Source organism: Acidihalobacter yilgarnensis (assembly GCF_001753245.1).
GTDB classification, from domain to species: Bacteria; Pseudomonadota; Gammaproteobacteria; order DSM-5130; family Acidihalobacteraceae; genus Acidihalobacter; species Acidihalobacter yilgarnensis.
The window spans coordinates 3412345-3470015 of the sequence record NZ_CP017415.1; the positions used below are offsets into that span (position 1 = coordinate 3412345).

General features: G+C 60.9%; 54 protein-coding genes and 1 tRNA gene. 17 read left to right on the forward strand and 38 right to left on the reverse strand.

The window, feature by feature from the left end; genetic code table 11:
• Window positions 1-484 precede the first annotated feature (484 nt).
• From BI364_RS16430 to BI364_RS16510, 18 genes are all read right to left on the reverse strand, one after another.
• Window positions 485-1354 carry an AraC family transcriptional regulator gene (locus tag BI364_RS16430; protein ID WP_070079653.1) on the reverse strand — a complete coding sequence of 290 codons (870 nt, stop codon included), beginning with the start codon at window positions 1352-1354 and terminating at the stop codon, window positions 485-487.
• A 318-nt stretch (window positions 1355-1672) separates the two neighbouring features.
• On the reverse strand, window positions 1673-1903 hold the full coding sequence (locus BI364_RS16435; protein WP_070079654.1) for a hypothetical protein: 231 nt from the start codon (window positions 1901-1903) through the stop codon (window positions 1673-1675).
• A gap of 932 nt (window positions 1904-2835) precedes the next feature.
• On the reverse strand, window positions 2836-3012 hold the full coding sequence (locus tag BI364_RS18130; RefSeq protein WP_156782715.1) for a hypothetical protein: 177 nt from the start codon (window positions 3010-3012) through the stop codon (window positions 2836-2838).
• A gap of 362 nt (window positions 3013-3374) precedes the next feature.
• Window positions 3375-3620, reverse strand: coding sequence for a hypothetical protein (locus BI364_RS18135; protein WP_156782814.1), 246 nt, complete (start codon window positions 3618-3620; stop codon window positions 3375-3377).
• Between the two features lie 183 nt (window positions 3621-3803).
• Window positions 3804-4586, reverse strand: a complete 783-nt coding sequence (locus tag BI364_RS16450; protein WP_083251489.1) for a DUF4197 domain-containing protein — start codon at window positions 4584-4586, stop codon at window positions 3804-3806.
• 115 nt (window positions 4587-4701) lie between these two features.
• Window positions 4702-4875: a hypothetical protein gene (locus BI364_RS18140; protein WP_156782815.1), complete on the reverse strand. Its 174-nt coding sequence runs from the start codon at window positions 4873-4875 to the stop codon at window positions 4702-4704.
• 401 nt (window positions 4876-5276) lie between these two features.
• Window positions 5277-6020, reverse strand: coding sequence for a TIR domain-containing protein (locus BI364_RS16455; RefSeq protein ID WP_070079657.1), 744 nt, complete (start codon window positions 6018-6020; stop codon window positions 5277-5279).
• A 90-nt stretch (window positions 6021-6110) separates the two neighbouring features.
• Window positions 6111-9998 carry an ATP-dependent RNA helicase HrpA gene (gene hrpA, locus BI364_RS16460; RefSeq protein WP_070079658.1) on the reverse strand — a complete coding sequence of 1296 codons (3888 nt, stop codon included), beginning with the start codon at window positions 9996-9998 and terminating at the stop codon, window positions 6111-6113.
• A 132-nt stretch (window positions 9999-10130) separates the two neighbouring features.
• A complete protein-coding gene (locus BI364_RS16465) occupies window positions 10131-10736 on the reverse strand; it encodes a DNA-3-methyladenine glycosylase I (protein ID WP_070079659.1) in 606 nt (201 codons plus the stop codon).
• Between the two features lie 97 nt (window positions 10737-10833).
• Window positions 10834-11073, reverse strand: coding sequence for a cupin domain-containing protein (locus BI364_RS16470; protein WP_197495763.1), 240 nt, complete (start codon window positions 11071-11073; stop codon window positions 10834-10836).
• 154 nt (window positions 11074-11227) lie between these two features.
• A complete protein-coding gene (locus BI364_RS16475; protein WP_070079660.1) occupies window positions 11228-11707 on the reverse strand; it encodes a GNAT family N-acetyltransferase in 480 nt (159 codons plus the stop codon).
• On the reverse strand, window positions 11704-12765 hold the full coding sequence (gene ltaE, locus BI364_RS16480; protein WP_070079661.1) for a low-specificity L-threonine aldolase: 1062 nt from the start codon (window positions 12763-12765) through the stop codon (window positions 11704-11706). The genes BI364_RS16475 and ltaE overlap by 4 nt, the downstream gene beginning before the upstream one ends.
• A 212-nt stretch (window positions 12766-12977) precedes the next feature.
• The gene (locus BI364_RS16485) at window positions 12978-13610 is read right to left on the reverse strand and encodes an SPOR domain-containing protein (RefSeq protein ID WP_070079662.1); all 633 of its coding nucleotides are present in this window, start codon (window positions 13608-13610) and stop codon (window positions 12978-12980) included.
• Window positions 13611-13616: 6 nt separating this feature from the next.
• Entirely contained in the window at window positions 13617-15377 is a 1761-nt protein-coding gene (gene argS / locus BI364_RS16490; protein ID WP_070079663.1) for an arginine--tRNA ligase, read from the reverse strand.
• Window positions 15378-15457: 80 nt separating this feature from the next.
• Window positions 15458-17677, reverse strand: a complete 2220-nt coding sequence (locus tag BI364_RS16495) for a primosomal protein N' (RefSeq protein ID WP_070079664.1) — start codon at window positions 17675-17677, stop codon at window positions 15458-15460.
• A 448-nt stretch (window positions 17678-18125) separates the two neighbouring features.
• Window positions 18126-19508, reverse strand: a complete 1383-nt coding sequence (locus tag BI364_RS16500; RefSeq protein WP_070079665.1) for an NAD(P)(+) transhydrogenase (Re/Si-specific) subunit beta — start codon at window positions 19506-19508, stop codon at window positions 18126-18128.
• Window positions 19508-19801 carry an NAD(P) transhydrogenase subunit alpha gene (locus BI364_RS16505; protein ID WP_070079666.1) on the reverse strand — a complete coding sequence of 98 codons (294 nt, stop codon included), beginning with the start codon at window positions 19799-19801 and terminating at the stop codon, window positions 19508-19510. The genes BI364_RS16500 and BI364_RS16505 overlap by 1 nt, the downstream gene beginning before the upstream one ends.
• Window positions 19798-20937: a Re/Si-specific NAD(P)(+) transhydrogenase subunit alpha gene (locus BI364_RS16510; protein WP_070080171.1), complete on the reverse strand. Its 1140-nt coding sequence runs from the start codon at window positions 20935-20937 to the stop codon at window positions 19798-19800. The genes BI364_RS16505 and BI364_RS16510 overlap by 4 nt, the downstream gene beginning before the upstream one ends.
• 162 nt (window positions 20938-21099) lie before the next feature.
• Between BI364_RS16510 and BI364_RS16515 the strand changes: the two genes are divergently transcribed.
• From BI364_RS16515 to BI364_RS16535, 5 genes are all read left to right on the forward strand, one after another.
• Window positions 21100-21678, forward strand: coding sequence for an HNH endonuclease (locus BI364_RS16515; protein WP_070080172.1), 579 nt, complete (start codon window positions 21100-21102; stop codon window positions 21676-21678).
• A gap of 85 nt (window positions 21679-21763) precedes the next feature.
• The gene (gene hemH, locus BI364_RS16520) at window positions 21764-22873 is read left to right on the forward strand and encodes a ferrochelatase (protein WP_070079667.1); all 1110 of its coding nucleotides are present in this window, start codon (window positions 21764-21766) and stop codon (window positions 22871-22873) included.
• Window positions 22874-23554: 681 nt separating this feature from the next.
• Complete coding sequence (locus tag BI364_RS16525) at window positions 23555-25447, forward strand: DUF4034 domain-containing protein (protein ID WP_197495764.1); 1893 nt, start codon at window positions 23555-23557, stop codon at window positions 25445-25447.
• A 37-nt stretch (window positions 25448-25484) separates the two neighbouring features.
• The gene (locus BI364_RS16530; protein ID WP_070079669.1) at window positions 25485-26126 is read left to right on the forward strand and encodes a DJ-1/PfpI family protein; all 642 of its coding nucleotides are present in this window, start codon (window positions 25485-25487) and stop codon (window positions 26124-26126) included.
• A 2-nt stretch (window positions 26127-26128) separates the two neighbouring features.
• Window positions 26129-26590, forward strand: coding sequence for a GNAT family N-acetyltransferase (locus BI364_RS16535; protein ID WP_070079670.1), 462 nt, complete (start codon window positions 26129-26131; stop codon window positions 26588-26590).
• Window positions 26591-26632: 42 nt separating this feature from the next.
• Here BI364_RS16535 and BI364_RS16540 read toward each other — a convergent pair whose 3' ends face one another.
• Together BI364_RS16540 and BI364_RS16545 are read right to left on the reverse strand one after the other, a co-directional pair.
• Window positions 26633-27499 (reverse strand): NAD(P)-dependent oxidoreductase, encoded by an 867-nt coding sequence (locus tag BI364_RS16540; RefSeq protein ID WP_070079671.1) that lies wholly within the window; start codon window positions 27497-27499, stop codon window positions 26633-26635.
• 31 nt (window positions 27500-27530) lie between these two features.
• Window positions 27531-28790, reverse strand: a complete 1260-nt coding sequence (locus BI364_RS16545; RefSeq protein WP_070079672.1) for a 6-phosphofructokinase — start codon at window positions 28788-28790, stop codon at window positions 27531-27533.
• Between the two features lie 164 nt (window positions 28791-28954).
• Between BI364_RS16545 and BI364_RS16550 the strand changes: the two genes are divergently transcribed.
• From BI364_RS16550 to BI364_RS16560, 3 genes are all read left to right on the forward strand, one after another.
• Complete coding sequence (locus tag BI364_RS16550) at window positions 28955-29968, forward strand: class 1 fructose-bisphosphatase (protein ID WP_197496079.1); 1014 nt, start codon at window positions 28955-28957, stop codon at window positions 29966-29968.
• A 441-nt stretch (window positions 29969-30409) separates the two neighbouring features.
• Complete coding sequence (locus BI364_RS16555; RefSeq protein WP_070080173.1) at window positions 30410-31057, forward strand: DUF2239 family protein; 648 nt, start codon at window positions 30410-30412, stop codon at window positions 31055-31057.
• A 145-nt stretch (window positions 31058-31202) separates the two neighbouring features.
• On the forward strand, window positions 31203-32102 hold the full coding sequence (locus BI364_RS16560) for an alpha/beta fold hydrolase (RefSeq protein WP_070079674.1): 900 nt from the start codon (window positions 31203-31205) through the stop codon (window positions 32100-32102).
• A gap of 795 nt (window positions 32103-32897) precedes the next feature.
• Here the strand turns inward: BI364_RS16560 and BI364_RS16565 are convergent.
• The 5 genes from BI364_RS16565 to leuA form a co-directional block, all read right to left on the reverse strand.
• The gene (locus tag BI364_RS16565; RefSeq protein ID WP_070079675.1) at window positions 32898-33461 is read right to left on the reverse strand and encodes a PIN domain-containing protein; all 564 of its coding nucleotides are present in this window, start codon (window positions 33459-33461) and stop codon (window positions 32898-32900) included.
• Between the two features lie 4 nt (window positions 33462-33465).
• Window positions 33466-33921, reverse strand: coding sequence for a helix-turn-helix domain-containing protein (locus tag BI364_RS16570; protein WP_070079676.1), 456 nt, complete (start codon window positions 33919-33921; stop codon window positions 33466-33468).
• 215 nt (window positions 33922-34136) lie between these two features.
• Window positions 34137-34601: a GNAT family N-acetyltransferase gene (locus BI364_RS16575; RefSeq protein WP_070079677.1), complete on the reverse strand. Its 465-nt coding sequence runs from the start codon at window positions 34599-34601 to the stop codon at window positions 34137-34139.
• 48 nt (window positions 34602-34649) lie between these two features.
• A complete protein-coding gene (locus tag BI364_RS16580) occupies window positions 34650-35264 on the reverse strand; it encodes an FMN-binding negative transcriptional regulator (protein WP_070079678.1) in 615 nt (204 codons plus the stop codon).
• Between the two features lie 61 nt (window positions 35265-35325).
• Window positions 35326-37032: a 2-isopropylmalate synthase gene (gene leuA, locus BI364_RS16585; protein ID WP_070079679.1), complete on the reverse strand. Its 1707-nt coding sequence runs from the start codon at window positions 37030-37032 to the stop codon at window positions 35326-35328.
• 641 nt (window positions 37033-37673) lie between these two features.
• Between leuA and BI364_RS18145 the strand changes: the two genes are divergently transcribed.
• Entirely contained in the window at window positions 37674-37832 is a 159-nt protein-coding gene (locus BI364_RS18145; RefSeq protein WP_156782816.1) for a hypothetical protein, read from the forward strand.
• 101 nt (window positions 37833-37933) lie between these two features.
• Here BI364_RS18145 and BI364_RS18150 read toward each other — a convergent pair whose 3' ends face one another.
• The 6 genes from BI364_RS18150 to BI364_RS16605 form a co-directional block, all read right to left on the reverse strand.
• Complete coding sequence (locus BI364_RS18150) at window positions 37934-38173, reverse strand: hypothetical protein (protein ID WP_156782817.1); 240 nt, start codon at window positions 38171-38173, stop codon at window positions 37934-37936.
• A gap of 37 nt (window positions 38174-38210) precedes the next feature.
• Complete coding sequence (locus tag BI364_RS16590) at window positions 38211-39896, reverse strand: AIPR family protein (RefSeq protein WP_070079680.1); 1686 nt, start codon at window positions 39894-39896, stop codon at window positions 38211-38213.
• A 178-nt stretch (window positions 39897-40074) separates the two neighbouring features.
• A complete protein-coding gene (locus tag BI364_RS16595) occupies window positions 40075-40491 on the reverse strand; it encodes a hypothetical protein (protein WP_156782818.1) in 417 nt (138 codons plus the stop codon).
• Between the two features lie 254 nt (window positions 40492-40745).
• A complete protein-coding gene (locus BI364_RS18155; RefSeq protein ID WP_156782819.1) occupies window positions 40746-41150 on the reverse strand; it encodes a hypothetical protein in 405 nt (134 codons plus the stop codon).
• Between the two features lie 284 nt (window positions 41151-41434).
• Window positions 41435-41722 carry a YrhK family protein gene (locus BI364_RS16600; RefSeq protein ID WP_070079682.1) on the reverse strand — a complete coding sequence of 96 codons (288 nt, stop codon included), beginning with the start codon at window positions 41720-41722 and terminating at the stop codon, window positions 41435-41437.
• Window positions 41723-41819: 97 nt separating this feature from the next.
• Entirely contained in the window at window positions 41820-43256 is a 1437-nt protein-coding gene (locus BI364_RS16605) for an aminotransferase-like domain-containing protein (RefSeq protein WP_233279543.1), read from the reverse strand.
• Window positions 43257-43416: 160 nt separating this feature from the next.
• Here BI364_RS16605 and BI364_RS16610 point away from each other — a divergent pair, with 160 nt between their 5' ends.
• The 3 genes from BI364_RS16610 to BI364_RS16620 are packed head-to-tail and all read left to right on the forward strand — an operon-like array spanning window position 43417 to window position 46554.
• On the forward strand, window positions 43417-44214 hold the full coding sequence (locus tag BI364_RS16610; RefSeq protein WP_070079683.1) for a PhzF family phenazine biosynthesis protein: 798 nt from the start codon (window positions 43417-43419) through the stop codon (window positions 44212-44214).
• Window positions 44207-45103: a branched-chain-amino-acid transaminase gene (gene ilvE / locus BI364_RS16615; RefSeq protein ID WP_070079684.1), complete on the forward strand. Its 897-nt coding sequence runs from the start codon at window positions 44207-44209 to the stop codon at window positions 45101-45103. Before BI364_RS16610 ends, ilvE begins: the two co-directional genes overlap by 8 nt.
• Window positions 45100-46554: an L-lactate permease gene (locus BI364_RS16620; protein WP_197495765.1), complete on the forward strand. Its 1455-nt coding sequence runs from the start codon at window positions 45100-45102 to the stop codon at window positions 46552-46554. Before ilvE ends, BI364_RS16620 begins: the two co-directional genes overlap by 4 nt.
• An 8-nt stretch (window positions 46555-46562) precedes the next feature.
• Here the strand turns inward: BI364_RS16620 and BI364_RS16625 are convergent, their stop codons facing one another.
• From BI364_RS16625 to BI364_RS16640, 4 genes are all read right to left on the reverse strand, one after another.
• A complete protein-coding gene (locus BI364_RS16625) occupies window positions 46563-46949 on the reverse strand; it encodes a nucleotide pyrophosphohydrolase (protein ID WP_070079686.1) in 387 nt (128 codons plus the stop codon).
• A gap of 61 nt (window positions 46950-47010) precedes the next feature.
• Window positions 47011-47538, reverse strand: coding sequence for a hypothetical protein (locus BI364_RS16630; RefSeq protein ID WP_070079687.1), 528 nt, complete (start codon window positions 47536-47538; stop codon window positions 47011-47013).
• Window positions 47535-48176, reverse strand: a complete 642-nt coding sequence (locus BI364_RS16635) for a cytochrome b/b6 domain-containing protein (RefSeq protein WP_070079688.1) — start codon at window positions 48174-48176, stop codon at window positions 47535-47537. Before BI364_RS16635 ends, BI364_RS16630 begins: the two co-directional genes overlap by 4 nt.
• A 279-nt stretch (window positions 48177-48455) precedes the next feature.
• Window positions 48456-49481, reverse strand: a complete 1026-nt coding sequence (locus BI364_RS16640) for an aldo/keto reductase (RefSeq protein ID WP_070079689.1) — start codon at window positions 49479-49481, stop codon at window positions 48456-48458.
• A gap of 373 nt (window positions 49482-49854) precedes the next feature.
• On the opposite strand from BI364_RS16640, the gene BI364_RS16645 reads away from it, so the two are divergent.
• Complete coding sequence (locus tag BI364_RS16645; RefSeq protein ID WP_070079690.1) at window positions 49855-53031, forward strand: EAL domain-containing protein; 3177 nt, start codon at window positions 49855-49857, stop codon at window positions 53029-53031.
• 77 nt (window positions 53032-53108) lie between these two features.
• On the opposite strand, the gene BI364_RS16650 is transcribed toward BI364_RS16645, so the two are convergent.
• A tRNA-Pro gene (locus BI364_RS16650) sits at window positions 53109-53185 on the reverse strand.
• A gap of 19 nt (window positions 53186-53204) precedes the next feature.
• Entirely contained in the window at window positions 53205-54173 is a 969-nt protein-coding gene (ispB, locus tag BI364_RS16655) for an octaprenyl diphosphate synthase (RefSeq protein ID WP_070079691.1), read from the reverse strand.
• 191 nt (window positions 54174-54364) lie between these two features.
• Between ispB and rplU the strand changes: the two genes are divergently transcribed.
• From rplU to proB, 4 genes are all read left to right on the forward strand, one after another.
• Window positions 54365-54676 carry a 50S ribosomal protein L21 gene (gene rplU, locus BI364_RS16660; RefSeq protein ID WP_070079692.1) on the forward strand — a complete coding sequence of 104 codons (312 nt, stop codon included), beginning with the start codon at window positions 54365-54367 and terminating at the stop codon, window positions 54674-54676.
• A gap of 27 nt (window positions 54677-54703) precedes the next feature.
• Window positions 54704-54961, forward strand: a complete 258-nt coding sequence (rpmA, locus tag BI364_RS16665; RefSeq protein ID WP_070079693.1) for a 50S ribosomal protein L27 — start codon at window positions 54704-54706, stop codon at window positions 54959-54961.
• Window positions 54962-55068: 107 nt separating this feature from the next.
• A complete protein-coding gene (gene cgtA / locus BI364_RS16670) occupies window positions 55069-56139 on the forward strand; it encodes an Obg family GTPase CgtA (protein WP_070079694.1) in 1071 nt (356 codons plus the stop codon).
• Entirely contained in the window at window positions 56126-57247 is a 1122-nt protein-coding gene (gene proB / locus BI364_RS16675) for a glutamate 5-kinase (protein ID WP_070079695.1), read from the forward strand. Before cgtA ends, proB begins: the two co-directional genes overlap by 14 nt.
• Window positions 57248-57395: 148 nt before the next feature.
• Here the strand turns inward: proB and rpsT are convergent, their stop codons facing one another.
• The gene (gene rpsT, locus BI364_RS16680; RefSeq protein WP_070079696.1) at window positions 57396-57656 is read right to left on the reverse strand and encodes a 30S ribosomal protein S20; all 261 of its coding nucleotides are present in this window, start codon (window positions 57654-57656) and stop codon (window positions 57396-57398) included.
• Window positions 57657-57671 lie beyond the last annotated feature (15 nt).

Consider the following 57671-nt stretch of genomic DNA (forward strand, 5'->3'; position numbering starts at 1 on the left):
ATATCCGTATTTCGCGAACTCAGGGGCACCATCAGGCAAATGAACACGAACGTACGCTGATCGTCCATCACATGTTCTGCCTCCCGCCGCAGTTTTCAAGCACCTCCATCGTAAGGACCGGCCCTCTCACCAGGCCACTGAGCAACCCAGCGCCTCCGACTCATGAACGGCGGTGGATACCACATCGCACAGTCCGTCGTCATTGTGACGATCCTAAAGGATATCCATTGCGGATAACCTGATTTTGGCACCTTCGAAGTTTATCGGCCCATCCTCATCCTAGCCTTCAAAGCCGAGTCCTTATGCGCATTCTCACGCATGGTGCGACGCCACGGGCGCGTGGGCCTTTATAAGACGATGCTTGGGATATCCACGCCCCACTGGCCATCACAACGCACAGGCACACTTCGCTGCGCCCTGGCCGGACGCAGCGTTTTACACGGTAACCCATGGCTCAGTACCCCATGAAGCGAAGACCGCGCGGTTATTTCAAGGGCAGATAAACATCGGTGATCAACTCATGCTCCGGCGTTTCAGGAATCAAATTCTGGTAGTTGAAAAATAGCGGAAAATCGCGCAACACCTCACCACTCTCCGGTAGCCAGTCACGGTAGAGGTAATAGGCAGCCTCGCCCAGCCGATGGTGCGAACCGAGGTGACGTACCACCGCGCAACGCCCACCGGGTATTGTCTTGTTCACCACGCCCTGGGGATTGTCTTCCGGAATCGTCTCGGGCACCGCCCCACAAATATCGAAGCGAAATGCCTCGGATGGCGTCGTAGCGGGGTCATCATAGGCGACGCCGTAGGTTCCGCTGGTCGCGACGGGTGACAGACCACTGGCCTTGCGCCATGCGATGAATTGTATAGCCGTATCGTTCACCCCATCAGGAGCACCGCGATGCTCCAAGGCGGCTACTCTCGTATGCGGAAAATCCACGATTTTTACATCCATAATCCATTTCCTCTCTCTCTTCGGAAGGCGATAGTGCTCGTGCCACGGTTGCCAGGCCGGGCGTTTCCTGAATTGAGAAGGCGTTTGGCCGAAGGCATGCTTGAATGCACGGGAAAATGACTCGGGATTCTCAAAACCCGCCTCCATAGCAATATCGATGATCCGCGAGTGATCTTCGAACGCGAGCCGGTATGAGGCGCGCCTGAGCCGCATCAACCGGATGTAGCGCACCACGCTGATGCCGACGTACTGCGAAAACTGTCGATGAAAATGAAATTTTGAAAAATTCACCACCCGGCTCAATCGTTCCACGGACAACTCATCTGCAAGGTGTTTATCGATGTATGCAAATACCCGATCGAACCGTTGCGCATAAGCTTCCGCTTGACCTCCTTTCACTGCCTGCCTCCTCAATCCAGTACCCACTATGCCCACTACACGCGGTTATATCCTGACCGAGCTTGCTGGATTGGGGTATACCGCGCCAACGTCGACAGCATCGCCGCCGGGCGTACCGCGCGCAAATTTCTCGGCTAAGCGCTCGTTTGAGCTGTGCGAGGATCTGGAAAGCAACTCATGCCATCTACGACGACAGGTGGCGGGAGGGAATGCCCAAAATCACGACTACATGCTGTATGTGCAGCACCACACGCGCACGAAATCTCCCGCCGGTACAAACCCGACAGGAGATCGCACCCATAGCTGTTTGTAGACGGCCTACATCAGGCCCAGCAGCGCGCCCAAGGGAGGGAGGTAGGCACCCATTGCACGCAGCCAGGCGGGAACATGACTCTGCGCACCCAGCTCGATAATATTTGCCATATAGCCGATCGCGCCAACGGCAAGAATGATGATAATGATTGTAGGTAGCGGTCCAGCATCCGCCTCGACAGTGGTGCGCTCTACACCGGCAGCAATATTGTTGTGATGCGTAGTTTTAGCATCCATGACCTTCTCCAAAAGATGAGCCCTGCCCTGGCGGGATGGATATCATTGATCTGTCGCTCACCAGGACTTTATTCAAGGCTTGGCCACCGTAAGAGGGTGTTGCCGGCCAATGCCTTGCCCCTTAACGAAGCGCCGCCAGACTATCGTATTGGCTTATTTTCTGGCGCCCGCCCGATCGATGGAAATTTATCACACACACCTGCATAAGCGATAATTTCCATCAATACCCATGCTAGGCATGCTGGTATACGCCTTGTTCAGCCACATTGCGCACCGCATGGTCCACTCTATATCCATGGCGGAAGCGCGCGTAAAAACCGTTTCCAGGGGAGACCGATAACAGCCGTGGCCAAAATGCTCGAATGCGCTCCATGCCCCATCTATGTCCGGGCGAATTAGCCGATTAACGTTCTAATACGTGTGACCGCTCGGCTGAAGTACGCCGCCAACCGACGATGCGACGACGTGAATACAGGACCATTCGGCAGAGACTTTCGGAACTTGCTCATAGATGCCAGACCAGCGCAACAGCGCTACGACCAGAAGCAAGCCGGAGGCATCCAGATATTCATTGGGCCGCCTGACAATGACTATCACGTGGCGATCGCGGATCATGAGGAGGCAATCGCCACCTACGTATCTTGTCTGCCCGGTTTTCGGGTAGAAACCACATTGCCGTATGGACCACTCATGAATCCATCGTGCGCAACATGGTCATTTCACAGCAGGCCGTGCCAAGCGGATCGCACTCCCGCCGTTCACGCGCAGGGTCAAGCAACCCGCCGCGCCATGCTGGGCGGTCTCGAAGTACGATGGGTAATTTGTAATGGTTAGCGAATCCCGAAAACAATCACCGGAAATCAATTACGGGCCTGGCAACTGAACCAGGCCCGCGTGGTCCCGAAATGTTTAGCTTAATGGCGTATTAACCGTCAATCCTGGCCACTACGGACACCGACAAAGGCTGCCCAGGTGAAAAAGATCATGACGATGGTCAACGTCCCGGTACCTACCGCACCGGTGGTCAGCCCGGTTGAAAGCAGAACACCCGTCCAAATGGCAAGACCAATGATGGTCAGAAGAACGATTACCGTACTCACGAGTGACATCGACGTACCCTCCTTGCAGGTAGATGACGAACCCGCGCCGATGGGTCGACTCGCTCATCGCTAGGGTTCGGCCGTCCTGGCGACCTTGGCGGACTCCGCGCAGGGAAACAGGACTCCAAGGAGTATAGACACCACAAGCTCAAACACGTGGCCACAGCTTTTACGCCACGCACCGACGCGGTGCGTCGACTGACGACCGGCCCGATCAGCCACTTGTGATCCGCCACCTACCGTAAGGCAGAAAACATTGCCGCCACCAGCGGAGGGAGCCATCGCCCACCCGAACGGTTTTAGACGAACCGATGAAAATCATCAGATCGGGTTTGTTTTGGCCCGCTTTGCCGCGTATGGATGCTATGACTTCAGTGAACTTCGGTTTCCAGGCCCACCAGTGCCCTATGCAAGTGGTTGCCGACGTCATCGGTTTCGGTATCGACGGACAACACGACCAGCGTTACGCCACCCCTGACGATCTTTTGCCCGGCCACCGGAATTCCAGGGGCATATTCTTCGGCACTCAGAATCGCCGACGTCGGTTTCTGCGCGAGCGGGTCAATCGCGAAATGTTTTGCGGCGAGGGGCGTGGGTTTAAGAACGACTATGGACATAAGCATTTCCAGAAAAATTTTTGAGCGCACCCTGTTAGCTGAAACATGGGCGCTGGTTAAGTTCGGATCCTGTTTTACACCAATCCTCAAAGAGGCACTGATCGCATCAGGGTCACATCTTGAATTGTGCCAGAAGCAAAAGGCAAGCCCCGACGTCGAGCCCAAGCGTAAGTTATGGCAAAATTATCGCACGCTGGAAAACACTTTCTTCAATAAATCAGTCGTCCGCGCCGCAGGTTGGGTACGGATGGATTTCTCCTCAGCCGCGATTTTCAAAAACAAGCCATCCAGCGTTTTTTTCGTGATGTAGGCATCCAGATTGCTATCGCCCACGAACATCCGTGCCATCGGCCCTGCCTCGGCGATCATTTTCTTGTACGCCAGCGTCACACCCGCCTTGTTCGTGGCCCGCGCAATGATCGGGCGCAGACGCGCTGCCAGCTCCGCACCTGAGGTGCGCCGAAAATACTCGGTGGCCGCATCATCGGGGCCTTGCAGAATGCCCCGCACGTCCTGCAGGGTCATATGCCGAATGGCCCCGGCAAAGACCTCCGCCGCCTGCGGCACCGCCTGCTCGGCCGCATGGTTCATAGTCGCGACGAATTTATCAGCCAATTCCTGCTGGTGAAATTGGCGCAACACGCTTGCCACCTGATCCAACCCACTGGGCAATGGAATCCTCACCGCCGCGTCGTCGAGAAATCCGTTCCGCCGCCCGAGCTGATCGATCGCCACGTTGACGCCCTTGGACAAGGCCTCCTTGATGCCGCGGGACATTTCGGTCTGTGTCAGACCGGCGGCGGGGGATTTGGTTGAGGCACTGGAAGAAGATGTCCCCGAACCGTTCAGCAGCGTGCCGAACGACTTCATCAGGTCTTCCCGAAACCCGGCATGTGCCGCTGGCATGAGCGCAAAGACAGCGATAGCCGCGAACAATACCGGCCTGTAGTAGTTACGCAGTAGCATGAGCAGCCCCCCAGTGGTAGGTCAGCGCGAAGATCGTCTAAGGCCCATGGTGTTGGAGACTTGTCTTTTACCTAAGCGGTATCACCCAGCATACGGCAAGAGCAGGCCCAGGGCGTCACATGCGCGCATCGAACCGGGTGACCCGCTCGGCCAGGCGCTCGTCGCGCATGAGCATGAAGAAATGGGTCTCGGGCAGATGAACCGGATGCGTCGGGTCGAAAGCCGAATCGCTGCGCGCAAGCGCGAAACGGCGATCATGCGGCAGGCAGCGGCCGGCTTCGAGGGTCATGGTGATGAGCGCCGGGACTAAGCCCCTTGACGGGATAATGGTAGAGGCGTTCAACGACGAGGCTAAGCATCTCCTGGCTCGGGCGTCGGCAATGAATTCGCCATGTCCCGGCAGCACGGTACTGTGCAAATAGTACAGTGTCACCGTACTCGATACGCGTGCACGCGCTAATTGAAGCGTTCGCAGACCCCGCCTAGCCCTTCCAACAAAACCGTACGATCGCCGTCACCGCGATAAATGTCCTCACGGCGATCACCTCGCGAGGTGACATGGTATAGGCTACCAGCCGACTCGATTCGCAGAGGTCTCGACATATTTATAAAGTCCAGTTCAATTGTGCTTGATTACAAGACCTACCCCTGAAACCGCGCGCGACCGCGCACAGAACTTAGATTACAAGCCTAGACGCTCAACATCTTCTCTAAATTTATCGAGTAACCGCAATGGCTTAGCTCTTGAGCCAGCTTTACTTTCCAACCGCCTTGTTGATCGTATTCTACGTAGACAACACCCTGATAATCAGATGGAATCTCAACGCCTTCCTTATATAGAGCACAAACCCTATTTCGCCCTAATTTCCCCATGAAATACCCCAACTCCATAATCACGTTCTGCCTTGCTCGTTTATTTATTTTTTTCTCATCTTCCCCACCAACATCATCTGGGGTAAGCAATATCACGGCGAAGCCAACATCCGAATAAACTTCAAATTTCTCGATGATGGTTTTTCCGCCGCTAGGCTGTTCGTGAAGAATTATAGGATCAAGGCCTATAAGACTGAGATACCTAGCAACGGTTGATTTAGCTTCCGAATCACGACCATGCACAATAAAAACTTTGTTAGTCTTGTAATTAGTCTCAAAATCTCGAAGCCGCATGTCATTGGCTCTTACGTCATCAGATTGCCGACCTAAAGATTCTTTCAAGATCAAACCTTCAAGAAAACCTATCTGTCTCGCCCTAGTATCTTCAAAAGATTCATAAACATCCGCCGACAAAGACCCAAACTCATCCGAAACCTTCGGATCAAACCCAGTTTTTAATATTTGGCAGACACGTATCTCCCAATTCCAAAGATCATTGGAATCATTGGCACGCCAGCCATATTCAATTAAGTCATTTAGTTTTTCTTTAAGAAATTCCATAAATCAACAATTCCTCAAAAAATTGAATTAACCATAAACATCATCCTCTAATCGTTTAAGATAATACACACAGTGAGTCCGCTCCCACAGTTACATACTCACTTCTCTCCAACTCTTCTCCAACCGTGCCACCGACACCGGGCGCGGCGTGCCCAGCTCCTGCGCAAACAGCGACACGCGCAGTTCCTCGATTTGCCAGCGGTAGTCGCGCAGCGCCTCGCCGACGTTGCGGCCGTCGCCCCAGTGCTGCTTGCAGCGCGCCCATAGCGGTTCGATTTCCACGCGCAGGCGGCGATCCTTGTCGGGCTGCTGCTTAAGTCGTTCCAGGCGGCGCTCGATGGCCTTGAGGTAACGCGGCAGGTGCGGGCGGTGCTCAGCCGGCGTAGCGCGGGCAAAGCCGGGGTAAACCAGATAGGCGAGCTGGTCGTTGATATCGGCGACGGCTTCGATCCAGCTCAGCGGGATATTACCCTTGAGGCTCTGCCGAATACGGTGGAAAACGGCAAGCGCGTCGTTCATTCGCTCGGCGAGTTGCGCGGCGGCGGGGATGCATTCGCCACGCCAGACCTCGACGCGCGCGGCGAATTCGGCCTCGCTGCGCGGCAGCGGTTCGGCGAGGAACAGGTCTTCCAGCACGGCGTCGATGAGATCGTCCTTGAGCGCTTCACAGCGACCGACGGCGGCGAAGTGCAGGCACAGGGTCTGTGCGTGCGGGAGTTGCTTGTGCAGGTATTTGATCTGCTCGCGCAGCACAAAGCGCAGCAGGCCGATCAAGCCCTCACGGTGCGCATTCCCGGCGCTGGCGGCGCTATCCAGCACGCGCAACGCGACGCTGTCGCCCTCGCGCACCAGCGCCGGGTAGCCCTTGAGCGTGAGGCCGTGTTGTTCAATGTCGACGGTCTCCGGCAGATCGCCGAAGTCCCAGGTGGTGATCTCGTCACGCTCCAGGGTTTGCGTGGGCAGCGCCTCGAAGGTCTTTTGCACGCGGCCTTCCAGCGTATCGGCCAACGTAGACAGCTCGCGCCCGGCGGCGAGTACCTTGCTCTTGCCGTCGATCACCTCGAAGCGCATGCGCAAATGATCCGGCAGCGCGGCCGTATCCCAGGCTTCGGGCGGCACTTCGACGCCGGTCATGCGCTGGAGCTGGTGCGCCAGCGCGCCGGTCAGCCCGCCCTCGCCGAACGCGAGTGCCTGTGCGCAGGCGCGGGCGAAGTCCGGCGCGGGCACGAAGTGCTTGCGCAGCGCCTTGGGTAAGCCACGGATCAGCGCCGCGAGCTTGTCCTCCAACAGACCGGGCACCAGCCACTCGCAGCGCGCCACGTCGATCTGGTTGAAGGCGGCCAGCGGCACGGTGAGGGTCACGCCGTCGTCCTCGCCACCCGGCTCCAGACGGTAACGCAGCGGCAGCGCGAGACCGGAGCCTGCGGCGAGCTGGTCGGGAAAACGCTCGGCAGTGATGTCGTCGGCACCGTGCTGCATCAGCGATTCACGGGTCACGTAAAGCAGCCGAGGCTGCTCTCGCTCGACCTGTTCGCGCCAGCGCTCGAAGGCCTTGCCGTTGTTCACATCGGCCGGCACGAGGCGGTCGTAGAACGCGAACAGGACGTGTTCGTCGACCAGAATGTCCGGGCGACGGGCCTTGGCCTCCAATGCCTCGACTTCCTCGATGAGCGCGCGATTGTGTGCGAGGAAGCTGCCGCGACTGCTGAATTCGCCGTAGACCAGCGCATGGCGAATGAACAGTTCACGCGCCTCGGTGGGGTGGGTGCGCGCGTAGTCCACGCGCTTGCGCGGCTGAATGATCAAACCATAAAGCGTGAGCCGGTCGAAGGCACCGACGCGCGCCGGGCGCTGCTCCCAATGCGGCTCGAAGATATGGTGATTGATGAGATGCGCGCCGAGCTGCTCGATCCACTCCGGCTTGATGCTGGCGCCGGTGCGAGCATAGGTGCGCGCGGTTTCGGCGATCTCTGCGGCCATCAGCCACTTGGGGCCGCGCTTGTGCAACCCGGAGCCGGGGAAGATGTGGAATTTGCGGTTGCGGGTGCCGAGGTAGGCGTGTTTATCACGGTCGTCCTCGGACTTGAAGCCGATGTGCGAGAGCAGGCCGGTGAGCAACGCGCGATGGATCGCGTCGTACTCGGCCGGCTTTTCGTTCTCGCGAAAACCCATCTCCGTGAGCTGACCGTGGAGCTGGCGCCAAGTCTCGATCCACTCGCGCACGCGCATCCACGACAGGAATTCGCGCTGGCAGAGCTTGCGCAACTGCGACTTGGAGAGATGCCGCGCCTGCTCGTGGTAGTGCTCCCAGAGCTTGAGGTAGGCGAGGAAATCCGAGCGTTCGTCGTGGAAGCGCTTGTGCGCCTCGTCGGCAGCCTGCTGGCGATCCGCGGGACGTTCGCGCGGGTCCTGCACGGCCAGCGCGGAGACGATCACCAACGCCTCGCGCAGCGCGCCCTCACGCTCGGCGGCGAGCAACATGCGGCCCAGGCGAGGGTCGAGCGGTAGCCGTGCCAGGCGTCGCCCCAACTCGGTAAGCTGCAAGTCCGCATCCACCGCATGCAGTTCTTCGAGCAGCTGGTAGCCGTCCTTGACCAGACGCGGGTCGGGTGGATCGATGAACGGGAAGTCCACCACCTCGCCCAATCCGAGCGCGCCCATCTGCAGCACCACGGAGGCGAGATTCGTGCGCTGAATCTCGGGGTCGGTAAAGGCCGGGCGGGAGGCGAAGTCCTCCTCGCTGTAAAGGCGGATGCACACACCCGCCCCGACGCGCCCGCAACGGCCCTTGCGCTGGTCTGCCGAAGCCTGCGAGATCGACTCGATGGGCAGGCGCTGCAGTTTGGCGCGCCAGGAATAGCGCGAGATGCGCGCGGTGCCGGTGTCGACCACGTAGCGGATGCCGGGTACGGTGAGCGAGGTCTCGGCGACGTTGGTGGCGAGCACGATGCGCCGCCCGGCGTGGCTCTCGAACACGCGGTGCTGCTCGGCGGCCGAAAGCCGCGCGTACAACGGCACGATATCGGTGTGCGGCGGATGATGTTTGCGCAGCGCCTCGGCGGCCTCACGGATCTCGCGCTCGCCGGGCAGGAACACCAGGATGTCGCCGGCACCCTCGCGCGCCAGCTCGGCGCAGGCCTCGACGATCCCCTGGGTCTGGTCTCGATCCTCGTCGTCGTCCTCAAGCCGAACCAGCGGGCGGTAACGTACCTCCACCGGGTAGGTGCGGCCCTCGACCATGAGGATGGGCGCATCGCCGAAATGACGCGAGAACCGTTCCGGGTCGATGGTGGCCGAGGTGATGATCAGCTTGAGATCGGGGCGCTGCGGCAGCACGCGCTTGAGGTAGCCGAGCAGGAAGTCGATGTTGAGGCTGCGCTCGTGGGCCTCGTCGATGATCAGCGTGTCGTACTGGGTGAGCAAGCGATCTTGCTGCATTTCGGCGAGCAGCATGCCGTCGGTCATCAGCTTGAGGTAGCTCTCGGGGCCTACGTGGTCCGAGAAGCGCACCTTAAATCCGACGCCGCGCCCGATTTCGGTCTTCAACTCCTCGGCGATGCGCATGGCCACGCTGCGCGCGGCGATGCGTCGCGGCTGGGTATGCCCGATCAAACCGGCGGCACCACGTCCCAGCTCCAGGCAGATCTTGGGCAGCTGTGTGGTCTTGCCCGAGCCGGTGTCCCCGCAGATAATCACCACCTGATGTTCCGTGATGGCGCGGGCGATATCCTCGCGCCGCGCAACCACCGGCAGTTCGGCGGGATACGCCGGCGTCGGCAATGCGGCCCGCCGTACCGCCACCCGCTCGCAGGCTGCCTCGATCTCCGGTTCGAATTTTGTCAGCCCGCGATCGATCGGCTGCCCGCCACGCGCGCGGCGCGCCAGTCCAGCCAAGCGCTTGGCGAACTCGACGCGCTCGCGCGGACGCACCTCGTCGAGGCGAGCTTCAAGTTGCCGGAGGCGTTCGGAATCCTGCACGCGAAATCGTTCGGGTCTGCGGAAAGCCCCCAAGACTACCCGCGAGCGCAGCGACTGACCAGTCAACGGTTCTCAGCGCGTGAACGGGCGCTCAAAATTCCGGCCACCTCACCCCAAAACCGGCAATCGTACCTATGGCCGCGTGAAGCCTTTCCGCGCGCGCTCGACCTGCTTGCGGACAACGCAACCGGCCACGTGGTCGTTGATCAAGCCCATGGCCTGCATGAAGGCGTAGGCCGTGGTCGGGCCGACGAATTTCCAGCCCCGTTTCTTCAGCGCCTTCGACAGAGCCACGGATTCCGGCGAGGTGGACGCCGTCTGCGGCTCCGGCAGCTTGGCCGGGTCCGGCTCGTGACGCCAGAAGAACGCGGCCAGTGAACCCTCGCGCTCGACCATTTCGCAGGCGCGGCGGGCATTGTTAATCGTCGCCTCGATCTTGCCACGGTGGCGAATGATGCCGGCATCACTGAGCAAGCGCTCGACGTCGCGCTCGGTATATTTGGCGATCCGCTCGAAATCGAAGCCGTGGAAGACGGCGCGGAAGTTTTCGCGCTTGGCGAGGATGGTCCGCCAGCTCAGGCCTGACTGGAATCCTTCGAGGCAGATCTTCTCGAACAGGCGGCGGTCGTCGCCCACCGGGAAGCCCCATTCGCGGTCGTGGTAATCGAAAAACTCGGGCGCCGCCTCGCACCAGCGACAACGCGGCTGGCCATCAGGACCCGGGATCGTTGCGCTCATGCTGCTCCCCTCAGTGGTGGAATCGACTCAAACCCGCCAAACAAAACCGCCTCGCCATGTTGCCTTCCGAGGGGCCGCAGGGCTTGTAATGCTGCGTTCAGATCGATAGCGGACGGTCGACCGTGCGCTCGTTGCGCACGTTGCCGGTGTTCAGCGTGTCTGCTGGTTCGAACAGCAGCACCTCAACCTCCTCGGCGGCGTACGGCTGGTGCTCCACGCCGCGCGGGACGACCACGAATTCACCTTCGTTCACCTCGATCTCGCGGTCACGCAGGCGCATGATGAGCCTACCCCTGACGACCAGGAACAGCTCGTCCTCCGCGTCGTGATGTGCCACACGAACTCGCCCAGAAGCTTAACGAGCTTGACGTGCTGGCCGTTGAGCGTGGCCGCGATGTGCGGGCTCCAGTGCTCATTGATACGTTCCAGTTTCTCGGACAGATTGACCTTTTTCACTATCATCCCCGCCTCCCAGGCCGCTGCGGCCCCAATCACAATGCCATTTTGAGTTTACGCCCGCCGGTGACGGCGAAGCCCTCGCGTTCGTAAAAGGCCAGCGTTGCCGCAAACTCCGGCAGCGGCGGCGTGGTCACCTCCAGACGGGTCCAAGCGCGCGCCGCACCGAGTGCGCGGGCTTCGGCCAGCAAGCTGCGACCCAAGCCGCCGCTGCGGCACTCGGGTCTGACGTACAGCTCCGCCAGGGTGCCGAAGACACCGCCGGCATAGAGCGCACAGCCCTCGTAGAGGGTGAGAAAACCGGCCAAATCGCCCGCTTCGTCGCGCGCCGTAAACACAAAATAGCGGCCTCCAGCCAAGAAATCGGCGAGACGCGCCTGCGTTTCTGCGAGATCGAAGTCGAACGCTGCGGTACCGGTCGCGCGCACGATCTCGCCCAACAGCTCGCCGACGAGCACCGCAACCCCAGCCGCGTCGGCCGGCGTCGCAGGCGCGACACTATAAGCGGCGCTCACGCGGCAGCCGCGCGCAGCGCCTCGGCGACGATCGCCAACACGCGCTCCACATCGGCGGCGCTCACGTGACGGTGGATGACGGCGCGAACACTGGTCGCAGAGGTCGCGCCCATGCGCACGCCCTGGCGTTCGAGCGCGGCACAGAAATCGGCCGCGTCAGGACTGGGACGGGTCAGATCGAAATACACGAGATTGGTCTGCACCGTCGACGAGGCAATACGCACACCGTCCAGCGCCGCGAGCCCCTCGGCCAGGCGCCGCGCGTTGGCGTGGTCGTCGGCCAGGCGCTCGACCATTTCCTCCAGCGCCACGATGCCGGCAGCGGCGATCACGCCGGCCTGACGCATGCCACCACCGAGCGCCTTGCGCAGGCGTCTCGCACGGCGGACAAAATCCGCGTCGCCGGCGACCACGGAGCCGACCGGCGCCGACAATCCCTTGCTCAGACACGCACTGACGCTGTCGGCGCCTGCCAGCAACCGCGCGGGGCTGACGCCGAGCGCCACGGCGGCATTCCAGATGCGCGCACCGTCGACGTGCAGGCGCAGGCCGCGGGCATGGGCGAGTTCCGCCGCCGCATCCATGTAGTCCATACCCAGCACGCGACCGCCGCAACGATTGTGCGTGTTCTCCAGGGCGAGCAGGCGCGTGACCGGATAATGATCGTTATCCTCACGGATCGCCGCCTCGACATGTGCGAGGTCGAGCGTGCCGTCCACTTCGTTAGGCAGGGTGCGCGGCTGCACGCCGCCGAAGGCCGCGGCGCCGCCCTGTTCGTAGTAGAAAATGTGCGCATCGGCGCCGAGGATCATCTCGTCGCCGCGCCCGCAGTGGACGAGCACCGAGATCAGATTACCCAGGGTGCCGCTAGGCACGAACAGCGCCGCGGCCTTGCCCAGGCGCTCGGCGGCGAGCGTCTCCAGCGCGTTGACGGTGGGGTCCTCACCGTAGACGTCGTCGCCCACTTCGGCGCGCGCCATGGCCTCGCGCATGGCCTCGGTGGGCTGCGTCAACGTGTCGCTGCGTAGGTCGATCGTGAAGTCCGGCGGATTGGTCATGATGTCGTGGGTCCCTGCGTGGCGGCGAGTGTGGTGGCTAGGGCCTGTTCACACTATTGGGCGACTGCTGCCGGAGCCGCTTTTGGTGGCTCGGCAGGTGCCACAAGCGTGGTGCAAGCCTGCTACATAAGCGAGCGGCAACACCGCGAGACGCAGGTCCTACCTGTTGCGGCCCAATAGCGTGAACAGGCCCTACCTGCTCGCGGCCAAGCCTAACCGTTCATCTTGATGACGAGCGGCTTGATGTGCTGCTTTGCGAGCTGGTCGATCATCGCATTGAGCTTGCCGACGTCGCTATAAGGACCGACCTGCACGCGGTACCAGGTGTAGTCCTTGACCTTGGCCGGGCTGACCGAGGCCATGATGCCCTGAAAGGCGAGTTTGGCCTTCATCACATCGGCCTGCCCCTGCGTACCGAAAGAGGCGATCTGCAGTATGTAACGACCGGGCGCGGTGACCTTCTCCACGACTGTCGGTGATGCGGGGGCGCTCGATCCCGCCTTCGGCGCTTGATCCCTGCCGAGCGAAGCCGGTGCCTTGGGTACGTCGACCTGCAGCTTGGGCAGCATCGTGTAAAAGTCGAACTTCGGCTTCTCCGGCGCCGAGGGCACTGCAGGCTTTGGCGGTGGCTTAGCGGCAGGTTTTTCCGCCTGCCCGGCCGGCGCCGGCAGGCTGAAAACGGCGGGGTGCGGAGCAGCCGGGCGCTTGCTCAGGTAGAACAGGAAACCGGCGAACAGCCCGATGGCAAGCCCGACCGCCAGCCAGGCCCAGCCGGGCGTACCCGACTTGGCAGCCGGCCGACCACTCGATTTGCGCTTGCGCGATTTGTAGTCGTGTTGCGCCATGTCGGGCTACATCGCCTCTGGGGCGGACACCCCGAGCAAGCCGAGACCGTTGCGAATAACCTGTTGGATGGCCAGACCCAGGTTGAGACGGGCATCACGTAGCGCGGCGTCGTCCACCAGGAATTGCTCGGCGTTGTACCAGGCGTGAAAGCCCTGCGCCAGCTCGCGCAGGAAGTGGGCGAGCTGGTGCGGCTCGGCGGCGAGCGCAGCGTCCTCGATCAGTTCGGGATAACGCGCCAGCTGGCTGACCAGGGCGATCTCCTGCGCGGTTTCCAGGCGATGCGCGTTGGCTGCGCCATGAACCGGGTCGTGCGTCAGTCCCTTCTCAGCGAGCTGGCGCATCACGCTGGACACACGGGCGTGTGCGTACTGGATGTAATAGACCGGATTGTCCGAGGACTGTGACTTGGCCAGATCCAGATCGAAGTCCATGTGCTGAGAGGCGGCGCGCATGACGTAGAAGAAGCGCGCGGCATCCTTGCCGACCTCGTCGCGCAGTTCGCGCAGGGTGACGAAGGAGCCGGAGCGCGTGGACATCTGCACACGTTCGCCGCCGCGATAGAGAATGGCGAACTGCACCAGCAGCACGTCAAGGCGTGCAGGGTCCTCGCCCATGGCCTGCAGCGCCGCCTTCACGCGTGGCACGTAACCATGATGATCGGCACCCCAGACGTTGATCACGCGCTCGAAGCCGCGCTCGAACTTGTCCATGTGGTAGGCGATGTCGGAGGCGAAATAGGTGGTCTGGCCGTTGTCGCGCTGTACCACACGGTCCTTTTCGTCACCGAATTCGGTGGAGCGGAACCACAGCGCACCATCCTGCTCGTAGACGCGACCGGCTTCGCGCAAACGCTCGACGGCCTTGTGGACGAGACCGCGCTCGGCCAGCGTGCGTTCGGAATACCACACGTCGTACTCGACACCGAATTCGCGCAGGTCCTCGCGGATGTCGTCGAGGATGCGGTTCAGGCCCAGCTCGAAGACGTAGCGATAGCGGTTGTCGCCGAGCAGCGCGCGCGCGCGCTCGATCAGCGCATCGATGTGCAATTCCTTGTCGCCGCCGGCGGGTTCGTCGGGCGGCACATCCGCGAACACCGCCTGCGCGTCGGCTGCCCAGGCATCGCCTTCCTCGGTGTACAGCACCTCGGCGATTTCACGCACGTATTCGCCCTTGTAACCATTGACCGGAAACGCGAACGTGATACCGCAGCGCTCCAGATAGCGCAGCCAGACACTGGCGGCGAGGATGCTCATCTGCCGGCCGGCGTCGTTAACGTAATACTCGCGCTGCACCGCAAAACCGGCCGTGGCGAGCAGGCTGGCCACCGCTGCGCCGTAGGCCGCACCGCGGCCGTGGCCCACGTGCAGCGGCCCGGTCGGGTTGGCGGAAACGAATTCAACCTGCACACGACGACCTGCGCCGATCATGCTGCGCCCATAATCGGGCCCATGCTCCAGCACCGCTTCGATTGCGCCCAGGCGCGCCGCGCGGGTCAGACGGACATTGATGAAGCCGGGGCCGGCGATCTCGACGGCCTCGATGCGCGGGTCCTGCGGCAAATGCGCGACCAGTGCCTCGGCGATCTCCCGTGGCTTGCGTCGCGCGGGCTTGGCAAGCTGCATTGCGACGGAGGTGGCGAAGTCGCCGTGGGCCTCGTCCCGCGTGCGGGTAACGGGTACCGCGACGGCGATATCGGTGGGTAATTCGCCGGCCGCCACGAGGGCGTCGAGAGCACTTTGGAACAGGACTTGAATATCGGCTTTCACAAAGAGGTGTCCGGAGGGCGATTAAAGGGGGTCATTCTACGTAATTCCCCCGACGCGAGAAGAAAGCTCCGATGTGCGCATCAATACAGATCCACCGGGTCGACATCCAGCGACCAGCGGACCCGTCTGGCCTCGGGCAATGCGTCGATACGTGGCAAACCTTCGCGCAGCAAACGATGCAGGGGCGCGCGCGTCGCTGCCCGTAGCAGTAACTGCGCGCGGTAACGGCCGGCGCGTCGCGGCATCGGCGCGGGCACCGGCCCGAGCAGGTCCACTTCGCCACCGGCCAGGGGACTCAGCGCCCCGGCCACCGCATTCAGGAAATCGTCGGGCACGGATTCGCCGGGCGCCTCCGCACGCAACAGCGCGAGGTGACTGTAAGGCGGCATCCCGGTTGCCTTGCGCTCGCCAAGAATCACCTCGGCGGCGGCAGGATAACCGTCGCGCAGCAGCGTGATCAGGAGTGGGTGTTCCGGTTGGCAGGTCTGGATCAACACCTCGCCCGGCTGCTCTTCGCGCCCGGCGCGCCCGGCGACCTGAACCAGGAGCTGGGCGAGGCGCTCGTGGGCGCGGTAATCGACGCTGTACAGCCCTTGATCCGCATCGATCACACCAACCAGAGTCACCGACGGGAAGTGATGTCCTTTGGTCAGCATCTGCGTGCCGATCAGCAGCGGGTAGTCGCCGCTGTGGACCGCTTCCAAACGTTCGGCCAGCGCCCCGCGCCGGCGCGTGGTATCGCGGTCGATGCGCAGGATGCCGACCTCGGGAAAGCGCGCGGCAAGGATCGACTCCAGGCGCTCCGTGCCCTGACCGAGCGGCACCGGATCGACCTGTTTGCACTCGGGACAGGCCGCCGGGAGCGGGGTTTCGTATTCGCAGTGGTGGCAACGCAAACGGCGCGCCTGGGCGTGATAGGTCATCGGTACGTCGCAGCGCGGGCAGCGCGCCAACCATCCACAACCCTGACAGATCAGGACCGGCGCATAACCGCGACGGTTGAGGAACAGCAACACCTGCTCGCCAGCCTTGATCCGTTCGCCGACAGCCGCCAGCATCGGCCCGGACAGGCCTGCATCGAGCCGCTTGTGGCGGATGTCCAGCAGGCGCAGGGCGGGCGGCTTCGCCATGCCCGCACGGCGACGCAGACGATGATGCCCGTAGCGCCCCGCCCGTGCGTGATGCAGCGTCTCCAGCGACGGCGTGGCGCTGCCGAGCACGACGCAAGCGCCCTGTGCCCGTGCGCGCCAAATCGCCAGATCGCGGGCGTGGTAGCGCAGATTTTCCTGTTGCTTGAAGGAGCCGTCGTGCTCCTCGTCGACCACGATCAGGCCAAGGCGCGGCAGCGGCGTGAACACCGCCGAACGCGTACCGATCACGATGGGCGCCTCGCCGGCCGCCGCCGTCAGCCAGGCACAGCGCCGTTCAGCATCGCCCAGGCCGGAATGCAGCGCGGCAATGGGCACCGCAAAACGACTGCGAAAACGCGCGAGCAACTGTGGCGTCAGGCCGATCTCGGGCACCAGCACCAGCGCCTGGCGCCCGGCCGCAAGCGCGCGCTCGATGAGGTGCAGATAAACCTCAGTCTTGCCGCTACCCGTCACGCCCTCCAGCAGGTGTGCGGCAAATACCGGTGTCGCCTCGGCCGGCCAGATGCCGGCCACCGCCTCGGCCTGCGCCGGATTGAGCGTCGGCCATGCGTCGCCACCAGGCGAAGCAGCCAAGCAGGGACGGCGCTCGCGCAACACCAAACCCTTGTCCATCAGTTGCCGCAACGGTGCGCGCCAACCGTCACCGAAACCGGCGAGGGCCTCCGGGCCATGCGCACGATCCGCGCCGAGTGTCGTGAAATAATCCAGCAATGCACGCTGACGCGCCGCACGTGTCACGCTCGCATGGCTCGCATCGACGGCTGGCGCGAGCCGCCAGACCTCAATCCCCGCGGCATCCACGCCGACCCCCTCGCGCAGCAAGCCCGGTAACGCGTTCATCACCACCTCCCCAATGGGGTGGTGATAGTAGTCGGCGGCGAAGCGGATCAGTGCCAGGGTATACGCGTCGACTAGCGGAACCTCGTCCAGGCATGCCTGCGCCGGTCGCAAACGCGCCGCGTCGACGCGCGATGCAACCCCCGCCTCGCACACCAACCCAACCAACCGCTGACGCCCCACACGCACGGTCACGCGCGCGCCGATCGGCACCGCTGCCGCATCCATTCCAGGAGGCGGCAGATAGTCGAAGGCCTCGCGCAGGGGGAGGGGCACGGCGACGCGGATGACCTTGGGGAGACTCGTCGTCACTTACGTCACCAACTTAATGTTCATTGTCACAAGAATACCTAAGCTGCGGTCCTGCCGAGAGATTTACTGATATCCACAGTTCCTGTGGATAACTCTGTGGACAGCTTGATGAAATCATTCCCCATCCCGCGCCATTGCTACACTTCTGTTAATCTGAGCAAATCTTGAACAGCCATTTTTTTATATATAAAACAATAAGTTAAAATTACACCTCTAACCCGCCATCTATCGCTTGACATATTCGGCGCCTCTCGGAACGGCCGCCCGTAGCGTGTGCATAAGGTGCATATTGGGATGGGCACAGGAGCGCACGGGAGGCATTGATTGGACAGGCGAATTGGCACAAGGAACCTCGCCCCGGTACGACATTCGCGCACCAGCGGATGTTCAAAATCGCAAGGACCGTCCCACACCCGTGCGAACACACGGGGTGGGCGACACGTGGCGGCTAGAGGGTCTTGACCGCCTGGATGAGTTCGCTGACGGCCTTCTGACCATCGCCGTAGAGCATGCGCGTATTGTCGGCATAGAACAGGGCGTTCTCGATACCCGAGAAACCGGCACCCTGCCCGCGCTTGATGACGACGACGTTCTTCGCCTTGTCCGCGTTGAGGATCGGCATGCCGTAAATCGGGCTATCCGGATTGGTTCGTGCGACCGGATTGACCACGTCGTTCGCACCGATCACCAATGCGACATCGGCGGTGGCGAACTCGTTGTTGATTTCATCGAGGTCGTAGATCAGGTCATAGGGTACACCGGCCTCGGCCAGCAGCACGTTCATATGCCCTGGCATACGCCCGGCCACCGGGTGAATCGCAAACTTGACCTTTACCCCGCGCTCCATGAGCAGCTCGCACAGTTCCCAGATTTTGTGCTGCGCCTGGGCCACCGCCATGCCGTAGCCCGGCACCACGATCATCTTGTCGGCATAGGCCATCATGATGCCGGCATCGCTGCCCTCGATGGGCTTAAGGCTGCCGTCGACGGATTCCTCCGTCGCTCCGGCGCTGCCGCCGCCGAAGTTGCTGAACAGCACGTTGCGGATCGAACGGTTCATCGCCTTGGCCATCAGCTGGGTCAGCAGCGAACCAGCGGCACCGACCACGATGCCCGCGATCATCATCGCGGGGTTACCGAGCACGAAGCCCTCGAAACCGACGGCAAGCCCGGTAAGGGCGTTGTAGAGCGAGATCACCACCGGCATGTCCGCGCCACCGATGGGCAAGGTCATCAGCACACCAAAGGCGAGCGCCAGCGCGAAGAACAGGAACAACAATATACCTGCGTAATCGGTGCCTGAAAGCGCGATGATCGCACCGAACAGCACGGTGATACCGAATACGGCGAGGTTGACCATCTGCTGCTGCGGGTAGCGCACCGTGCCTTTGAGCAAGCCCTGCAGTTTTGCGAAGGCGATCAGCGAGCCGGAGAAGGCCATCGTACCGATCAACGCGCCGACCACCGCGATGGCCTGTACGTCCGCACTCATCGGCTCGTAGCGAATCAGCTCGACCGCCGCGATCGCCGCCGCCGCACCGCCACCCATACCATTGTAGAGCGCGATCATCTGCGGCATGTCGGTCATCGCCACGCGCTTGCCCGACCACCACGCCAACCCGCCGCCGATGCCGATGGCGAGGAACATCAGAAGATAGTTGCCGACACCATGGATATCCGGCGAGAAGAAGGTCACCAGCACCGCCACCAGCATGCCGGCGCCGGCCCACAGGATGCCGCGCCGGGCACCGACCGGCGAGCTCATCTGTTTGAGCCCCACGATGAACAGGATGGCCGCGACGAAATAGGCGGCCTGGATCACGAAGTTCATCACTTGCCTCCCTTGCCGCTGGCCTTGAACATGTCGAGCATACGCTCGGTCACGATGAAGCCACCAACCACGTTGCCCGCGGCCAGCAGGACGCCGACGAAACCGACCAGTTGCTCCAGCCCGGTATGCGCATGCCCCAACGCCACCATGGCGCCGACCAGCACGATGCCGTGAATGAAATTGGAGCCCGACATCAGCGGCGTGTGCAGGATCACAGGCACCTTGGAGATCACCTCGTAGCCGGTGAAGGCCGCAAGCATGAAAATATAGAGCGCGACGAATCCCTCAATCATTGCGATGCTCCCTCCACCAACGCACGGGTGGGCTCATGAGTGATCGTGCCGTCCCGCGTCAGCAAGCTCTTGGCGATCACCTCATCCTCGAAATCCGGCTTGAGTTCGCCTTCGGCCAGCATCAGCTGGAGGAAGGCGAACAGGTTCTTGGCGTACATCTCGCTGGCATGCAGCGGCACCTGGCTGGGAATGTTCAGCGGACCGTGGATAATGACCTCGCCATGCGTGATCGTCTTGCCGGGCTGTGTCAGCTCACAGTTGCCACCGCCCTCGGCGGCCAGATCGATGATCACCGCACCCGGCTTCATGCCTTCCGCCATCGCCTGGCTGACGATCTTCGGCGAGGGCCGACCAGGGATGGCGGCCGTGGTGATGAGGACGTCTACCTTGGCGATGTACGCGGCCAGTGCATCCGCCTGCTGCGCCTTTTCCTCGTCGGTCAGCTCACGCGCATAGCCACCCTCGCCCTCGGCCTTGATCGGCAACTCGATGAATTTGGCGCCCAGCGATTCGACCTGCTCACGCGCCGCTGATCGCACGTCGTAGCCCTGCACGATGGCACCAAGCCGTCGCGCCGTGGCCAGTGCCTGCAGCCCAGCCACGCCGGCGCCGATCACCAACACCGTGGCTGGGCGAATCGTGCCTGCAGCCGTGGTCAGCATCGGAAAAAAGCGGCTGGAAAGATCGGCGCCCATGATCGCGGCCTTGTAGCCGGCCACCGCCGCCTGTGAGGACAGCACGTCCATGGACTGTGCGCGCGAAATGCGGGGAATCAGCTCCATGGCGAAGCAGGTCAGTTTGTGCTCGCGCATCAACGTAATCACCTCGGTCTGACGATATGCCATGATCGTAGCGATCACCGTCGCGCCCTCGCGCAGCCCCGCAACCTCCTTCTCGGTTGGCGCCTGCACCTTGAGCAGCACGTCGGCCTCCTTGAGCAGACCGGCCGCCGTACCGACAATGTGAGCACCCGCCTCGACAAAGGACTCGTCCGGGAAGTAGGCGCGAGCACCAGCCCCCTTTTGCACCAGCACTTCGACGCCCAACCCGACAAGGCGTTTGACCGTGGCTGGGTCCAGCGCCACCCGGCGCTCGCCAGTGGCGGACTCCTTCGGTACGGCCAGCTTGATCGGCATCAGCATTCCCCCGTGCTGGTGGGGCCCGCGCCCCGTGGAAAGGGTTTCATGGTAGCCGATAACCGGCAACGATAGAAACGAGGCCTAGGGTTTGCATGTCGTGTGTGACCGTGTCTTAATGCGCACAGCGCCTACATGGAGTTCAAGGAGACCGTGGTGGGCATGGATCTCGACCAAAGGGTTCTTCGCACCGACGCGGCGGGCATGCCGCTCGAGTGGATCGATTACCAGGACGCGGTACGCCTGTACTACGCCGGTCAGGTGGTCTATAGCTGCGGCAGCCTGCTCTACACCCTCCATGGCGGCACCAACAGCCACACCGGGCGACGCAGCCAAGTTGCCGTTCACGCCATTGTCGCCACCCTCGGCGCAAAACGGCGCATGGCCATGCAGTACACCCCGCCGCTCAACAACAACGCCCTGTTCCGGCGCGATGGCTACCTCTGTCTCTACTGCGGCACCCACTTCTCCTCGCGCGACCTCTCCCGCGACCACGTCCGTCCCCTGAGCCAGGGCGGTCAGGATCGCTGGAACAATGTCGTCGCCGCCTGCAAGCGCTGCAACCACCACAAGGCCGCACGCACCCCCGAAGAGGCCGGCATGCAGCTCATCGCCGTCCCCTTCACGCCAACCCACGCCGAATACGTCTATCTCCAAGGCAAGCGCGTGCTGTCCGATCAGATGGCCTTCCTGCGCGCACACTTCCCACGTAGCAGTCCGCTGCACCAGCGCATGAGCTGAATCGCGGCCCACCCCCGGCAAGCTAGGCTTGGGAAACCCGTGACAATCCACCACAATGGCGGGATTGTCCCCGCGGAACATCGCCATGCATTACGAAAGCGAGAACCACTACGAACACGGTCGTCCGGCACGTCTCGGCGTGCTGCTCACCAACCTCGGCACCCCCGACGCGCCCACGCCGGCGGCCCTGCGTCGCTACCTGCGCGAATTTCTCTGGGATCCGCGCGTGGTCGAATTCCCGCGTCTGCCCTGGTGGCTGATCCTCAACGGCGTGATCCTCAACCTCCGCCCGCGCCGCTCGGCGCATGCCTACACCAAGGTGTGGACCACCGAAGGCTCGCCGCTGCTGGTCCACAGCCGCGCGCAGGCCACCGGGCTGCGCCAGCGCCTGGAGGCGGCTTGCCCCGGACCGGTATCGCTCGCACTGGCCATGCGCTACGGCACGCCCTCCATCGAGGCCGGCCTGCGCGAGCTGCGCGAGGCCGGCGCCGAGCGCCTGTTGGTGTTACCGCTGTACCCCCAGTATTCCGGCTCGACCACGGGCTCGACCTTCGATGCCGTTGCCGAGACGCTACGACGCTGGCGCTGGGTGCCCGAACTACGCTTCGTGAACCACTATCACGACGACCTCGCCTACATCGCCGCCATGGCCGCGCGCATCCGCGCCCACTGGGCCGAACACGGACGCGGCGATCATCTACTGTTCTCCTTCCACGGCGTACCCCGGCGTTACCTGCTCGCCGGCGATCCCTATCACTGCCACTGCCACAAGACTGCACGGCTGCTCGCCGAAGCGCTGGCGCTCGACGAGTCCGGCTGGACCCTCGGCTTCCAGTCGCGCTTCGGCCGCGAGGAATGGCTCAAGCCTTATGTCGACGGCCTGCTGCGCACTTGGCCCTCGGAAGGGCGGCGCAGCGTCGACGTGTTCTGCCCCGGCTTCTCGGCCGACTGCCTCGAAACCCTGGAAGAAATCGCGATGCAGAACCGCGAGCTCTTCATCGCCACCGGTGGCCACCACTACGCCTATATTCCCGCCCTCAACGACCAGGCCGAACATCTCGACGCACTCACCGCGCTCGCACTGCGACACGCCGCCGGCTGGCCTGAAACCGACCCCGGCTGGAGCGGTCAGACCGAGGCCGCCGAGGCCGAGGCGACCCGTCGTCGCGCGTTGGAAAACGGCGCCCAGGCGTAGCAAGCGGCTCGCTGACCGCAACAAACCGGTATGACTGGCTGGAAGGCCCAAGCGTCGCGAGCCATGAAACATATCGTGGATGACTGGCCAAGCATTCCCTGCCCGCCCCCAGATAAGCCGCGCATGACACTGCGGCAGCCTAATCGACTCCGATATCAGCCCCCCGATCGTTTCATCCACCCACGTAAAAATTCGCTACGGCGATACCGCCAAAATCTAACAATCCGCGCTTGCCACCCCGTACATCACCCGATTTCACATCCTGCGACACGTCCATGACGATTCAATCACCTTGCGCCATGCACCCATCATCTCTACGACATTAATTTATGGTGGTACATAGCATTTTCAGACAAGCCCGCTATACATGACAGCGCTTCGGAACCTCTTTGATTTCACTCCGCATCTGATTTAATATCGGCGTGCGGCAGATAGAAAAAATCCGGCGTCAAACCCAATAACTCTTGTCGCAAACTCGATTAAAAAGAAAGCCATAGACGGCATAAATTGCAGCGCCGACAACCCCACCTCTACAAACGGCGCGCTGCCACACCGACCATAGACTGCCTCATAACCAGACTTACGATTCACAGACTCGTCATTCCGAAGGGGCTTGGGTCGGCTACGCTAAGGCACCGAAGGTCCAGATATCCCAACCTCACCGCTACCCAGGAGTGCTGTGTGAAATCTACCGCGGAGTCCAAAAGAAAAATACTGACGACCCGTACCCTTTCATTACTCGGCTTGCTGATCGTCGTCCTCATCGTCGGCGGCTCCGTACTGTGGCGGACACAATGGATACAGACTGGACACGACGTGCCAGCCGGCAACACATCCTCCTCACTGTTGCCCCAACTCGATGAGGCGGCCCATCGGATAGCCGGCAAGCCGCCTCGCGCCCCATCCACATATGCAACCGGCCTGTCAGTACGAGCGGCCATTGCACGAGGGGATTACGCCTTAGCCGACAAGACGCTCCGCGCCAGCCTAGCCGACAGCCAAGTGAAAGGCTGGCATTTCAACCCCTTTGCTGCGGTAATGTTTTATGCCGCACGTCCAGGTATGAACGGTTTTGAAGCCCGTTTGGACGAATGGATCAAACGCGAGCCAAACTCGGCCATTGCATATCTCGTACGTGCGTTATATCGCTACGATACCGCGTGGCAGATTCGCGGCACGCGATTCGTGAACGCGGTACAGCCGGCGCACCTACGCGCCTTCAACGAAGGCCTGAACCGCTCCGCCGACGATGTTGCGCAGGCCATGCGACTGGATGGCAACAATCCATATGCCGCCTTCCTGCTGCTGAAAATTCTCAGTGGCGCCGGCAACACGGTTGAAATGGAAAATGCATTCCAGGCCGCAATCCATAAATTTCCGACCTACTACCCGCTTTATCTTCAGCGGTTGACCACGCTCGAACCCAAATGGGGCGGGTCGCCGCAAGCGATGTATGCCTTCGTCGACACCTACGCCGGCGAAGCCGCCCCGGATTCACCGCTGAAAATGCTGTATCTGCGGCTCTATGCAGACCTGCTCAGCGCGACCGCACTCGTTTGCCAGAACGCACACGCCGATCAGCATGCCCAGTGTATCGATCAAGGCATGCACAGCCTGGTCACCGACGCACTGGAAAAAAATGTCTATGGCGTCTTGGAAATGTACAAGCCTGCGCACAATGCCCCGTTCACCATCGAGATCGGAGGCATTCTGAATGACATGGTGCTGACGCGCGGTGGTGAGCGTTACGCGGGCGCCCTCCTCCAGCTGGCCGCCCACATCATGGGCAGCGACAATCAGCTGACGGCGCCCGATGCCAGCCACAACAATTTCATGATGGACCGTCTGTCCGGCCTGGTCTGGTATCGGCAGCGCCAGTACGCAAGCGCGGAAAAACTGTACATGCGGGCGCTTGCCGATCTGCCCAATACGCATTTCGACAGTGTCGTCCAGAAGGATGCGATGCGCGCGATGCTGTACGACGCTTTATCCCACGCCTACAGCCAAATGCATCGCTACCGAGAATCCGTGATCTACAACATGGCTGCTGCGCAGGTAATCGGCGGACGCAGTATCGCCGGATACGACAATCTCACCTGCGCCGGGCTGTTCAAGCTCAAACACTACGACGACGCCATCCATGCGTGCACGGCGCAAGCCGAGGATAGCGGCAGCGATGAAGCGTTATTTTGGCGTGCCAAGGCCTATGAGGCCACGCATCGGATTCCACTGGCGCTGCACGATTATCGTCAATTAGCCGAATCCGAGAGCCGCTACCGCTCATATGCCGCAATCGAGATTTCCGTTATCTACGGTCACGAAAATCATCTGACCAAAATGCTTCAGGCGCTGAATACCTACGATTATTTGTATGATGAAGCTCATGAAGACAAAATGGATATGGCCAGTGCGTACAACAATCGTTGTTACGCTGAGATGCATCTTGGTCAACTGCAACAGGCACTCAAGGATTGCACCCAATCGCTGCGCTTCGGCAGCCTCCCTGACGCCTATTCGAAACAGCAAGAACTGATCAAAAAGCTGCGAACGCACCCGCAATCCGATGGCTCATAGGCACAAATAATTTTCTCACCGACCACCTGGGCGGGCCATGGCAATAAACACACCCAATCTGAAGCAAAGGCGCGCTGGCATTCTCATTTTCGACGATGTCGAAGTGCTCGATTTCAGCGGGCCCTTCGAGGTATTTTCGGTGACCCGGATCGACGAACAACAACGAAGCGTTGAAGCCTCACCATTCGAGGTGCTGTTGGTTGCGGAATCGATGCTTCCCGTCACGACCGCTGGCGGCATGCGGGTCATGCCGCATACCGATTTCGAGCATTGCCCTCCACTCGACATCCTCGTGCTGACGGGTGGTATGGGCACGCGCATAGAACTCAATAACGAAACCTTGCTCGCCTTCGTCAAACGCCAATGGCACAAAGTCGATACGCTCGCCTCGGTCTGCACCGGCGCATTGATCCTGGGCAATACGGGTTTGCTCAACGGCCTGGAAGCGACCACCCACTGGAAGTCGCTCGACTTGATGCAGAAATGCTATCCAGAAGTCCGCGTCGACCGGAATTCCCATGTCGTCGATACAGGCAAAATCATCACATCGGCAGGTATATCTGCGGGTATCGACATGGCGCTCACCGTCGTCCGCCGTTATTTTGGCGAAACCATCGCGCGCGCAACCGCACGGCATATGGAATATCCCTACCCTGAATCAAACGCCCGGAGGTCATAATCTTGGACACCCGCGCCATCATCCGGCAAGCCCATGTTTCGGACCTCAACGCACTTGCATCGTTGTTCGACGATTACCGGCAATTTTACGGCTGCCCAAGCGATCTCGCCGCCGCGCACGATTTTCTATTGGCGCGATTCGATCACGGAGAATCGGTATTATTCATAGCGACGGTTGACGGTGCGCCTGCAGGCTTCGCGCAGCTTTACCCCGGATTTTCTTCCGTTTCGCTGGCGCGGACCTTCGTGCTGAATGATTTGTTCGTGTCGACCGAGTATCGCAGACGCGGCCTCGCATCGGGCTTATTGACGGCTGCAACGCGCTATGCTGAATCGCTTGGTGCGCTGCGCCTGACCCTATCCACAGCCATCGACAATGCAACGGCCCAAGCGCTTTATGCCTCGCAGGGCTGGAAACGGGACGAGCAGTTTTACGTCTACCACCGCGCCATTGCCAGAGGTTGACTGAATGCGCCCTTGGGCAACGACCGCGAGCGGAACCTCCGGCTAGACCTCTTGCGGGTCGATCATCGCCGTCAGCGCCGAATAATCGTCCTCTGCATGGCCGGCGGCCATACCGTCTCCGAGCAGTTTGGCGATCGCATCCAGCACGCCTGCATTCAGGCCGTCGGCCTCGGCCACTTCACGGCATAGCACGACGTCCTTGAGCAAGTGTTTGAGCGGAAAATTCGGCCCGCTGTAATCGCCCGAGCACATGCGGTCGAGCTTCTTGTCGAAGGTCGAGGCGTATAGCGCGCTCTCGCGCAGGATAGCCATGAAGGTCTCGACCGGCACACCCTCGCGGCGCACCAAGCCCAGGCTCAAGGCAAAGCCTGAGGTCAGCCCCGCAATGAGCTGATTCAACGCGAGCTTGAGGGCGGACGCCTGGCCCACTGGGCCCACCAGAATCGGCTCGGGTCCACAGTCGCGCAACCAGGGCAGACAGCGCGCGAAGGTTTCCGGCGAACCGCCGGCCATCACCAGCAACGTGCCCTTGGCCGCCTCCGGCCGACTCCCCAGCAGCGGCGCTTCCAGATAATCGATACCCACCTCCGCCAGTCGCGCCGCAAGCACACGGCTTTGCGCCGGCGAGATGGTCCCCATCTGCACCAGCACACGCCCGTTCAGCGCGGACAGCACGCCGGACCCGGCCAACACGGCATCGATGGCCGCTGCGTCGCTGAGCGTCAGCACCGCAACATCCGCACCGGCCACCGCCGCGGATGCCTCGGCACAAACTTCGATGCCATCACCTTGCAACGCCATGGCGCGCTCGGGCGTGCGGTTCCACACGCTCAGCGCGTGACCACGTTCGGCAAGCCGCTGCGCGAGCGGCGCGCCCATCAGACCGGTACCCAACAATGCGATGTGCATGGAACGCTCCTTGAAGGTCTCCGCCGGGCCGTCAATCCAACTCGAAGGCGGGTAGGCGTGTGGCGGCCAGGGTGAGACGCAATGGTTCGTAGTGCGGAATGCCATCGCGAAACGGCGGGTGATCCTCGCCCTCGATCAAGGGGCGCAGATAGCGGCGCGCCGCGTCGGTAATGCCAAAACCGTCCGGCGTGATGAAGTCGTCCGGCACCAGGTATTCCAGGTCGGCCACCGCCGCGAGCGGCACCGATGCCATCTCCCAGCGATAGGGCTCGTCGGCAAGCCGACGCAGCGTGACCATGGTGCCATGCCCGCCCTCCGCGAGCAGCCGCACGGCCTCGACGCCGCAGGCATAGGCCTGCTCCAGATCGGTACGCGAAGCGAGGTGCCGCGCCGAACGCTGGAGATAATCGGCCACCGCCCAGTGGGTCCGATAACCGAGATGCTGCTTGATGCGCGCAGCCAGACCGGCCGCCACGCCACCGAGCTGAATCCAGTCGTACACCTTGTTGTCCGTATTGATCGACAGGAAGCGCCCGGCGCTATCCTTCAGGCCCTCGCTGGCAACGATCACGCAATAACCCTGCGCGTTCACACGCGTGCGCACGGCCTCCAAAAACGTGCCCTCGTCAAAGGCTCGCTCGGCTAACAGCAATACCAGTGGCAGCTCACCGGGCGTGCGCTCGGCCAAGCCGCCGGCAGCGGCCAACCAGCCGGCATGCCGCCCCATCACTTCCAGGATAAAGACCTTGGTTGAGGTGCCCGCCATCGAGGCCACGTCGCACGCAGCCTCGCGCGCGGAGACGGCGACGTATTTTGCCGCCGAACCGAAGCCGGGGCTGGTGTCCGTATCGGCCAAATCGTTGTCGATGGTCTTGGGCACGCCGACGACCTTGAGCGGATAACCCAGCTCCGCGCTCACCTGCAACAAGCGCTCGGCGGTCAGCATCGAGCCGCCACCGCCGTTGTAGAGGAAGTAGCCGATGTCGTGGGCCGCGAAAACCTCGATCAGGCGCTCGTACTGGTGCCGGTGCGTAGCGATGTCCTGTAGATCGTAGCGGCACGAGCCGAAGACCCCGCCGGGCAGGTGGCGCAGACCGGCAATAGCCGCATCGCTCTCCGCATCGAGGTCGTAGAGCTGTTCGGTCAGCGCGCCGACGATGCCATCGCGGGCGGCGAACACCTTGCCGATGTGCTCTGGCCGCGCGCGCGCCGCCTCGATCACCCCACAGGCGGAGGCGTTGATGACCGAAGTCATTCCGCCCGATTGCGCATACAACAGATTCGCGGTCATCGGCTTTCCTTGTCGATGTCGAAGGACAATCCGGCCGCATTAAACGACGCGCGGCGGCTGACGTCTACCCAGTACGGGGGTTACGCGGCCATTTCTGTTATCATCCGGCCGTTTGCCCCAGCGGCTACGGGGCCAGTTTTCCATCCGACGGGGAAACCTTCATGTTGCAAAACCTTACCACCATCACCCAGTTCATCATGCAGGAACAGCGCAAGTCCGAGGCCGCCACCGGCGACTTCACCGGCTTGCTCAATGACATTGTGACCGCCTGCAAGGTCATTTCCAACGGCGTCGACAAGGGCGCGCTGATCGGCGTGCTGGGCAGCGCCGAATCAGAGAACATACAGGGCGAAACACAGAAGAAAATGGACATCATCTCCAATGAGGTGATGCTCAAGTCCAATGAATGGGCCGGGCACCTGGCGGCCATGGGCTCGGAAGAGATGGATGACATCTACCCGATCCCCGATGGCTACCCGCGCGGCAAATACCTGCTGGTGTTCGACCCGCTGGACGGCTCCTCGAACATGGACGTCAACGTCTCCGTGGGCACCATCTTCTCGATCCTGCGCGCACCTGAAGGCGTAGACCGCCCGACCGCCGCCGACTTCCTGCAGCCCGGCACCACCCAGGTCTGCGCCGGCTACGCCCTCTATGGGCCGTCCACCATGATGGTGCTGACCACCGGCCAGGGCGTGCATGGCTTCACCCTGGACAAGGACATCGGCGAGTTCATCCTCACCCACCGCGACATGACTATCCCAGCCGACACCGGCGAGTTCGCCATCAACATGTCGAACTACCGCCACTGGGAAGCGCCCGTGCGCCGCTACATCGACGAATGCGTGCAGGGGAAGGAAGGCCCGCGTGGGCGCGACTTCAACATGCGCTGGGTCGCCTCGATGGTCGCCGAGGTACACCGCATCCTCACCCGCGGCGGTATCTTCATGTACCCCATCGACAAAAAGCTCAAGTCCAACGGCCAGGGCGGCAAGCTGCGCCTGATGTACGAAGCCAACCCGATGAGCTTCATCGTCGAGCAGGCCGGCGGCGTGAGCTCCACCGGCCGCGAGCGCATCCTCGACCTCAAGCCCAACGACCTGCACCAGCGCGTGCCCGTCATCCTCGGCTCCAAGAACGAGGTTGAGCGCGTAATCGGCTATCACAGCGAAGGCTAAAACCCGGCTGCCCAACAAGGGCAAGCTCAGGGATGTATCGGACGCCGGGCCTTGTGCCCGGCGTTTTTTCGTTCCGAATACGATAACCGCCATCCGCTGAGCCTTGCCTGCCGCAGCGCCATTCAGCACCGATTCGACTAGAACCCATCTCGAAATACAGAATGCGCACCACCTCGGCGGATAGATCGACCGTACGAGGCAAGAAGCGTGGCGGAGTCATTCCCCTGACCATCGGGCAGCCAAGGCGCCATCCCCATCGACCTCGTTTTTTCAGGTGGATTACCCTGCATTTCACGCTACCCGCTCTCTGACTCCTTCCCGATCCCCTTCAGAATCTTCTCGTCAACAAGCCACGTACTGACACTTATATTACACGGGTAATATTGACATATAATTTCACCCGGGTTTTAATTGGCCTATCAAACTCATGGTATCGATCGCATGTCCGATTCCCTCTCAAAACCCTCCACGGCCTTTGAAAACCACCGCCTACTATTATCCGGGCCACTGATTGAAGTTGCCCTTGCCGTCAAAACGGCCACCGAACACGATCCCTCAAACACGATCCTCGTCTTCGATGATGCGACCGGTCGCGTGGTTGATCTGGACCTGCGCGGTACCAAGGCCGAGATCATCGGAAGATTGTCACAACCACCTCAGACATCCGTCGGGCGCTATCGACCTCGTTCAAGCGAGCCCCTTCCGCCCATCAAGGAACAGACATCGGAACCGAGAGGACGGGGACGCCCCAAACTGGGCGTTGTTTCGCGCGAGGTGACGCTGTTGCCAAGACACTGGGAATGGCTGGCTGTGCAGTCCGGCGGTGCTTCCGCCGCTCTCAGGCGACTGGTGGACGAAGCCAGACGGGATGGCGGCCCGCTGCAGTCACGGCGTGCCGCTCAAGAGACCGCCTATCAATTCATGCTCGGGATAGCCGGCGATTTACCCGGCTACGAAGAAGCCACGCGCGCCCTCTTCGCTGACGATCGCACAAAACTGGAAAATTACATTGCAGCATGGCCCGAAGACATTCGCGCTTACGTCATGCGCCTGGCGTTCGGAACGCTGGATTATCCCATTCGGAAATAAATGGCTAGTTTGCAATCCATGACGTCAAGCAAGCCGCCCTGGCCATCGCATGATCGCGACCGAAGACTCACTACCCCCCTCCCATGATCACGCGGCCTCCCATGATCACGCGGCCTCCCCCGGCTCGATCCAACGGAATACATCGATGAAAACCCTGAAAGCCAATGGTATCGAGCTCGCCTATGACAGCCAGGGCGATGCAAGCGACGATGTAATCCTTCTAATATCGGGATTCGGAACGCAGATGATCCGATGGACGGATACCTTCTGCCAGACATTGGTGGCACGAGGATATCGCGTGATTCGGTTCGACAACCGCGACACCGGATACTCGACGCATTTCGTCCGACATGCCGCACCGAACTTCGATTCCCTGGCAGCCATGCTCATGGCTGGGCAGCGACCAGACGTGCCATACACCCTCCACGACATGGCCCATGACGCTATCGGCCTGCTCAATGCTTTGTCCATCAAGCGGGCGCATGTCGTCGGACGGTCAATGGGCGGCATGATCGCGCAAATCCTGGCGAGCGATCACGCCAAGCGGGTTCTCTCGCTGACTTCCATCATGTCCTGCACAGGCAATCCGGCGCTCCCGCAAACGTCGCCGGACATCATGGCCATGATGACACGCCCCGCTATCGACCCATTTTCGGATGAAGCCGGATTTTTGGCCCACAGCCTCGCCTTTGCGCGCCGTATCGCCGGCAGCGGTCATCCATTCGACGAAGAGTCTCATCGCACCCTCATTCTGCAAGAAGTTCGGCGCGCCTATGATCCCGATGGTGTCGGACGACAGCTTGCCGCAATCGCCGTGACGGGCGACCGCCGCGCTCGGCTGGCGACGATCAAGGCACCGACGCTCGTTGTCCATGGAGCAGAGGACCCACTCCTCTTACCTGCCTGTGGCGAGGACACGGCATCATCGATACCGAATGCCGAATTCCTGCTAATCGACGGCATGGGGCATGAATTGCCGGCCCCACTATATCGAACCTTCGTGGATGCGATTGACCGGACCGCACGGCGAGCACTGCACGCTTGAAGGCTCCGTTGGATGCCTGGAATACCCGAGCCCATCCGCCAGAACACCGGCACGGCCTGAGAGAACACATATCGGGGTCAGGTGTAGCTTTATTACATCCGTCACCACTCGCTATTGATGACGGCTATAGCGCGCGTAATACATCGGATTTTTCGTGACCCTGATAATGTGTGCTGACTCAATGCAACGAAGCGAGACCTGTCCACATTTCACTCGCTTCTGACCAGGGCCGCAGCCATCCAACCGCATCCCCGCTAGGCGGGTCGATAAAGGAATAGAAAAAAACACAAGCGAAGCGCGTCACAAACGCGCAGCGGAAACACTTTTGACTAGGGTTCCCGTTTACGCCTTGCCTCGCCCGTCCGCGCCGACGTGGGGTCGGGTGGCAGGACGCCGCCCCGAGCAGGTTTCGCCCGGACGGCGAATGCCTGCTGTGCCCCTCGGCGACCTATGCGGGCGAAGTCCGCCCGCAGGGACAAGGCGTTTCGGGCCGCGTTTCTTTCACCTATTTCTTTACGCGAATAAAGAAAAAATCGCCGGGAGCGATTTTTGGCGCAATCCCCGCAGGGGTGAGGCGCAGGGATGCGTCGAACAGACCGACTCGGGCGCGTTGCTGAATCAGATCAAAGTCAAGGAAGCTGATTCGCGCCCGAACCCTGCACTGCCATTCAGTGAATGGTGGCTGAGGTAATGGGTTATACCGATGGAAAGCAGATCACGCATGCATGATTCTTGGCATTCGTGTCGCATCGAACCAGTGCTACAAAGCAAGACCACTTTCACTCGTATCTCTCGTCAGATCAAGCTTCGATATTCCTTGAGCCTATCTGCGGTCACAACTAATCCTTGAGCGGAGAGGGTGTCCAGATGGTCATCTACTGACTTAGGCGGGTTCTTCAAAGACGCTCGCTGCTGCTTCACTGCTTCTATGACAGCGCCTTCATGTAGATCCATCTGTTCGACGATAAACTGATCCGGGTGCACTGCCTCAATCCCATAAGGCTCGAGCTTGTCGGCCGGGAAGTCCCTTAGGTTGCAGGTTACGATCAGCTGCGCTCCCGCACGTATGGCCGCAGCAAGAACATGGCGATCGTCGGGATCTGGAAGGTCCAGACCGTCTACAAGGCTTTCGTATCCAGTAACCAAGCAATCCTCTACAGCATCATCCATCAACTCACGTATTCTAAACATCTGCTTTTTTAGTTCTGGGCGCCGGGCGACAAGGTTTCGAATCCATTCATCATGGATCTGATCTGTCCACTTTGCGGCGAATAGACCAGTTACAGCCAGCCTAATGAGCAAGTCCCGTAAAGGTGCGGGGTACAAGACACAAGCGTCATAGACGACGATAAACCGCATAGTGTCAGTACCCCATGTTTAATTCCTGAGCCTGCTTCGCCAACTCATCCATAGCGTTCTGGCTGCGCAGATCTCGCTCCTCTTTATACTTGAGCAGTTCTTCGAAGCGGATGCGTCGATGACTACCTGCTTTCGTGAATGGGAGCTTTCCTTCCTCAAGCAGTTTTATCAGATGCGGTCGTGACACATTCAGTAGGTCCGCAGCTTGTTGTGTGGTCAGCTCTTGGTGGGTTGGTATAACAGCGACAGCATTACCCTGGGCCATCTCGGCAAGCAAATCTCGCAAAAGGGTTATCGCCTGGCGCGGTAAGACTAGGTCTGTGTCGTCAAATTGTATGCGCGCACGCGCAATCTCTGGCCGATTGGCCAGAAGCTTACTCAGCTCAGCGGCGCTTTCACGCGCAAGATCGGCCTGCTCGCGATCAGGAAGCGCGGATTCAAGCTTCTGTGCAACGGTCATGGCTATTCCTCTCCCAGCAACTGCGTTTTATATTCTTGCTCTTTTCGGTGAAACTAATCGAAACAAACGAAACATGCAATGATTTTTTCGTTATGCGGGTTTTACGGTGAAACAAGATTTTTGGTGAAATCATCGGCTCGAAGTATCCAGTTTCCCGGGGGAAATAGCGCGACTAACCCACTCGTCTGAGCAACACACATACCACACCCACATCATCACTCTCCCTTCCCCCTCCGCATCATCAACAACGCCCCCATATCCTCACTAAACCCCCACCGGCGATAAAACGGAATCATCTCGGGCCGGCAGAACAAGTCGATGTAATCCACCTCGCGCAGGCGCGGGTGATTGACAGCGCGATCCAGCAGCACTTCGCCGAGGCCGCTGCCCCGGCGGTCGGTGCGCACGATGACGTCGTTGAGCATGGCCTTGTAGACAAAATCGGTGATCACACGGGCAAAGGCGATCAAGGTGTCGTCCGACTCGTCGACCAGCGCAATCACAAGGTCGGTATGTGCGAGCATGCGTTCGACGTCTTCGCGCCGGCGCTCGGCGCACCAAAATTCGCCTTGATAAAGCGCCATGAGCTGATCGATCTGCGCCGTGTTCAGGCACTCGACTTCGCGCACGCCTGTCGCCTCGGCTTGCGTTGCCGATATTGAATCAGCCGCACGCTGCATAGAATCATCCGTTTCCGTCGTCACTTCTCTGCGCCCTCGTATCGTTATCTACAAGTCTGTTGCCATCAACTGCGCCGTGACCACATCCGCCGCGCGCGTGGAGGCGGCGAGCTTCGCCATCGCACCCTCTCGGTCCTCGCGCGAGCGGTTCTGGCCGAGCTTGAACTTGGCCTCGATTCGCTCAATATGGATCTCGAATCCGACGATGTGATCGAGCAGCCGGCCATGCGGGCTGTCGGGGCCACCCCAGACCCAATCCGCCCCGACATCTGCCTCAAAGCGTGCCGTTAACCGCCCAACCAACGCGCTCAGGACCTCGCGATCGGCCACGCGCCGCACGCGACCGTGCACATGCACCGCCGCGTAGTTCCAGGTGGGCACGCCGGGCGTGACATACCAGGACGGAGAGATGTACGCATCCGGTCCCTGGAACACGGCCACCACCGCATCGCCGTCGGCCAAGGCATCCGCCTGCTGATTGGCCCGCGCGAGGTGGCCGATCAGCCGACCCTGCGGCCCGCCATCGGGCTCGTGCAGCAGAGGCACATGGGTCAGCAGCGGGCCGCCGTCGCCGCCCCCAATCAGCAGCGCCAGCGGATAGGCGCGCAGTAGCGCCTCAATACGCGCCGCGTCACCTTCCTCAAATGCCGGAGGTATGTACATTGCCTGCTCCCATCCCACGGCGCCGGGCCGATCCCGGTGCCTTCCTGATTCCAATCCATGCTCAGCCCGACAGGGCGCGCGCCGCCGCATCCGGCGAGGTGTCCACCACAGCCTGCGCGCGGTTGACTGCGGCCGTCACCGCCCCCAACGAGGCACTGAGCACGTCGTCGTGCAGACCGACGCCGAACATCGAGCCTGCACCGTCTGCCGCAGCGATCTCCACATAAGCCACCGCACGGGCGTCGGCGCCCGGTCCAGCGGCATGTTCTCGGTAATCGACCAGGCGGATCGATATGCCAATCGCCTGTTCCAGCACCCGCACATAGGCGTCGATGGAGCCGTTGCCCGATGCGCCGAGCAAGCACTCGCGGCCATTCACCGACAGCGTCGCGGACAGCTTCACCGCACCCTGCGCGTCGCGCTGCTCGCGGTACGAAAGCAACTTAACCGCGCCCTCAGACGCGAGGTATTCAGCCTGGAACAATCGCCACAGATCGGCCGAGCCCAGCTCCGCGCCGGTCGCATCCGCCTCGCGCTGCACCACGCGGGCAAATTCGATCTGCAGCCGGCGCGGCAGGCTGATGCCGTAGTCCTGTTCCAACAGGTAGGCGATGCCACCCTTACCGGACTGGCTGTTGACGCGGATCACCGCCTCGTAGCTGCGCCCGAGGTCGGCCGGGTCGATGGGCAGATAGGGCACCTCCCAGGGCGCGTCCGCACGCTGCGCCGCGAAGCCCTTGCGGATGGCGTCCTGGTGCGAGCCGGAGAAGGCGGTGAACACCAGCTCGCCGGCATAGGGATGACGCGGGTGTACCGGGAGCTGGTTGCAGTATTCGGCCACGCGCACGATCTCGTTGATGTCGCCCAGGTCGAGGCGCGGGTCGACGCCCTGGGTGTAGAGGTTGAGTGCCAAGGTAACGATGTCGACGTTGCCGGTGCGCTCGCCGTTGCCGAACAGGGTGCCCTCGACACGATCCGCGCCGGCGAGCATGGCCAGCTCGGCGGCAGCCACGCCGCAGCCGCGGTCGTTGTGCGGGTGCACGCTGAGCACGATGGCGTCGCGGTCGCGCACGTGGCGGCTGAACCACTCCACTTGGTCGGCGAAGCCGTTGGGCGTAGACACCTCCACGGTTGCGGGCAGATTCATGATGGTCTTGCGCGCGGGGGTGGGACGCCACACAGCATTCACCGCATCGCAGATCTCCACCGCGAAATCCGGCTCGGTTGCGGTGAAACTCTCCGGCGAGTATTGGAACACCCACTCGGTTTCAGGCTGCGTTCGGGCGCAGGCCAACACTCGCTCGGCACCGCGCACGGCGATATCGATCACGCCCGCGCGGTCGAGGCCGAAGACCACCCGGCGCTGCACCGGCGAAGTCGAGTTGTAGAGGTGCATGATGGCCCGACGGGCACCGCGCAGCGCCTCGAAGCTACGCTCGATCAATGCATCGCGCGCCTGAGTCAACACCTGAATGGTGACATCCTCGGGAATCCGGTCGGTCTCGATCAGCCAGCGTACAAAGTCGAAATCGGTCTGCGAGGCAGCGGGAAAACCCACCTCGATCTCCTTGAAGCCGCGCTGCACCAGCAGCGCGAACATCCGCGCCTTACGGTCGTGATTCATCGGCTTGACAAGAGCCTGATTACCATCGCGCAAGTCGACGCTACACCAGACAGGTGCCTCGCGGCAGACACGCGACGGCCATTGCCGATCGGGCAATTCGATGGGTTCGAAGGGTCGGTACTTGGCCTTGGGGTCAAAATTCATTGCGGATACCTCGACTGAGAGTGGTCTGGGGGTGACGCTCAGTTGGGGCCGATGGCCATGTGCAAACGCACCAGGCCGCCGACCCTATCTCAGTCGCAGTAGGGCTAGGGTGCGTAGGGAAGCGGACGCGCAGGCACGCAAGCCGTGCATACGGCAAGAGGCGCCGCACGAGATCGTGGCGGCAAGAACAAGGCGGGAATGATGGGACTTCGACTTCATGGGGCGTATCCGGTGATCGACGGGCGAAAAGATAGCGGGCCGACGCTCCCCTCGGGAGGCCGGCTAGCGCAGTCGTAGCGCGTCGAACTGGCGGATACGGATAGACATGGTGCAAAGTTATAACGCCGAACGACGCCGAAGGCAACCATCGCGCCTCATTTCAACACCTCGACACATCCCTTGCCGAGGATTCCGACCCGAACGACCTGGCGCCTACACTCACAGGCATGAGGCCCATTCTAGCGTTCGATGTTTCGCTCTTCGCCAACACAAAATATGCACATGGCAACACTGGTGCCATCAAAAAGAGTTGGATTGGATGATGGGTACAAGCCTTTATCGACAAGCCGATTGCGATACTGAACGCCTCGCCGTAAGCCACCACTTACGCTCAGGCCGCCTTACGCGAAACAATATCCACCATGTCGGCCCGCACCATCGAAGCTGCCTGCATTACCTTACCGCTGCTGGGTTCCGGTCACGACGAAAACAACATCATCCAACACCCGAAAACCTCCCCGGCCAGACGTGAAACGCTTCAGGCACTGGCGCAGTCGATTCAAGCAGGCGATAAATCATAAATTCAGTATCGATACTTATCGAATACACGAGCCGTAACGTGACGCGAAAAACATAATGAAAATAAAAAGTTTTTTGGGTTACCCAATCATACGGCGCAGCATCACGTATTTGCTGAATTCAGGGCTTCGATTGCCATCTTTCGATTTTCTCTAGGGCAGGACTCGACCCACTGCGGCCAGTCAGGTATCGGTGACACCCCGTCTGTTCCAGCCCCGACAGCAGCCGTTCTACGCCCGCGTTCAGGTCCGTTTAACTCGATGATCGCTTTTGTGGCAGCAAAAGTGATCAGCGAGGAAAACGTTACCTGCAACGTGTTGTTGGGTGGCAACACGTCATTCACGGCAACCGCCCTGTTGTTCCTGGTAATTACGTATTTATTACTTTGCAACAGACAAACTAGAACAAAGATCGGCGATCGCATCAGCCTTTTTCCGCAATACATCCTTTTTATACTGCGCCACCAATTTCGCTGAAATCTTCCTGCACCAAGTTGGGCTTTTTAGTTCATTTTTGTAGTCAAATTCTTTGTCGTCGACAATTTCCGCATTCAGATCGAGCGCGAGAGAGCGTGCAAGTTGATCAATAATATTTGTGAAGTCCGTTATCTTATCAGCAGACAAAATACCCTTCATATTATTCAACATTATGACACCTTCAGATTCGGTTCGAATCAGACTCACAACCCCATATACCAAAAAGTATTTCGTAAGATTGTAGTAGGCAAACTGCTTGTCATCGATCGCATCAAGAGCCTTCTCCACCGCTTGGAAAGCTCGCCAGTACCCAACAACTTTAGCACCGGTAACATCAGGCCGGCCAAAGATATCTGAGTGAAGGTCATCCATTATTTTATATTTCTGGTGGCAGCTCCACGGCTGGGCAAGGTCCATCGCAAGAAGAATCAAGCCAGCCGACTCATTGTTTATCACTTCTTTACCGCCATGAGTCTCACCCTGCTTAATTTCATAAGCAATAGTGTCTTTGCTTACAGTGCTCACCTCAGCCTTAAGCCGTTGCTGGATGTTGTGATTAGATTTTAAATCACGCGCTTTGATCGCATTTTGATTGTTGCTATTGGTGGTAATTCGCTGCGAAAGGGCTGCGTCCCCTTTTGTCTCTATCAGCTTCACTAAAATTTTGAGGTCATCCGTAATCTTCGGCTTTTCAGCCATCAGAGAAGTTAAGCTCTGCGCACCATTGACCACGACGTAGTCCTCGATGTCTATCCGCTGTTCCGTTTCAGAAACGATTTCCCTGCACAGCACGTTGATTCCATTATGATATAGCGGAAAGTTCTTGTGCTCTTCTTTGTTTTTAATGCTCTTTCGCAGTCCTTTGTTTACTTTGGTGTTCCCCAAAGCCAATCTAACGTTCTGCTCAAAAAGACTGCCATCTGAAATCCCGCTCATCTTGAGCAAATTGAGCGCTGGCGCCAGGAACAATCGAGCAGCTGCACCACCGGCATCGTATTCAATTACATCAGAATCAGAAATATCAAAGTAGAATTTCCCTTTAATACCACCATCGACATCTAAATCAACGTAATTATTGGCTATCGCTTCTGCGTCAAAAAGTTCAATCTTCTGCAATTTCCCAAGAATCGCTTTCGCATCGTCGTTTGCACTTGCGTTGCTGATAAATATGCCGAGCACTTCGTAACCACTATCAACCTTTGTCGCAAGGCTTGTTCGTGTGATTGTCTGCTTCAGTTTTTCGTTTGTAGTTTCGGAATAGAGATCTTCTATTTTTTGTTTACTATCAAACTGTTGCAAAGTGCCGTAAAACTCTTTCAGATCGGTGTCACCGAATTCAGCGTTGTCCTTGGTCTTGGTTTTTGACTGAACGATATAAACAGTTTCAGCGACATCATCAACATAAATTGCGTCAACGCCCTTGTCATGCTTAGCATCCACGCAAGCATCGTCGGCATCTATTGCTTCTAGCCGATATATGTTCTCCAAGAACCATCTGATGAATCGGCCAGAGAAATCCGGTGCCCGCTTTTCGTAGGGTTTTAGTTCATTCGTGGAGAAAGCGTTATGGTTGAGAGCGTTCGCTTTCATATGTCCTCGCCAGTCGTGTTAGTAATTAGGTCATAGTATGACCGTAAAACACCCTATGCACTGCGAATACATGGATCAATGCGCATGGGAGCCTCACTGTGTCAACTTGCCGCCCAACTTTTAAGCTCAGCCGCGCGCGAAGCGCGTCTGTTGGGGCGCCTTGTTGGGCGACTTTCGCTCAAAATGAAATATTGCTGAGCGTACCATAATCAATCTCCGCCGCCTGACATGCCAGCCGCAGGATGTGCGGCACGTCTCTCCACGGAATGTTGGTTAAGACGTGGTAGCCTGCTACCGCCTCGGACTGTGCCTGTAGATGAGGACTTTCAATATATAGGAGATCTGGTGTCTCGGCGATGTATCGTCGGGTGCGACGTTTGTTGGACTGCCAGTTCTTATCATCAAGACTCGAAGCCTTTTCCATTGAGCCGGGCACCGCCTCCTCAATTCTCTCGAGGCTCGTTTTTAGAGCATCACGAATATCCCAAGGCCGGATGGACTCGAAGATATCCCAACGCCCATCCTTGTACCGGAACACGATGCGCCGATCCTTCCATACAGTGCAATGGATGGCCTTAAGCTGCCGGTGTGCCACGTTCACCTCCTTGATGCCAAAATTGCAGAAGCAATGTTTCCAAGCTGCAGCCTCCTAAGCAGCCAAACGCCTGCCGTAACCGGCGGATTTGTAGTGAGCTCAGCGAACGAAAAATGCGTCCGTTTTTAGGTCAAGAGAGCAACATGCACAGTAATCACTTTCAATAAACTGACATGTAAGCGTTTAGGAGATCGCAAGCCCCCCCTAAACGATGCGCACGCATTCCCAATACTTTCTCTGGACTTTAGCCTCTTTTATTCCCACGGCCATCGATGCCGATATGACTTAACAAATCCAGAAAATTCGTCTCTAAAATAACCACTCGGGATCACATTGCGATTTAAATCTGGGTATGCATTAGTCAATATCTTTTGGTTTTTGAGAGTGAATTTAGCTTCCCCTGGTTCGTCATATTCATAGCCGAAGGATGACATGCATGACACAACCATATCTCTATGCTGACTGTGCCATTCACTAACAGCATTATCAGTTATAGGCTTGTCATTGTAAGGACGCCGAGAGGCCATTGCCTTGTCTGCTTCAAATTCGCAGTAACCCAATGTTTTTGCAGTTGTCGGTACTATGTTTGCCATATCTGCGAGAACGAAAATTATGACTGCACCAAGGACAAAGATAATGATTTTCTTCAATAATGACATTGTGCTTGCTCTGATCATTGAATTTGAGACCCCATAATAAATAAACCAAAACGAGAGAGAATGAATCTCGGGGTCTAGACTTGCCTTTTGCTCCAGTCAGGATACTCGACAGGCGGCCAGGACAATTCCCCACTTTCCTGCTGGAACCGGCCGTTCAAACAACGACCCAGGACGGCGGTGACCGGCCGCAGTTGGCCGAAAGCAGCATAAAACCCCAGCATTATAAACCAGACATTCAAACCCACCATACTGCTGCACACATCATCTCATGGGCTGGATCGGCATTACATTTCCCAGCCACCGTGCGGCATACGTTGCAGGTGTATGTGGTGCGCCAGACGAATCATCGGCCGCGTGAGGAATTGCGCACTACCGAGGATGAACAACCAAGTGCCGATGTGTGTCAGCGAGGGATAGAGGAAGAACACGCTGCCGAGCAGAAACCAGATTGCGATCAGGAAGTCGTTGAAGATACTGGCGGTTTCGTAGCGGCGGTGGATGACGAGCTGTTCGCGGCCCAGCGTCAAGGTCACGTCGCGGCTGGAGTTGATATCTTGGGTCGATGCCTTCATGAACTCTCCGATGTTTGTGCGAACCGGGCGCGGTCCGCAGCGGGTGTTGATATGACGTTTGACTACCCTTGGGCTCCATTGCGGCGCAGGGGTTCCCTTAGTCGCCCTCGGCCAGCTGGTGCGCGAGGTCGCCGAGCACGACTACGGCTTGCTCGACGGGCCGCCCCCAGGGCAGTGCGGCGTTGAGGCGGATGAATGGGCGGTATTTGCCGGTGGCCGAGAACATCGGGCCGGGCGCGATACTGATCTGACGCGCTTGGGCACGTTCATAAAGCACGAGGCTGTCGACAGCCTGCGGCAACTCGACCCAGAGGACGCAACCGCCCTGCGGACGCGTCAACCGCGTACCGGGTGGAAAGGATTCGGCCACCGCGTCGCTCAGGCGTGCGACATGCGCGGCATATTCCCCTCGCACGCGCCGCAGGTGGCGGTCGTAGCCCCCTTGGGCGAGCAGTTCGGCGACGACCCACTGGGGCAATGTGGCGGTCGCGAGGTTGCTGACGTATTTGTAATAGCTCACCGGCTCGCGGTAGCGGCCGGGCACGATCCAGCCCACGCGCAGCCCTGGCGACAGGGTCTTGGAAAACGACGAGCAGTACAGCACGCGGCCGTCGCGATCACCCGCAAGCACGGCGGGCGGGCGTTCGTGACCGAAACCCAGATCGCCCCAGATGTCGTCTTCGATCAGCGGCACGTCGTGCCCCGCCAGCAGTGCGAGCAGGGCGTGCTTACGCGCCAGCGGCATGCAGTAGCCGAGCGGATTGCTGTAGTTGGGCACCAGCACGCAGGCCTTCACCGGCCAGCGTTCCAGCACCACTTGCAGCGCCTCCAGTGAGATGCCGTGATCCGGGTGCGTCGGGATCTCCAGCGCCTTGAGTCCGAGCGACTCGATCACCTGCAACAAGCCGTAGAAGGTCGGCGATTCGATGGCAATCACGTCGCCCGGCACGGCCACGGCGCGCAGCGCCAGGGTCAAGGCCTCCTGACAGCCGCTGGTGATGATCACCTCGTCGGGGTCGACCGTGCAGCCGGCATCGGCCATACGCCGTGCAATCTGCACGCGCAGCTCCATGACACCGGGCGGAAATGCATAGGCCGTGGCGCGCTCGGCGTAGCGCGAGACGACGCGGCGCAGGGCGGCGCGTTCGGCCTGCACCGGCAGGAAGCCCTCGGCGGGCACTGCGGCACCGAAGGACACGACCCCTGGCTGGTGCGTGGCTTGCACCAGACGCAACGCCATCGCCTGCCCGCTCACCAGGGTTGGACGCGTACTCGGGCGCGAGGGTTCGGGTGCCGCCGGCAACGGCGCGCGGGCGCGCACGAAGTAACCCGCACGCGGACGCGCCTCGATGCGACCCTGATCCTCCAGCAAGTGCTGCGCCTGGATCACGGTGCCCACGCTCACACCGAATTGCCGGCTCAGCTTGCGCACGCCGGGCAGCCGCTCGCCCGGCACATATTGCATCTGCTCGATGCGCTCGGTGATGCGCGCGGCAATCTGCCGATAGAGTAGCGTGTCGCCGACGGCACTCACGCGTATTTGCCTGTGGTACAGATGCCCCGTGGCAGGACCAACACAGCGCTATCAGCGCTATAACTGTACTGGCTCATAATCGTAATCTCTGCATCTGTACCAGCCTCAGTATGGCCGCTACAGTTGTACGACACAAACCACGCGCCAGGACACCGCCGACATGTACCGCGAAATCCGCCTGTTCCAGATCGATTCCTTTGCAGCCAGGCCCTTCGAGGGCAATCCCGCCGCCGTGTGCCTGCTCGACGGGTCTGCCGATGCGGCTTGGATGCAGCAGGTTGCCGCCGAGATGAACCTCTCGGAAACCGCCTTCGTCAGCCCCGCGGCCGACGGCTTCGAGCTGCGCTGGTTCACGCCCACGGTGGAAGTCGACCTGTGCGGCCACGCCACCCTGGCGAGCGCGCATGTCCTGTTTGAAACGGGCACGGTGACCGCGGACGCAAGCGTGCGCTTCCATACCCGCAGCGGTCTGCTGACCGTGGCCCGCAGCGGCGACGGCTACGAGATGGATTTCCCCGCCGATCCGCCCGCGCCCTGCGCTGCGCCGGACGGCCTGGCGCGGGTGCTGGGCGCGGAACCCGTCTCCGTCTTGCGCGGACGCGAGGATCTCGTGATCCGTCTCGCCGACGCCGCAACCGTGCGCGGCCTGACCCCGGACATGGCCGCGCTAGGACGGCTTGATGCACGCGGGGTCATCGTCACCGCCGCAGCCGACGAAGCCGGCTGCGACTTCATTTCGCGCTTCTTCGGCCCACAGGTCGGCATCGACGAAGACCCGGTCACCGGCTCGGCGCACTGCACGCTCGCCCCCTACTGGGCCGCCGAACTCGACCGCGACCGGCTTCGCGCCTATCAAGCTTCGGCGCGCGGAGGGTGGCTCTCGCTTACAGTGACCGGCGCGCGCGTGCAGATCGGCGGACAGGCGGTGACCGTGTTCTCGGGGGTGTTACATGCCTGAGCAAAACATCGCACGCTGCTGGTTCAACGGCCGCCTGGTCAATCCCGCTGAGCCGCAGATCTCGGTCTACGATCATGGTCTGCTCTATGGCGACGGCGTATTCGAGGGTATCCGCTTCTACCATCGCCGGGCCTTTCGCCTGCAAGCGCACCTCGAACGCCTGCAGCACTCGGCGCGCGCCATCGCCCTTGCGATGCCCTATGCGACCGATGCACTCGCGGCGGCGGTCGACGAGGTGATCGCGGCCAGCCCGCTGGACGACGGCTATCTGCGGCTGGTGGTCACGCGCGGCGCGGGCTCCCTCGGCATCGACCCGCGCAGCTGTGCCCAAGGCAACGCCTTCATCGTCGCCGACCGCATCGGCTTCACCTCTGCGGCACAGCGGCAGGCAGGTTTGAGCGTGATCGTGGCCGCTATCCGCCGCTTACCCACCGACGGGCTGGACCCCCGCGTCAAGAGCCTGAACTACCTCAATCATGTGCTCGCGCGCATGGAGGCCACTCGCGCCGGTGCCGACGAAGCGCTGCTGCTCAACGCCCAGGGCCGCATCACCGAAGGCAGCGGCGACAACGTCTTCGTGGTTCGCCGTGGCGAGCTGCTCACCCCACCCGGCATCGACGGCGCACTGGAGGGCATCACCCGAGGGGTCGTACTCGAACTGGCTGCATCGCTCGGCCTGCCGGCGCGCGAAGCCTCGCTCGCGCCCTACGAGCTTTACACCGCCGACGAGTGCTTCCTCACCGGCACGGCCGCCGAGCTGTTGCCGGTGCGCGAGATCGACGGGCGCGCGCTGGATATCTGTCCGGGCCCCGTGACGCAAGCCATCGAATCGGCCTTCAGCGCCCTTATCGCGCGTGAATGTGGCGAGCCGGCGGAAACTGCAGCGTGACGCTGGACCTGCTGCCCTTCGCCGGCATTCTGGCGGCGCTCGCCAGCCGTCGCGTCAGCGTATGGCAGGCCGCCCTCGCCGGGCTGATCCTCAGTCTGCCCGCCTTCTGGTTCGCCGCACCGGACGCGCAGACGGCGATGGCGCGTATGGCCGGTGCCGCAATGCATGGCCTCTGGCTAAGCTGGCTGGCCCTGTCGGTGATCCTCTCCGGCCTGCTGTTCCACCAGGTAGTCAGCCGCGCGCGCGCAGGGCCTGCACCGACGCCCGAGGCCGCCTCCCCCGAGCGACGTTACCGCGTATTGTTCGCCCTGTGCTTCCTGGTCGGCCCCTTCTTCGAGTCGGTCACCGGCTTCGGCGTGGGGCTGGTGGTGACGCTGCCGCTATTGCTGCGCCTGGGCATCACGCCCGTCGGTGCCATTGTTCTCGGGCTGTACAGCCAAATGCTGGTGCCCTGGGGCGGCATGGCCGTCGGCACCACCGTGGGTGCCGCGCTGGCCGAATTGCCGCTGCATACGCTAGGCCTCGCCAGCGCCCTGCTGACGGTCCCGCTGCTCGGCGGCTATCTGTGGCTGTTCTGGCGCCTCGCGGCCGCCGAGGGGCTGCATCCCAATGCCAATCAGCGCCTGGACGATTTGTTGTGGATTGCTGCGCTGGGCGGGCTGCTGGTGCTGTGCAACGATGCCGTCGCGGTGCCCATCGCCGGCCTGCTGGCGACCGGCCTGCTGCTGGTACCGCGGCACTGGCGCGACCAGCGGCCGAATCTGACGCAATGGCGTGCCGCCGCGCATTCCGCCCGTCCTTATCTGCTCGTGACGGGCCTACTGCTCGTCACCCATACCCTGCCACCGCTACGACACACACTTAAACATCTGTGGGTCTGGCAGCCGGCGCCTGGCTGGCCCGCGTTCCCGCCGTTCTACGAGGTCTCGTTCTGGCTAGCCGTCACCGCGCTCGGCTACGGCCTCGCCACCCGCCTGGACGCCGTACACTGGCGGGCGCTCGTTGCGGACGCCGGACGCATGGCCTGGCCTCCGGCACGTACGACCGTACTCTTCGTGGTCATGGCTCAGCTGATGAGCGACGGCGGCATTGCCGGGCGTCTGGCAGCCGGCTGGCATGCCGCGGCAGGCAACGCTGCGCTGTATGCCGCCCCGCTGTTGGGCGGTCTGGCGGGGCTGTTGACGGCCAGCAATACCGCCGCCAATGCCTTGCTGATGCCCCTGCAGACGGCACTGGCCGGCGGCGACCCGCGCCTGCTGACCTGGCTGGCCGCCGTGCAGAATCTCGCCGGCAGCAACCTCACCGCGCTTTCTCCGATCCGCATCGAGATGGCCGTTGCGCTGGCGGGTTTGGCCGGTGGCACGGCGCACGTCTATTCCCGCGCCTGGCCGCTCGGCGCACTGGCATTGCTACTGCTCACCGCAATGCTTGCCGTGCTCGTGCTGGGCTAGCGCGCCGCTCAGCCTGCGTCGTCGGGCTGAGCGTAATCTTCGTATTCGTTGTACTTGCGCGCCTGACCACGCACCCGCTCGACCGGGTATTTGACGCGGTTGATCTCGATCTTGCTTCGCGCCGCGGCATATAGATCGACACCCAGCCGGTCGGCGAGGCGAATCAGATATAGCAGGACATCGGCCATCTCATGCTCGATGTCCTGACGGCGCTTGGCATCCGGCGCGGCGCTCTCCTCCGGTGTCAGCCACTGGAAGCATTCGAGCAGTTCGGCGGCCTCGACCGACAGCGCCATGGCCAGATTCTTGGGCGTGTGGAAAGTTTCCCAGTCGCGTTCGCGGGCGAAAACCTCCAGCGCGGCGCGCAGCGTTTCCAGGGCATCGGTATCGGGCATGCCAACCTCGTAGATATCGGAACACTGCGAGGTATTCTACGCCCCACCTTCGGCGGCAGGCTCAGCGTGCGAGCAATTTGAAGTCGATGACCGCAAATCCGTCCACCGCCGCATGTACGATCAACAGCACGCCGGCCACATAGAGCAACACAAAGCCCATTCCGGCAATCAACCCGCGCGCGTTGTACGGCGGCGACGACTTGCCCGCAACACGTCGAATATCCTGCGAGTCGAACCAGCGCAGGCCCAGATAGCTCAGCAACACCCACAACACCGGCAAGCCGATGGCGAGCAGTTCGATGGGCATCGCACCCTGATAGGGCTCAAGCAAGCGATCCTCGAATGCGGTCAGACCGAAGGCAGAGGTCATCCCGTGCTGAATCACGTACCAGGGAAATTCCGCCGCCACGTACACGCCGGCCAGTGCCTGCGGCCAGGCCGCAGGCGCGGTCACTGGCCAGCGCAACATCAAGTGCAGGGACAGTGTCGCCAGCACATCGACCATCAGCGCCCCGAACAACATCGCAGCGCACAGACGCAATAGAGGACGCAGGCGCGACACGCAAGCGCTGACGCGTAGCGTCGTCATGCTCGATCCCGCACTTGCACGGCGTTGTCTGGCACGGTCGGTGGCGACGGTGCAAACATGGCGCGCAATACGCCCTGCCCAGCCGCCTCGTGAATGATCGCGAAGGCGACATGTCCGATCCAGTAGACCCAGGCCATCACCGAGATTGCGTTGTGCACTACCGACTCTACCGAATAAATGAAGAAGCTCGGCGCAAAACCTAGGCTGAAAGGAATGGTGACGCCAGGGCGAAGCAGGATATTCAGGACACCGGTCACCGCCATGCCCAGCATGACCAAAAGCCCAAGCCCGTGGATGAATCCCGGTAGGCCGACCGCCGCACCGGCCGGTGGCAAATGTCCACGCAGCAACGCGCGGGCCTCCCGCAGCACTGGCCGCATGGCGCCTGGACGCAGCCAGGGGAAAAGCCGGTCGCGCACCTGCGGATCCCGCCACGCCCGGCGTATATAGGCAGCCAGTATGAGTGCGCAAGTAATACCGCCGATCTGATGGGCGTCGAACACGCCTACCGAAGAAGGTGCGGGAAAAGCGGAATTCGTCGACACATCCGACATCAACGTGCTGCTGAACAGCTCGAAGCTGATGGCGAACGAAAGCAGCCAGTGATAAATTTTGGATGGACCATCCCACCGAGCCATATTTACACCCTCCGTTTCGTTCGACGACCCAACACCACCACTGATATGGCGAGCAATTACCGCGCCATATCAATCAGCCATAAATATTCGAGGGTTTTTCGAAACAGCGGGTGATTTTCTGCCGCAGATCGAAGCAGACATGATGCAAATCGCGGCAACCGCCCGGATATTCCGGGCGGTTATTACTCTCCGGTTCGCCAATAACTAAAATCAATTATTTATTTTACTTATTAAAAATACTTGTTACGCGGAGAATTTACGAAACATGGGATTTGGTTTTCATCGACCGCTATTTTGCCGCTCGATCATCCAGCCCGGATATTGCGCGGCCGGGATCGTGGTCGCCGACAGGCGTTCGATCTGCTCCGGCGTCAACTTCACCGCCGTAGCGCCGAGATTGTCCTCCAACTGCGTCATATTTTTCGCGCCGATGATCACCGAGCTGACCGCCGGACGCGCCAGCAGCCAGGCCAGCGCCACTTGAGGAATACTCGCATCCACCTCGTTAGCCACCGCCTCCAGCGCATCGATGGCATCGAATACACGCGCATCGACTGGTGGGAAGTCGAAACCACTACGGCGGGTATTGTCGGGCGCATGCTTGTCGCGCCTGAATTTACCCGTCAGATACCCGCCAGAGAGTGGCGACCACGGCAGAATGCCCAATCCGGCCTCGGCACAGTAGGGTTGCAGCTCGTGCTCGAGATCACGTCCAGCCAGTGCGTAATAGGCCTGCAGCGAGGCGAAGCGCTCCCAGCCCTTGGCATCCGCCAGCGTGACCGCTTGGGCCAGATGGCGCACGGACCAGTTGGAGGCGCCGATGTAGCGTACCTTGCCCTGACGCACGAGATCATCCAACGCGCGCAGCGTTTCCTCCAACGGGGTGCGAATGTCCCAGCCGTGGACCTGATACAGATCGATATAGTCGGTCCCCAAGCGCTTCAGGCTCGCCTCGCATGCAGCCATGATGTGCTTGCGCGACAAACCGACGTTATTGGGATCGCCGCTACCTTCCCCGGCGGCCTGACTCATCGGGCTGCGCACCTTGGTGGCGATGACTGCTTCGTCGCGCGTCAGCGTCGACTGCTGGAGCGCCTTACCCAGAATCTCTTCGGATTCACCATAGGAATAAACATCTGCCGTATCGAAAAAATTGATGCCAGCATCGACTGCCTTCGATATCAGTGCATTCGCATCTGTTTGGCCGACCACAGCGATCGACAGAAAATTGGACCCGAAGGTCATGGTACCCAGGCACAATTCGGAAACCTTGAGTCCCGTACGTCCTAGTTGACGGTATAGCATGACACCTCCAGAAAGGCGGAAATACGGATGGCGGCGTACCGACCAGCGGTACGCTCGGATTGGGATTCAATCTGTGGGAAAAAACCGAAAAAAATGTCGGATATCGCTATCGACTTCGCTCAAGCTATATCGTTAATGCCGCCCGTGCAAGTACGGTCACGTACACGTCATCTATTTGTGCGCGTTACGCACAGCCACGAACAAATCGTGTGCTATAAAAAAGCTTATCGCGCACCGCGCGACAACAAAAATCAATAGGCGAAACTTATCAAAAAAACTAGGCAAACGGCTTTGAACTCGTGTACAGCCCCACACTCCGCGGCAGCGACCCTAGCTGTCGGCCCTCCCGTTCGCGATCTCCGTCGCAGCACCCATGGATGATGCACACGATTCCGCGCGCGCGACCATCAATGCGCGCGATCTCCTCGATGCATATGGCGGCGAAGCGGCCTTCGTGGTGGATACCGACGACCCCAGACAGCCCATCGTCGACTGCAATGCCGCGTTATGCCGATTGTATGGATACACACGCGATACGCTTTGCGGCAACAGCTGGCTGGCCCTGCATCTGGGCCCGACCGATGGGGAGGCGCAGCATCGGCTTGTGGATCAAGGCCGCGCGGCCGTAACGGACCGCTCGCCTTGCGTACTGACGCTCACCGGCTACCGGCACGATGGACAAACGCTGCGCGCGCATCTGCGATTGATTAAGCTCGATTATCCTGACGAGGCGGGCGGAAGCCGTTACATGGGCGGCATCGAAACCGATGTGACCGCATTGTATCGAGCCCATCGAATCGTAGACGATCAGCGGCGACTATTGACCACTCGCTCCGCAATCCAGCATCTGATCGCTCGCCGCCCGTCGCCCGAACACCTGTTTCAGGCCACCTGCGAAACATTGATGCGTCGGATGCCGGAGCTATTGGCCTGGATCAGCACACCGGATTCCGAGCGTACACGACTGCTCGCCACCGCAGGTCCAGAGCACCCTCCGGCACCCGTCGCAGTCGACGGCGTGCCTTTTGGCACGGCGCAGAGCGGACACCCGGTCGGCGACTGCTTCACCAGTGGGCACGCACATCAAGTACACGATCTCATGAATCATCCCGCGATGGACGGCTGTCGCGACTGGGCACAACGCGCCGACATGCGCGCGATGCTCGCATTACCCATCAGACACGCGAACCATGGCGGTGGCGTACTCTCACTCTTCGCACAAGAACCTGGCTACTTCAACGACGAACTGATCCGCTGTTGCGAGGGGATCGGCGAGGCACTCGAACTCGGTCTGCAAGCACTTGAACGCGACCGCGAGCTGCGTCTGACCCGCGACTTCTACGCGGCCCTGTCGGAAATCAATCAGCTCATCACTCGCCACCCCGAACCCGAAGCCCTGTTCAAGGGCATCTGCAACCTGATTTTCGCCCATGCCAGCATGGACGCGATCTGGATCGGCTTGCTCGAGCCTGATCAACGTATCCGCGTTGTCGCCAGCGCTATCGCGCCCGACATCGATTTCGATCCCTACGCACTCGATCTTTCCGCAGATACGGATCGCCCCAATGGACAGGGTTCCGCCGGTTGCGCCATTCGTACCGGGCACATGCAGGTCGTCGAGGATCTGGTGCAGGCCGTAGGATTCAAACACTGGCACGATGTACATCGGCGCAGCAACCTGCGCGCAGTCGCCGCCTTTCCGTTCACGCGCCGCGGCGCGACCATCGGTGTGGTCAGCGTCAGCTCACGCCGGCCAGGCTTGTTCAGCGCGCCACTGGTCGATCTCCTGCAACGCTTGTCGCACAACATCAGTTTCGGGCTGGACGACTATGATCGCGACCGCGATCTCGAATATCTCGCGCTGCACGACCCCCTGACCGGCCTGCATAATCGATCCGCCTTCCAGGATCGTCTGCGCCTCGCTCTGGACGAATCCGGTCGCCAACCGAATCCTAGCGCCGTGGCGCTGCTTGATCTCGACACCTTCAAGGAGGTCAACGACCAGCACGGCCACAACGCCGGCGACCATCTCCTGATCGAAATTGCGCAACGCCTCAAACCCGCCGTGCGCGCGGGCGACACCGTCGCTCGCCTGGGTGGAGACGAATTCGGCGTGCTGCTCCCACATGTGCAGGATGCCGATACCCTGCGCACCGTACTCGAACGCATTCTTACCGAGGTCGCCCGCCCAATTGTCCTGCCCGACGGCAGCCGGCATACCATCGGCGTTAGCATCGGCGTCGTCATCGCAAACCACGGTATGTCACTCGAAGATCTGCTCAAACGCGCCGACTACGCCCTGTACCGGGTGAAAAACCGGGGCGGACAGGGCTATGCCTTCTTCGATCAGACGCTAGAGGCCGAGGTAAACTCACGCAATCGCGTTCGCCGCGACTTCGTCCGCGCGCTGGATGAGCACGCCGTAATTCTGCACTACCAGCCGCAGATGGACCTCGAACGCAACTGCATTCATGGCGCCGAGGTGCTAGTGCGCTGGCAGGATGGCGACGAGCTTCTTCACCCCGCCAGCTTCATCGATGAGGTCGAATCCGACACCGGGCTTGCCTGTGAACTCGGCCACAATGTGCTTGAGCGCGCGGCCACGCAGATCGACGACTGGCTAGCCGCCGGCGAGGACTACCGCCTGAGCGTCAACATCGGCCTCAAACATCTCTCCAGCAGCCGCTTCCCGGACGATATCGAGCGTGTGATCACGCGGCATCCCCAAGCCATCGGCCGACTGAACATCGAGATCACGGAGCGCGCCGCCCTGCATAGCCCGGAACGTGCCCGACAGCACCTCGAGTGGGCCGCGTCACGCGGCATCGCGGCCCATCTGGATGATTTCGGTACCGCTTACGCTTCGCTCGAATGGTTACAGACCTTGCCAATCGCCGGCATCAAGCTCGATGTCAAGTTCGTGCGTGGCATCCTGCAGGATAGCCACAACCTCGCTATCGCCACCTCGATGAGCGTGCTCGCCTCGCTCGAAGGCCTGCAGCTGGTCGCCGAAGGCATCGAGAATCGCGCCGAACGCGACATCCTGCTGGATTTGGGAATTACCCTGGGGCAGGGCTATTTTTTCAGCCCGGCGCTGCCCGCCGGCGATTTCACGGACTGGGCGCGCGCGTACTCATCCGAACACGAAGCCCTGGACCCCAGGCGGGCACCCTTTCAGGATTATCTCGGGCTACAAGTGCTGCTCTCGCAGATTGCTGCGGCCGTCCACCTCTTCGAGCTCGCCCTGGAGCCAAGACGCCCTCCGCCCGTGCTCGAATACCTGCTCAAACCCGCAAAGCTACCCTTGTATCGCTGGCTGGAGCGCCATGCCTCGAGCTGCGGTCATCAGATCGGCTTTACACGCATCCAGACCGCGTTCGAACGACTCCACGAACACGCGCTGCAAACGCTGCAGGTCTGGCGTCACGATCCTACTGCGCTGAGCCCCGCGCACATCGACACGCTACAGACATTGCTCGCTGAGCTGCGCGAATACGCCTGCTGCTTCCTGCTCACGTGTAACGGATCGCCATCGTCGGGCAACGATTGAGCCTCCGCACATCTTGCAATGCACGAAAACGACAAGGCCCCGGCGTTTCCGCCAGGGCCTTGTCGTCGTGACCGAATTGGTCGGAGTGAAAGGATTCGAACCTTCGACCCCTGCCTCCCGAAGGCAGTGCTCTACCAAGCTGAGCTACACTCCGAACTGTTTTTTGATCGACCTCAAGAGTCCCGCTCGACGGCAACGCGCGTCAGCGCAATCAGCGCCTCCTTATAAGGGGAATCCTGCAGGACATCGAGCTGTGATACGGCTAGCCGCGCCTCGCGGCGCGCAATCGACTCAGTGTACGCAATGGCGCCCGTCGATTCAATGGCCACGAGCACTTCGTCAAGGTGATCAAGGCCACCCTGCTCAATGGCCTCGCGGATCACCCTGCGCTGCTCCGCATCGCCGGCCCGCATCGCATGAATCAGCGGCAACGTCGGCTTGCCCTCGGCCAAGTCGTCACCCACATTCTTACCCATCTGCTCGGCGGAGGCGCGATAGTCGAGTACATCGTCGACCAGCTGAAAGGCGGTGCCCGCATGCTTGCCGTATGCCGCCAGCGCACACTCTTCCTGCTCCGTACGCCCCGCCAGTACCGCACCGATCTGCGTGGCCGCCTCGAAGAGTTTGGCGGTCTTGGAGTGGATAACCTCCATGTAACTCGCCTCGGTCGTGTCGGGATCGTTACAGTTGAGCAACTGCAGCACCTCGCCCTCGGCGATGGTGTTGGTTGCCTGAGCAAGAATGTCCATAATGCGCATACTGCCCAGATCGACCATCATCTGGAAGGCGCGGGTATACAGAAAATCCCCCACCAGCACCGCCGCTTCATTGCCCCAGATCGCATTGGCGGTCTCGCGGTTGCGCCGCAGTTTGGAGTCGTCGACCACGTCGTCATGCAGTAGGGTCGCGGTATGAATCAGCTCGACAATTGCGGCCAGCCCGATGTGACCGTCGCCCTGATAATCGCAAGCCTTGGCGCTTAGCAGCGCTAACAGAGGCCGCAACCGCTTGCCGCCGCTGTTCACGATATAGCCGCCGAGCTGGTTGATGAGGGCCACGTCGGAACGCAAATGTCGGATGATGTGCGCATCGACAGACTGCATCTCGGCTTCAACCAACAGACGTATAGCGCTCAGCTCCATGACGGATTCGGCCTAGCCAGGGTAATGGGAATAAGTGGAAGTTAGTATTGGCGCGGTCCGCGCATGCTAGGGAGGGGGCGACGGGGTGTCAAGCGTATACTCCCACCCCAAACAGACGTGGGCATTGACCCTGATCATGGCGCGGGCTAGAATTCCGCCTCTTTTTTGACAGCAGTTGCGGAGAAACAAACATGTACGCGGTGATCGCTACGGGCGGCAAGCAATACCGGGTCGCGGAAGGCGACGTCATCCAGGTCGAACGCCTGGCCGTGGACGTTGGCAACGAGATCGAATTCGACAAGGTGCTGATGGTCGGCGCCGGCGAGGACGTCACCGTGGGCGCGCCCTACATTGATGGCGGCAAGGTTTCTGCAACGGTGCGCAATCATGGCCGCGGCGAGAAGATCGTGATCATCAAGATGCGTCGACGCAAGCATCATCGCAAGCAGATGGGGCACCGCCAGGACTATACCGAAGTCCAGATCGGCGCCATCAAGGGCTGAACGGCGACACACCAGAGGTAACGAGAAATGGCACATAAAAAAGCAGGCGGCAGCACGCGTAACGGCCGCGATTCAGAATCCAAGCGACTGGGCGTGAAGCGCTTCGGTGGCCAGATTGTCTCCGCCGGCAACATTATCGTGCGCCAGCGCGGCACGCAGTTCCATCCCGGCCTGAACGTCGGCCTGGGGCGCGACCACACCCTGTTTTCCAAAATTGATGGCGAGGTCAAATTCGTTATCAAGGGCCCCAAGAATCGCAGGTACGTCAACGTACTACCTGCCTGAGCCCACCCGCGGGCTGGTTCTCGGAAAGCCCCGCTCCGGCGGGGCTTTCGCGTATGCGTGGTGCTCAAACACTTGCATGATTACCCGCACCGACAGATGCTAACGACATGAAGTTCGTAGACGAAGCCCGTATCAAGGTACAAGCCGGCGACGGCGGAAACGGCTGCGTCTCGTTCCGGCGCGAGAAGTACATTCCCTTCGGCGGCCCCAACGGCGGCGACGGTGGCGACGGCGGTACAATCTATCTGGTTGCCGACAGCGCCCTCAATACGCTGAGCGACTTCCGCCACCGGCGCTTCTTCCAAGCTGAGCGCGGCCATAACGGCATGGGGCGTGACAAGACGGGGCGCATGGGCAGCGATCTCGAAATCCCGGTACCCGTCGGCACCGTGGTGCGCGACGCGGACACCGGAGAATTGATCGGGGATCTCGTCCGCGACAAGCAGCGCCTCAAGGTCGCCCAGGGTGGCTTCCGCGGTCTCGGCAATAGTCACTTCAAGAGCTCGACCAACCGCACGCCGCGCCAATCAACCCCGGGCAGCCCCGGCGACCTGCGCATGCTCGAACTGGAGCTCAAGGTGCTCGCCGATGTAGGCCTTCTCGGCCTGCCCAACGCGGGCAAATCGACTCTGATCAGCCAGATTTCACACGCCCGCCCGAAAATCGCCAACTACCCCTTCACTACGCTGCACCCCAATCTGGGCGTGGTCGACGTCGGGCCGCTGGAAAGCTTCGTGATGGCCGACATCCCCGGCTTGATCGAGGGTGCCGCCGAAGGCGCCGGGCTGGGGCATCGTTTTCTCAAACATCTACAACGCACACGCCTGCTGCTGCATCTGGTCGACATCGCACCGGTCGATCCCGACCACGCACCTCTGGACGACGTACGCACTGTTGTGGCCGAGCTGGAGAAATTCAGTCCCGACCTGGCCTGTCGACCGCGCTGGCTCGTCTGCAATAAATCAGATGCCCTCCCTCCTGACGAAGCAGAAGCTCGCTGCGCCGCATTGGCGGAGGCGATAGACTGGCAGGCTCCGCGTTACTGCATTTCCGCTGCGACCGGCGCCGGCACCGCTGAACTGACCCATGCGATCATGGCGCACCTTAAGCAAACCCGCGCGCAGATGGGCGACACGCCCCTAGAAGAAGTGGACGAAGAGGACGATGAAGACGCCTGAGCCGACGCGCGGCTACCGCTGGGTTGTCAAAATCGGCAGCTCGCTACTGACCGCGGACGGGCGTGGCCTCGATCATGCGGCACTGGCCGACTGGGCCGATCAAATCGCGCAGCTGCGTAACGACGGCAAGCAAATCGTACTGGTATCGTCAGGGGCAGTTGCCGAAGGCATGAATCGACTTGGCTGGAAATCCAGACCAAGCGCCCTGCACCAGCTACAGGCTGCTGCCGCAGTCGGTCAAATGGGGCTGATACAGGCCTATCAGGACCAGTTCTCACGCCAGGGACTGCTCGCCGCACAGGTACTACTCACCCACGACGACCTGGTCGATCGCCGCCGCTATCTCAATGCCCGCAGTACCCTGCGTGCGCTGCTGGCACTCGGCGCCATCCCCATCGTGAACGAAAACGATACCGTGGCGGCCGACGAGATCCGCTTCGGCGACAACGACACCCTCGGCGCACTGGTCGCCAATCTGGTGGAGGCCGACCTACTCGTCATCCTCACCGATCAACGCGGCCTGTTCGACCGCGACCCGCGCCAGCATGCAGATGCCACTCTGATCGCCGAAGCCCAGGCTAGCGATCCGTGCCTGCAGGGCTATGCCGCCAGTGGTGTAGGCAGCCTGGGGCGCGGCGGCATGGCCACTAAGGTTTCTGCGGCGCGCCGCGCCGCGCGCTCGGGCGCCGCGACCATCATCAGTGCCGGACGCGAGCCGGACGTATTACTGCGACTAGCAGCCGGCGAGCGCTTGGGTACGCTGCTGCGTCCAGACAAAGAGCCGCTCGCGGCCCGCAAGCAATGGATCGCAAGCCAGCTCAAACTGCACGGTGAGGTCTGGGTCGACGTCGGCGCTGCAAATGCCCTGTGCGCCGCAGGGCGCAGCCTGCTGCCGGTGGGCGTGACCGAAGTACGTGGGAAATTCGCGCGTGGAGAAGTGGTCTCGGTCAGGAACACCGAGGGCCAGGAAATCGCGCGCGGACTGATCAATTACGACGCGGCGGAGACGCGGCGCATCATGCGCCTGCCAAGCGAGAGCATTGAGCCGACACTGGGTTACGTCGATGAGCCCGAGCTGATACACCGCGATAATCTGGTGTTGATCTAAATCCCACAAGCACGATCACAACAACACGGGGTCATCAGAACATCCCACGCGTCATCGGCTCGTGGGAAACGCGAAGAGGCCTTGGCAGCGCTAACTGCCAAGGCCTCTTCGTTGCGGCATGCCCGAGCGCGACGCGCTCGGGGGCGCATCACATCGCGCGGATACGTGCGTTCAGGCGGCTCTTGTGACGAGCGGCCTTGTTCTTGTGCACCATACCCTTGTTCACCGAACCATCGATCACCGGCATCGCAGTCTGGAACGCCTGCTGAGCAGATGTCTTGTCGCCACTCTGGATGGCCTTGAGCACCTTTTTCACCGCGGTCCGCAGGCGCGACATGAGGGCCATGTTGCGTTCGCGGTGCACCAGGGCCTGACGGGCGCGTTTGCGGGCAGAAGCGATATTGGCCAAGGTTAACTCCTTAAG

Bases quoted from the DNA above. Each gene is read 5' to 3' on its own strand.
- BI364_RS16435 (WP_070079654.1), bottom strand. From the start codon at position 1,903: ATGGATGCTAAAACTACGCATCACAACAATATTGCTGCCGGTGTAGAG.
- BI364_RS18130 (WP_156782715.1), bottom strand. From the start codon at position 3,012: ATGTCACTCGTGAGTACGGTAATCGTTCTTCTGACCATCATTGGTCTT.
- BI364_RS18135 (WP_156782814.1), bottom strand. From the start codon at position 3,620: ATGTCCATAGTCGTTCTTAAACCCACGCCCCTCGCCGCAAAACATTTC.
- BI364_RS16450 (WP_083251489.1), bottom strand. From the start codon at position 4,586: ATGCTACTGCGTAACTACTACAGGCCGGTATTGTTCGCGGCTATCGCT.
- BI364_RS18140 (WP_156782815.1), bottom strand. From the start codon at position 4,875: ATGACCCTCGAAGCCGGCCGCTGCCTGCCGCATGATCGCCGTTTCGCG.
- BI364_RS16455 (WP_070079657.1), bottom strand. From the start codon at position 6,020: ATGGAATTTCTTAAAGAAAAACTAAATGACTTAATTGAATATGGCTGG.
- BI364_RS16465 (WP_070079659.1), bottom strand. From the start codon at position 10,736: ATGAGCGCAACGATCCCGGGTCCTGATGGCCAGCCGCGTTGTCGCTGG.
- ltaE (WP_070079661.1), bottom strand. From the start codon at position 12,765: ATGACCAATCCGCCGGACTTCACGATCGACCTACGCAGCGACACGTTG.
- BI364_RS16485 (WP_070079662.1), bottom strand. From the start codon at position 13,610: ATGGCGCAACACGACTACAAATCGCGCAAGCGCAAATCGAGTGGTCGG.
- BI364_RS16500 (WP_070079665.1), bottom strand. From the start codon at position 19,508: ATGAACTTCGTGATCCAGGCCGCCTATTTCGTCGCGGCCATCCTGTTC.
- BI364_RS16505 (WP_070079666.1), bottom strand. From the start codon at position 19,801: ATGATTGAGGGATTCGTCGCGCTCTATATTTTCATGCTTGCGGCCTTC.
- BI364_RS16510 (WP_070080171.1), bottom strand. From the start codon at position 20,937: ATGCCGATCAAGCTGGCCGTACCGAAGGAGTCCGCCACTGGCGAGCGC.
- BI364_RS16515 (WP_070080172.1), top strand. From the start codon at position 21,100: ATGGATCTCGACCAAAGGGTTCTTCGCACCGACGCGGCGGGCATGCCG.
- hemH (WP_070079667.1), top strand. From the start codon at position 21,764: ATGCATTACGAAAGCGAGAACCACTACGAACACGGTCGTCCGGCACGT.
- BI364_RS16530 (WP_070079669.1), top strand. From the start codon at position 25,485: ATGGCAATAAACACACCCAATCTGAAGCAAAGGCGCGCTGGCATTCTC.
- BI364_RS16540 (WP_070079671.1), bottom strand. From the start codon at position 27,499: ATGCACATCGCATTGTTGGGTACCGGTCTGATGGGCGCGCCGCTCGCG.
- BI364_RS16545 (WP_070079672.1), bottom strand. From the start codon at position 28,790: ATGACCGCGAATCTGTTGTATGCGCAATCGGGCGGAATGACTTCGGTC.
- BI364_RS16555 (WP_070080173.1), top strand. From the start codon at position 30,410: ATGTCCGATTCCCTCTCAAAACCCTCCACGGCCTTTGAAAACCACCGC.
- BI364_RS16560 (WP_070079674.1), top strand. From the start codon at position 31,203: ATGAAAACCCTGAAAGCCAATGGTATCGAGCTCGCCTATGACAGCCAG.
- BI364_RS16565 (WP_070079675.1), bottom strand. From the start codon at position 33,461: ATGCGGTTTATCGTCGTCTATGACGCTTGTGTCTTGTACCCCGCACCT.
- BI364_RS16570 (WP_070079676.1), bottom strand. From the start codon at position 33,921: ATGACCGTTGCACAGAAGCTTGAATCCGCGCTTCCTGATCGCGAGCAG.
- BI364_RS16575 (WP_070079677.1), bottom strand. From the start codon at position 34,601: ATGCAGCGTGCGGCTGATTCAATATCGGCAACGCAAGCCGAGGCGACA.
- BI364_RS16580 (WP_070079678.1), bottom strand. From the start codon at position 35,264: ATGTACATACCTCCGGCATTTGAGGAAGGTGACGCGGCGCGTATTGAG.
- leuA (WP_070079679.1), bottom strand. From the start codon at position 37,032: ATGAATTTTGACCCCAAGGCCAAGTACCGACCCTTCGAACCCATCGAA.
- BI364_RS18145 (WP_156782816.1), top strand. From the start codon at position 37,674: ATGTCGGCCCGCACCATCGAAGCTGCCTGCATTACCTTACCGCTGCTG.
- BI364_RS16590 (WP_070079680.1), bottom strand. From the start codon at position 39,896: ATGAAAGCGAACGCTCTCAACCATAACGCTTTCTCCACGAATGAACTA.
- BI364_RS18155 (WP_156782819.1), bottom strand. From the start codon at position 41,150: ATGTCATTATTGAAGAAAATCATTATCTTTGTCCTTGGTGCAGTCATA.
- BI364_RS16600 (WP_070079682.1), bottom strand. From the start codon at position 41,722: ATGAAGGCATCGACCCAAGATATCAACTCCAGCCGCGACGTGACCTTG.
- BI364_RS16610 (WP_070079683.1), top strand. From the start codon at position 43,417: ATGTACCGCGAAATCCGCCTGTTCCAGATCGATTCCTTTGCAGCCAGG.
- ilvE (WP_070079684.1), top strand. From the start codon at position 44,207: ATGCCTGAGCAAAACATCGCACGCTGCTGGTTCAACGGCCGCCTGGTC.
- BI364_RS16625 (WP_070079686.1), bottom strand. From the start codon at position 46,949: ATGCCCGATACCGATGCCCTGGAAACGCTGCGCGCCGCGCTGGAGGTT.
- BI364_RS16630 (WP_070079687.1), bottom strand. From the start codon at position 47,538: ATGACGACGCTACGCGTCAGCGCTTGCGTGTCGCGCCTGCGTCCTCTA.
- BI364_RS16635 (WP_070079688.1), bottom strand. From the start codon at position 48,176: ATGGCTCGGTGGGATGGTCCATCCAAAATTTATCACTGGCTGCTTTCG.
- BI364_RS16640 (WP_070079689.1), bottom strand. From the start codon at position 49,481: ATGCTATACCGTCAACTAGGACGTACGGGACTCAAGGTTTCCGAATTG.
- BI364_RS16645 (WP_070079690.1), top strand. From the start codon at position 49,855: ATGGATGATGCACACGATTCCGCGCGCGCGACCATCAATGCGCGCGAT.
- ispB (WP_070079691.1), bottom strand. From the start codon at position 54,173: ATGGAGCTGAGCGCTATACGTCTGTTGGTTGAAGCCGAGATGCAGTCT.
- rplU (WP_070079692.1), top strand. From the start codon at position 54,365: ATGTACGCGGTGATCGCTACGGGCGGCAAGCAATACCGGGTCGCGGAA.
- rpmA (WP_070079693.1), top strand. From the start codon at position 54,704: ATGGCACATAAAAAAGCAGGCGGCAGCACGCGTAACGGCCGCGATTCA.
- cgtA (WP_070079694.1), top strand. From the start codon at position 55,069: ATGAAGTTCGTAGACGAAGCCCGTATCAAGGTACAAGCCGGCGACGGC.
- proB (WP_070079695.1), top strand. From the start codon at position 56,126: ATGAAGACGCCTGAGCCGACGCGCGGCTACCGCTGGGTTGTCAAAATC.